Source organism: Stutzerimonas sp. NM35 (assembly GCF_054604355.1).
Genome location: NZ_CM137728.1, coordinates 1,021,818 through 1,078,468, shown reverse-complemented (window position 1 = coordinate 1,078,468; position 56,651 = coordinate 1,021,818). Strand labels below are relative to the sequence as shown.

Annotated in this window: 54 protein-coding genes and 4 tRNA genes (2 of these 58 cut by a window edge); 17 read left to right on the top strand and 41 right to left on the bottom strand. The window is 62.7% G+C overall.

Annotation, left to right across the window (positions count from 1 at the left end; genetic code table 11):
* The 7 genes from ACYCFC_RS05205 to dinB all read right to left on the bottom strand — a co-directional run.
* Window positions 1-549: the 5' portion of an ExeA family protein gene (locus ACYCFC_RS05205; RefSeq protein ID WP_181087099.1), read on the bottom strand. It extends 384 nt beyond the left edge of the window; 549 of the gene's 933 nt are visible here — the first part of the coding sequence; it begins with the start codon at window positions 547-549; its stop codon lies beyond the left edge, outside the window.
* An 8-nt stretch (window positions 550-557) separates the two neighbouring features.
* Window positions 558-2,249, bottom strand: a complete 1,692-nt coding sequence (gene mshL / locus ACYCFC_RS05200) for a pilus (MSHA type) biogenesis protein MshL (protein WP_459653322.1) — start codon at window positions 2,247-2,249, stop codon at window positions 558-560.
* Complete coding sequence (locus ACYCFC_RS05195; RefSeq protein ID WP_336509740.1) at window positions 2,246-2,578, bottom strand: Type II secretory pathway component; 333 nt, start codon at window positions 2,576-2,578, stop codon at window positions 2,246-2,248. The genes mshL and ACYCFC_RS05195 overlap by 4 nt, the downstream gene beginning before the upstream one ends.
* The gene (gspM, locus tag ACYCFC_RS05190) at window positions 2,571-3,239 is read right to left on the bottom strand and encodes a type II secretion system protein GspM (RefSeq protein ID WP_459653321.1); all 669 of its coding nucleotides are present in this window, start codon (window positions 3,237-3,239) and stop codon (window positions 2,571-2,573) included. Before gspM ends, ACYCFC_RS05195 begins: the two co-directional genes overlap by 8 nt.
* Window positions 3,236-3,835, bottom strand: a complete 600-nt coding sequence (locus ACYCFC_RS05185; protein ID WP_459653320.1) for a PilN domain-containing protein — start codon at window positions 3,833-3,835, stop codon at window positions 3,236-3,238. The genes gspM and ACYCFC_RS05185 overlap by 4 nt, the downstream gene beginning before the upstream one ends.
* A complete protein-coding gene (locus tag ACYCFC_RS05180) occupies window positions 3,835-4,755 on the bottom strand; it encodes a type IV pilus biogenesis protein PilM (protein WP_181087104.1) in 921 nt (306 codons plus the stop codon). The genes ACYCFC_RS05185 and ACYCFC_RS05180 overlap by 1 nt, the downstream gene beginning before the upstream one ends.
* Window positions 4,756-5,094: 339 nt before the next feature.
* Window positions 5,095-6,150 (bottom strand): DNA polymerase IV, encoded by a 1,056-nt coding sequence (gene dinB / locus ACYCFC_RS05175; protein WP_459653955.1) that lies wholly within the window; start codon window positions 6,148-6,150, stop codon window positions 5,095-5,097.
* Window positions 6,151-6,260: 110 nt separating this feature from the next.
* Between dinB and ACYCFC_RS05170 the strand changes: the two genes are divergently transcribed.
* On the top strand, window positions 6,261-6,506 hold the full coding sequence (locus tag ACYCFC_RS05170) for a hypothetical protein (protein ID WP_459653319.1): 246 nt from the start codon (window positions 6,261-6,263) through the stop codon (window positions 6,504-6,506).
* A 521-nt stretch (window positions 6,507-7,027) separates the two neighbouring features.
* Here the strand turns inward: ACYCFC_RS05170 and ACYCFC_RS05165 are convergent.
* The 7 genes from ACYCFC_RS05165 to gltX all read right to left on the bottom strand — a co-directional run bounded on the left by ACYCFC_RS05165 (window position 7,028) and on the right by gltX (window position 11,091).
* On the bottom strand, window positions 7,028-7,477 hold the full coding sequence (locus ACYCFC_RS05165; RefSeq protein WP_181086370.1) for an acyl-CoA thioesterase: 450 nt from the start codon (window positions 7,475-7,477) through the stop codon (window positions 7,028-7,030).
* A 213-nt stretch (window positions 7,478-7,690) separates the two neighbouring features.
* Window positions 7,691-7,766 (bottom strand) — tRNA-Glu (locus tag ACYCFC_RS05160).
* A gap of 43 nt (window positions 7,767-7,809) precedes the next feature.
* Window positions 7,810-7,885, bottom strand: a tRNA-Ala gene (locus tag ACYCFC_RS05155).
* Window positions 7,886-7,934: 49 nt separating this feature from the next.
* A tRNA-Glu gene (locus tag ACYCFC_RS05150) sits at window positions 7,935-8,010 on the bottom strand.
* Window positions 8,011-8,067: 57 nt separating this feature from the next.
* A tRNA-Ala gene (locus tag ACYCFC_RS05145) sits at window positions 8,068-8,143 on the bottom strand.
* A gap of 146 nt (window positions 8,144-8,289) precedes the next feature.
* On the bottom strand, window positions 8,290-9,264 hold the full coding sequence (locus ACYCFC_RS05140) for an IS110 family RNA-guided transposase (protein ID WP_459653318.1): 975 nt from the start codon (window positions 9,262-9,264) through the stop codon (window positions 8,290-8,292).
* 345 nt (window positions 9,265-9,609) lie between these two features.
* A complete protein-coding gene (gene gltX, locus ACYCFC_RS05135; protein WP_459653317.1) occupies window positions 9,610-11,091 on the bottom strand; it encodes a glutamate--tRNA ligase in 1,482 nt (493 codons plus the stop codon).
* Between the two features lie 229 nt (window positions 11,092-11,320).
* On the opposite strand from gltX, the gene ACYCFC_RS05130 reads away from it, so the two are divergent.
* The gene (locus ACYCFC_RS05130; RefSeq protein WP_459653316.1) at window positions 11,321-11,737 is read left to right on the top strand and encodes a hypothetical protein; all 417 of its coding nucleotides are present in this window, start codon (window positions 11,321-11,323) and stop codon (window positions 11,735-11,737) included.
* Between the two features lie 41 nt (window positions 11,738-11,778).
* Here the strand turns inward: ACYCFC_RS05130 and pcaD are convergent, their stop codons facing one another.
* The 25 genes from pcaD to ACYCFC_RS05005 form a co-directional block, all read right to left on the bottom strand.
* Window positions 11,779-12,567, bottom strand: coding sequence for a 3-oxoadipate enol-lactonase (pcaD, locus tag ACYCFC_RS05125; RefSeq protein WP_459653315.1), 789 nt, complete (start codon window positions 12,565-12,567; stop codon window positions 11,779-11,781).
* A gap of 96 nt (window positions 12,568-12,663) precedes the next feature.
* Window positions 12,664-13,869 carry a 3-oxoadipyl-CoA thiolase gene (gene pcaF / locus ACYCFC_RS05120; RefSeq protein ID WP_459653314.1) on the bottom strand — a complete coding sequence of 402 codons (1,206 nt, stop codon included), beginning with the start codon at window positions 13,867-13,869 and terminating at the stop codon, window positions 12,664-12,666.
* Window positions 13,866-14,648 (bottom strand): CoA-transferase subunit beta, encoded by a 783-nt coding sequence (locus ACYCFC_RS05115; RefSeq protein ID WP_459653313.1) that lies wholly within the window; start codon window positions 14,646-14,648, stop codon window positions 13,866-13,868. The genes pcaF and ACYCFC_RS05115 overlap by 4 nt, the downstream gene beginning before the upstream one ends.
* Window positions 14,645-15,502 carry a CoA transferase subunit A gene (locus ACYCFC_RS05110; RefSeq protein ID WP_459653312.1) on the bottom strand — a complete coding sequence of 286 codons (858 nt, stop codon included), beginning with the start codon at window positions 15,500-15,502 and terminating at the stop codon, window positions 14,645-14,647. Before ACYCFC_RS05110 ends, ACYCFC_RS05115 begins: the two co-directional genes overlap by 4 nt.
* A gap of 227 nt (window positions 15,503-15,729) precedes the next feature.
* Window positions 15,730-16,704, bottom strand: a complete 975-nt coding sequence (locus tag ACYCFC_RS05105) for an IS110 family RNA-guided transposase (protein ID WP_459653311.1) — start codon at window positions 16,702-16,704, stop codon at window positions 15,730-15,732.
* A gap of 284 nt (window positions 16,705-16,988) precedes the next feature.
* Window positions 16,989-17,492, bottom strand: coding sequence for an REP-associated tyrosine transposase (locus tag ACYCFC_RS05100; protein WP_459653310.1), 504 nt, complete (start codon window positions 17,490-17,492; stop codon window positions 16,989-16,991).
* 343 nt (window positions 17,493-17,835) lie between these two features.
* Window positions 17,836-18,678, bottom strand: coding sequence for an IclR family transcriptional regulator domain-containing protein (locus ACYCFC_RS05095; protein ID WP_459653309.1), 843 nt, complete (start codon window positions 18,676-18,678; stop codon window positions 17,836-17,838).
* Between the two features lie 173 nt (window positions 18,679-18,851).
* Window positions 18,852-19,301 (bottom strand): methyl-accepting chemotaxis protein, encoded by a 450-nt coding sequence (locus tag ACYCFC_RS05090; protein WP_459653954.1) that lies wholly within the window; start codon window positions 19,299-19,301, stop codon window positions 18,852-18,854.
* Between the two features lie 449 nt (window positions 19,302-19,750).
* Entirely contained in the window at window positions 19,751-20,473 is a 723-nt protein-coding gene (locus ACYCFC_RS05085) for an ABC transporter ATP-binding protein (RefSeq protein ID WP_459653308.1), read from the bottom strand.
* Window positions 20,473-21,228 (bottom strand): ABC transporter ATP-binding protein, encoded by a 756-nt coding sequence (locus ACYCFC_RS05080; protein WP_459653307.1) that lies wholly within the window; start codon window positions 21,226-21,228, stop codon window positions 20,473-20,475. Before ACYCFC_RS05080 ends, ACYCFC_RS05085 begins: the two co-directional genes overlap by 1 nt.
* Window positions 21,225-22,259 (bottom strand): branched-chain amino acid ABC transporter permease, encoded by a 1,035-nt coding sequence (locus ACYCFC_RS05075; RefSeq protein WP_459653306.1) that lies wholly within the window; start codon window positions 22,257-22,259, stop codon window positions 21,225-21,227. The genes ACYCFC_RS05080 and ACYCFC_RS05075 overlap by 4 nt, the downstream gene beginning before the upstream one ends.
* Before the next feature lie 165 nt (window positions 22,260-22,424).
* Window positions 22,425-23,285 carry a branched-chain amino acid ABC transporter permease gene (locus ACYCFC_RS05070; protein WP_459653305.1) on the bottom strand — a complete coding sequence of 287 codons (861 nt, stop codon included), beginning with the start codon at window positions 23,283-23,285 and terminating at the stop codon, window positions 22,425-22,427.
* A gap of 80 nt (window positions 23,286-23,365) precedes the next feature.
* A complete protein-coding gene (locus ACYCFC_RS05065; RefSeq protein WP_459653304.1) occupies window positions 23,366-24,550 on the bottom strand; it encodes an ABC transporter substrate-binding protein in 1,185 nt (394 codons plus the stop codon).
* Window positions 24,551-24,653: 103 nt separating this feature from the next.
* On the bottom strand, window positions 24,654-25,916 hold the full coding sequence (locus ACYCFC_RS05060) for an OprD family porin (RefSeq protein WP_459653953.1): 1,263 nt from the start codon (window positions 25,914-25,916) through the stop codon (window positions 24,654-24,656).
* A gap of 130 nt (window positions 25,917-26,046) precedes the next feature.
* The gene (locus tag ACYCFC_RS05055; RefSeq protein ID WP_459653303.1) at window positions 26,047-27,273 is read right to left on the bottom strand and encodes a benzoate/H(+) symporter BenE family transporter; all 1,227 of its coding nucleotides are present in this window, start codon (window positions 27,271-27,273) and stop codon (window positions 26,047-26,049) included.
* Between the two features lie 308 nt (window positions 27,274-27,581).
* The gene (gene catA / locus ACYCFC_RS05050; protein ID WP_459653302.1) at window positions 27,582-28,520 is read right to left on the bottom strand and encodes a catechol 1,2-dioxygenase; all 939 of its coding nucleotides are present in this window, start codon (window positions 28,518-28,520) and stop codon (window positions 27,582-27,584) included.
* A gap of 71 nt (window positions 28,521-28,591) precedes the next feature.
* Window positions 28,592-28,882 carry a muconolactone Delta-isomerase gene (catC, locus tag ACYCFC_RS05045; RefSeq protein ID WP_459653301.1) on the bottom strand — a complete coding sequence of 97 codons (291 nt, stop codon included), beginning with the start codon at window positions 28,880-28,882 and terminating at the stop codon, window positions 28,592-28,594.
* A gap of 15 nt (window positions 28,883-28,897) precedes the next feature.
* Window positions 28,898-30,019 carry a muconate cycloisomerase family protein gene (locus ACYCFC_RS05040; protein ID WP_459653300.1) on the bottom strand — a complete coding sequence of 374 codons (1,122 nt, stop codon included), beginning with the start codon at window positions 30,017-30,019 and terminating at the stop codon, window positions 28,898-28,900.
* Window positions 30,020-30,047: 28 nt separating this feature from the next.
* Window positions 30,048-31,388, bottom strand: coding sequence for an MFS transporter (locus tag ACYCFC_RS05035; RefSeq protein ID WP_459653299.1), 1,341 nt, complete (start codon window positions 31,386-31,388; stop codon window positions 30,048-30,050).
* 78 nt (window positions 31,389-31,466) lie between these two features.
* Window positions 31,467-32,246 carry a 1,6-dihydroxycyclohexa-2,4-diene-1-carboxylate dehydrogenase gene (locus ACYCFC_RS05030; RefSeq protein WP_459653298.1) on the bottom strand — a complete coding sequence of 260 codons (780 nt, stop codon included), beginning with the start codon at window positions 32,244-32,246 and terminating at the stop codon, window positions 31,467-31,469.
* Window positions 32,247-32,378: 132 nt separating this feature from the next.
* Entirely contained in the window at window positions 32,379-33,389 is a 1,011-nt protein-coding gene (gene benC / locus ACYCFC_RS05025; RefSeq protein ID WP_459653297.1) for a benzoate 1,2-dioxygenase electron transfer component BenC, read from the bottom strand.
* A gap of 10 nt (window positions 33,390-33,399) precedes the next feature.
* On the bottom strand, window positions 33,400-33,888 hold the full coding sequence (gene benB, locus ACYCFC_RS05020; protein ID WP_459653296.1) for a benzoate 1,2-dioxygenase small subunit: 489 nt from the start codon (window positions 33,886-33,888) through the stop codon (window positions 33,400-33,402).
* On the bottom strand, window positions 33,889-35,250 hold the full coding sequence (gene benA, locus ACYCFC_RS05015) for a benzoate 1,2-dioxygenase large subunit (RefSeq protein ID WP_459653295.1): 1,362 nt from the start codon (window positions 35,248-35,250) through the stop codon (window positions 33,889-33,891).
* Window positions 35,251-35,489: 239 nt separating this feature from the next.
* On the bottom strand, window positions 35,490-36,443 hold the full coding sequence (locus tag ACYCFC_RS05010) for an AraC family transcriptional regulator (protein ID WP_459653294.1): 954 nt from the start codon (window positions 36,441-36,443) through the stop codon (window positions 35,490-35,492).
* Between the two features lie 205 nt (window positions 36,444-36,648).
* Window positions 36,649-37,566 (bottom strand): LysR family transcriptional regulator, encoded by a 918-nt coding sequence (locus ACYCFC_RS05005; RefSeq protein ID WP_459653293.1) that lies wholly within the window; start codon window positions 37,564-37,566, stop codon window positions 36,649-36,651.
* Between the two features lie 155 nt (window positions 37,567-37,721).
* Between ACYCFC_RS05005 and ACYCFC_RS05000 the strand changes: the two genes are divergently transcribed.
* From ACYCFC_RS05000 to ACYCFC_RS04960, 9 genes are all read left to right on the top strand, one after another.
* Window positions 37,722-38,420 (top strand): CoA transferase subunit A, encoded by a 699-nt coding sequence (locus tag ACYCFC_RS05000; protein ID WP_459653292.1) that lies wholly within the window; start codon window positions 37,722-37,724, stop codon window positions 38,418-38,420.
* 38 nt (window positions 38,421-38,458) lie between these two features.
* The gene (locus ACYCFC_RS04995) at window positions 38,459-39,115 is read left to right on the top strand and encodes a CoA transferase subunit B (protein WP_459653291.1); all 657 of its coding nucleotides are present in this window, start codon (window positions 38,459-38,461) and stop codon (window positions 39,113-39,115) included.
* 58 nt (window positions 39,116-39,173) lie between these two features.
* Entirely contained in the window at window positions 39,174-40,355 is a 1,182-nt protein-coding gene (locus tag ACYCFC_RS04990) for an acetyl-CoA C-acetyltransferase (protein ID WP_459653290.1), read from the top strand.
* Window positions 40,356-40,475: 120 nt separating this feature from the next.
* Entirely contained in the window at window positions 40,476-41,816 is a 1,341-nt protein-coding gene (locus ACYCFC_RS04985; RefSeq protein ID WP_181086399.1) for a short-chain fatty acid transporter, read from the top strand.
* 302 nt (window positions 41,817-42,118) lie between these two features.
* The gene (locus ACYCFC_RS04980; RefSeq protein WP_459653289.1) at window positions 42,119-43,657 is read left to right on the top strand and encodes an MBOAT family O-acyltransferase; all 1,539 of its coding nucleotides are present in this window, start codon (window positions 42,119-42,121) and stop codon (window positions 43,655-43,657) included.
* A 21-nt stretch (window positions 43,658-43,678) separates the two neighbouring features.
* Window positions 43,679-45,589, top strand: coding sequence for an HAD-IIIC family phosphatase (locus ACYCFC_RS04975; protein ID WP_459653288.1), 1,911 nt, complete (start codon window positions 43,679-43,681; stop codon window positions 45,587-45,589).
* Window positions 45,586-45,834 (top strand): acyl carrier protein, encoded by a 249-nt coding sequence (locus tag ACYCFC_RS04970; protein ID WP_181086402.1) that lies wholly within the window; start codon window positions 45,586-45,588, stop codon window positions 45,832-45,834. The genes ACYCFC_RS04975 and ACYCFC_RS04970 overlap by 4 nt, the downstream gene beginning before the upstream one ends.
* Before the next feature lie 3 nt (window positions 45,835-45,837).
* Window positions 45,838-46,911 (top strand): hypothetical protein, encoded by a 1,074-nt coding sequence (locus ACYCFC_RS04965; RefSeq protein WP_459653287.1) that lies wholly within the window; start codon window positions 45,838-45,840, stop codon window positions 46,909-46,911.
* A gap of 64 nt (window positions 46,912-46,975) precedes the next feature.
* Window positions 46,976-47,191, top strand: a complete 216-nt coding sequence (locus ACYCFC_RS04960) for a hypothetical protein (protein WP_181086403.1) — start codon at window positions 46,976-46,978, stop codon at window positions 47,189-47,191.
* Between the two features lie 24 nt (window positions 47,192-47,215).
* Here the strand turns inward: ACYCFC_RS04960 and ACYCFC_RS04955 are convergent, their stop codons facing one another.
* Window positions 47,216-48,373, bottom strand: a complete 1,158-nt coding sequence (locus ACYCFC_RS04955) for an NAD(P)-dependent oxidoreductase (protein WP_459653952.1) — start codon at window positions 48,371-48,373, stop codon at window positions 47,216-47,218.
* 109 nt (window positions 48,374-48,482) lie between these two features.
* Window positions 48,483-49,718 (bottom strand): glycosyltransferase family 2 protein, encoded by a 1,236-nt coding sequence (locus tag ACYCFC_RS04950; RefSeq protein ID WP_459653286.1) that lies wholly within the window; start codon window positions 49,716-49,718, stop codon window positions 48,483-48,485.
* A gap of 220 nt (window positions 49,719-49,938) precedes the next feature.
* On the opposite strand from ACYCFC_RS04950, the gene nirB reads away from it, so the two are divergent.
* The 6 genes from nirB to ACYCFC_RS04920 form a co-directional block, all read left to right on the top strand.
* Window positions 49,939-52,497: a nitrite reductase large subunit NirB gene (nirB, locus tag ACYCFC_RS04945; protein WP_459653285.1), complete on the top strand. Its 2,559-nt coding sequence runs from the start codon at window positions 49,939-49,941 to the stop codon at window positions 52,495-52,497.
* Window positions 52,497-52,874 carry a nitrite reductase small subunit NirD gene (gene nirD, locus ACYCFC_RS04940; RefSeq protein WP_459653284.1) on the top strand — a complete coding sequence of 126 codons (378 nt, stop codon included), beginning with the start codon at window positions 52,497-52,499 and terminating at the stop codon, window positions 52,872-52,874. Before nirB ends, nirD begins: the two co-directional genes overlap by 1 nt.
* 61 nt (window positions 52,875-52,935) lie before the next feature.
* Window positions 52,936-53,748, top strand: a complete 813-nt coding sequence (locus ACYCFC_RS04935) for a formate/nitrite transporter family protein (protein ID WP_181086426.1) — start codon at window positions 52,936-52,938, stop codon at window positions 53,746-53,748.
* Between the two features lie 21 nt (window positions 53,749-53,769).
* A complete protein-coding gene (locus ACYCFC_RS04930; RefSeq protein WP_459653283.1) occupies window positions 53,770-55,491 on the top strand; it encodes a protein kinase domain-containing protein in 1,722 nt (573 codons plus the stop codon).
* 97 nt (window positions 55,492-55,588) lie between these two features.
* Window positions 55,589-55,897, top strand: a complete 309-nt coding sequence (locus ACYCFC_RS04925) for a hypothetical protein (protein ID WP_181086408.1) — start codon at window positions 55,589-55,591, stop codon at window positions 55,895-55,897.
* A 256-nt stretch (window positions 55,898-56,153) separates the two neighbouring features.
* A protein-coding gene (locus ACYCFC_RS04920) for a TIGR04211 family SH3 domain-containing protein (RefSeq protein ID WP_459653282.1) crosses the window boundary here: on the top strand, window positions 56,154-56,651 show its 5' portion. The gene runs 180 nt beyond the window's last position; the window shows 498 of its 678 coding nt (coding positions 1-498); its start codon is at window positions 56,154-56,156; its stop codon lies off the right edge, out of view.

Below are 56,651 nucleotides of genomic sequence, written 5' to 3'. Positions count from 1 at the left end.
GCGCTGGCGCAACTGGCGAAAATCCTCGCGGGCAAGGGTGGCATCCAGTTCCGGCTGGCCGAACAGCACCACCTGCAGCAGTTTGCTGTGTTCGGTTTCGAGGTTGGTCAGCAGCCGCAGCGCTTCGAGGGTGGCGGTGGGCAGCGCCTGGGCTTCGTCGATCAGCAGCACGGTGCTCTTGCCCTGCCCGGCCAGCTCGATCAGGCGTGTGTGCAGCGCGGCGAGCAGACCGTGGTTGTCCAGCTCATCGACATCGGCGATATGCAGCTCATGGGCCAGCGCCTGACGCAGCGTCATGGGCGTCAGGGTCGGGTTGGGCAGCCAGGCGACCTGATACTGTTCGGCGTCCAGCTCGTTGAGCAGCGCGCGGCAGAGCAGCGTCTTGCCGGTGCCGACTTCGCCGGTGACCTTGATAAAGCCCTCACCCTCGGCCAGCGCCACGCGCAGCAGGTTGAGGCAGGCCTGGTAAGGCGCCAGCTGAACCAGAAAGCCGGTGTTCGGCGTGAGCGCGAAGGGTTTCTCGCGCAGACCGAAAAATGCCTCGTACATACCGTCCGTTACCTTGTGGACCGGAAGGATTCTGCGCTCTTGCGCAGCTCATCCAGCCAGACCTGATCGTTGACCACCTGCGGACGCATGAGGATGACTAGTTCGGTCTGCTGCAGCGATTTGCGCTGCTGCTGGAACAGCGGCCCCACGAATGGCAGCTTCGAGGCCCAGGGCAAATTGGCGTCGTTGTTGGTGTTGCGGTTTTCCAGCAGGCCGCCGATCACCACCACCTGGCCGCTGCGTGCGCGAACGATGGAATCCGACTGGCGCGTGGTGGACAGCGCCAGCGGCAGGTTGAAGACGTTGTCGGCGCCACCCAGCTGGATGCTCTTGTTCTGGTCCTGCACGCGGCTGACGGTGGGTCTCACGTGCAGTGTGACCTGATCGTTCTCGTCAATCTGTGGCGTCACATCCAGGGAAATGCCGGAGAAGAATGGCGTCAGGGTGATATCCAGGTCCGGCGCGGTGGTGCCGCCAGCCAGCGAGGTGGTGGTGGTGGATACGTCGGTGACGAAGAATTCATCGGTGCCGACCTTGATCACCGCCTTCTGGTTATTCAGGGTGGAAATCCGCGGGCTGGAGAGCACGCGCACATCACCCTGGGTTTCCAGCAACTGCACCACCCCTTCGAAGTTGCCGAAATCGAAGGTGGCGCCGAACACACCGCCCACGCCATTGGGGCCGGTCAGCGGTATGCCGGGAATGTTCACGCCACGCGGCAGGCCGCTCTGCACCTCGACTCCGTTGATACCGTTTTCGAGGATGCCCGCCACGTTATTACCGGTGGTAGTGGTGAAGCTGCCCAGGCCGATGCCTTTCTGGCCCTGCAGAAAACTCCAGTTGATCCCCGCCTGGAAGCCGTCGGACAGGTTCACTTCGAGAATCTTGGTTTCCAGGATGACCTGGCGCTGCAGATTGCGCTGCGCCTGGCCGAGGAAGTGCTCCACCGCCTGCTGGTCAGCACTGGAGGCGCGCACGACAAGCAGGCCGGCCTGGGGATTGACCACCACCTGGTTGCCCTCCTCGCTGCCGATCATCATCTCGACCACGGCACGCACTTCAGTCCAGAAGTCCACATTGCTGCTGGTCAGCAACTGGCTGGCATTGACCGTCGAAGAGGTACTGCTGGTGGTCGTGCCGGCAGCACCCACGCCGGTGTTGTCACTGCTGGTGACTTGCCCCGAGCTGACGCGGGTGTCGGTCATGCCCTGGCGCTGGACGTTGAGGTAGTTGAGGTCATAGGTGCGGGTGATCGCCTGGTTCGGCTGGATCTGATAGCCATAGGCGGTACGGCGGTAGTCGTAGCCATAGCTGTCGCGCACGGCGGCCAGGGTTTCTTCCAGGGTGACGTTGCGCAGGCTGAAGGTGATCTCCCCGGTCACGCCAGGGTGCACCAGCAGGTTCTGTCCGGCGCTGTCGGCCAGGCTCAGGAAGAATTCGCGCGCCGGCATATCGCTGACTGCGACGTCGAAGCGCGGGCTGCTGGCCGTGCTGCCACTGAAGGTCTGCAGCGGCGGGATCAGGCCCGCCTGCACCGCCGACGGGGGCAGGACTTTCTGCTGACTCTGCTCCAGGCTTTCCTCGAACAGGCGGTTGCTTTGCTCGTAGAGTCGCTTGTCGCCATCCTCGAAGGTCTGACAGGCCGCCAGCAGGCAGAGCAGAGTCAACACGCCGAAGCGAGGCATCAGGGTCGATATCATGACGGGGTACGGCTCGTGTGGATGATGGGAGCGCTCAGGCGCAGTTCTTCGCGCTTGCCTTCGCGGTCGATCAGAATGGAATGCGGACGGATGGCGAGAATGCGGATATCACCGAGGCGGTCGCCCACCTTCAGGCGCTTGCCGTTGATCACGACATGCGCGCTCTTGGACGTGACCATGATTGCCTGCAGCCGCAGCGCCGCCGCGGATTCGCTGGTAGCCTCGGTACTGATGCGGCCAGCGGGTGGCCGGGTGGGGTCGATGGCATGCACGGGCGCCGCGGCAAAGGCAGCCGCCAGAGCCGTGAAAAGAATGACTGGCTTAAACACCGACCCACCCCGCATCGCGACTCAAGGTGTGCAGATCGAGGGTGACCCGCGCCCGCTCATGGCCCTCTTCGCCCACTTCATAATCCAGCCGATCCCAGTGCAGCCGCCAGCCGCTGGCCTCGATGGCCTTGAGGTAGCTCAGCAGATCGAAATAACCGCCTTCGAGGGTCAACTGCAGGCCGTGGCGATAGAAGACCACCGGCGAGGCTTGCTGCTCCTGCGCGGCTGGCGCAGCGGCGCCCGGCAGCTCCAGGGGCGCGCTGGAGCTTTGCAACGCGACCAGCTTGAGTTTCGCCTGGTTGCGCAGCAGCTCCTGCAACAGGGCCTTCATCTTTTCCGGCGAGACCAGGGTGCTGGTTTCCAGGTCGATGCGCTGGTGCAATTGCTCGCGGCTGGCCTGTGCGGCCTTCAGCGCCTGCCGATAGCTCAGGTTGGGGTCGGCGGCCAATCGGCTGCGGATATCCTGCAGGCTGTTCTTCGCCTCGACCTGACGGGCTTCCGCCTGCTGCTGGCGGCCTTTCTCGGCGGCGATCCGCAGCCCCAGCGGCTCGGCCAGCAACAGCACATAAAGCATGATCGACAGCGCCAGACCGACGCCGAAGCTCAGCCACTGTTCGCGCGGCGCCAGGGCCTGCCAGCGCTGGATAAGTGCATTCATCATTGCCCCTCCTCGCCCGCTCGGGACGCCAACTGGAAGCGCAGCAGCTGCTCCTCGTCACGTTGCAGGTCGAAACGGGCGAAGTTGCGCCCACTGAAAGCGCTGCTCTGTCCCAGGCTGCGCAGATAAAGCGGCAGCAATTCCTGGTCCTGGGCGAGGCCCTGTAGCGCCATGTCGTCGCCACCGGCGTGCAGCCGGATCCCGGTCAGCCAGAGCCCTTGCGGCGGATGGCGATCGGCCAGTCCTTGCAACAGCGCCGCGAAACCGGTGCTGCGCTGCGCATCGAGGCGCTTCAGATGATCGGCCAGACGGCGCAGCTCGCGGTTCTCGGCTTCCTGCTCGGCCAGTTGCTGCGGCAGGCGCGGGTCCAGGGTGGGCTCGCGGAAATCGGCCTTGGCCACGTTCAGCTCGGCCTCCGCCTGGGCGGCCTGTTGCTCGGCAAGCGACGCTCGAGCGCCTGCCAGATGCAGCTGCCAGCCCTGCCAAAGGCCGTGGGCGGCCAGCAGCACAGCGGCCAGCACGACAACCTGCAGCATCTGCCGTGGACGCGGACCGCCCTTCTGGCGCCGCTCACGCTGATAAAGGTTGATGTTCTGCATCAGGCGGCTTCCTGGCGCAGGGCGGCGCCTACCGCACCGATGCAAAAGGCCTGGCCCGCCTCGGGCAGATCGGCAGCCGGCTGATCGGGAAAGAGTTCGCGCAGGTCGAGCCGTTGCAGGTTGACTGCCAGACCACTGCTCAGTGCCTGGTGGGTGCGCTCGCCGTCCTGCTTCATCGGCAGCAACAGCACGCGGCTGATATAGCCTTTGCCCAACTGACTCTCGTAGTAGTCGAGCGAGCGCTGGATTTCCAACGCCATGCTGGAGCGATCCTGATCGGCACGCGCCAGACCATTCTCGATGCGCCGCGCCATGTAGAGATCGACACCATTCTGCACGCTGATCAGGCCTTCACTGGTGCGCAGGCGGAGCAAGGCAAGGTTGGTGGCTTCGGCCCCCGCCAGCAGCCCCAGATTGCGGAAAGCCATCTCGGTGATGTCGATGCTCGCCAGGTGCAGGCCGGCATGCCGAATCAGCTCGGCGAACTCGTTCATCCGCGCCTTGCGCAGCACCACGCAATACACCATGCGGGTACGGCCCCGGTAGGCGTCTTCGGGCAGGGAGAGGCAATCGACGACGACGTCGTCGAGCGGCTCGCTGATCAGATCCTTGACGCGCCAGCGCATGGCGTCACGCAACTCTTCGGCGGGAACCTCAGGCGACTCCAGCAAGAACATCTGATAGGAGGAAGGATGCAATAGCAGATTGACCGGCATGTCGCCCAGACCCTGCTCGGTGACCGTCTGCCGAAGCAGCTCGGCATGGGTAGCCGGCGCACCTTCAAGATACTCACAGCGCAACAGCCGGGGCGTACCTGAGACGTCGCGCTGGATATGTGCCAGGGCGATGCCGTGCGGCCCGGTTTCAATACCGAGCAGACCGGCTGCAACGCGCTTGCGACGTTTGAACGACAACCCCATCGGAAGGCTCTCCAGCCGAATACGAAAACTGCTACGAAGATTGAAAAACAGGATCCCGGCTTGTCCCTGACCGATATCCCTGAGCAGAAATAATGGCAAAACGCTACTGAATAGCCATGAATCTAGCAAATTGTGCCAGAGAGTCCAATATTTGGCACATAAAGAATAAGGTAATAAAAGCGTCAAATTAAGAACGCCAATAAACAAACCTCAAAGATCAGGCCTTATTCATAGCGCGACCGAAATATGACGCCACCCGCTCTATACCGGGTCATGAGCAACTGGCATACCAAAAGATACGGCATGGTCAGGTTCGTACCCGGAAGCCGACCGACGGCATCAGAACAGCCGCAGTTGCTCGAAACCGCTACGCAGATCGATCAGACGCACGCCTACGCCGATCAGGCGTACCGGGCGCTTGCCACGGGCAAAGGCACCCGCGAGCAGATCGGCGTAATCCTCCAGCTCCAGGCCCGCGCCGGACTGCTCAAGCGTGGTCTGGGTGAAATCATGGAACTTGAGTTTGACGAAGGGCTTGCCGGGACGATAGCTGCCGTCGAGGCGCGCCATCCGTTTGGCAAGCTGCTCAAGCAGCTCGGGGAGTCGCTCGAGGCACGCGGCGAGATCCGGCAGATCACGCTCGTAGGTATTTTCGACGCTCACCGACTGGCGCCGGCTGTCGACCTGCACCGGGCGCTCATCGATGCCGTGGGCCAGACTCCACAGGCGTTCACCGAACGAACCGAAATCGCGAACCAGCTCCAGGCGCTTCCACCCACGCAGGTCGGCGCAGGTGTGGATGCCCCGCTTGTTGAGCTTTTCGGCAGTGACGCGGCCGACACCATGCAGCCTTGAAACCGGCAGCTCACGCACGAACGCATCGACCTGCGCCGGGGTGATCACGAACAGGCCGTCGGGCTTGTTCCAGTCGCTGGCGATCTTGGCGAGAAACTTGTTCGGCGCCACGCCCGCCGAGACCGTGATCCGCAATTGCTGCCAGACACGCTGGCGAATGTCTTGGGCAATGCGCGTGGCGCTGCCGGAAAAATGCTCGCAATCAGTCACATCGAGAAATGCCTCATCCAGAGACAGCGGCTCGATCAGGTCGGTGTAGGTGCGAAAGATGCCGTGGATTTCCCGCGACGCTTCCCGGTAGGCCTCCATGCGCGGACGCAGGATCAGCAGGTCGGGACAGAGCTTGAGCGCATGCCCCGACGCCATTGCCGAGCGCACGCCATAGGCGCGCGCTTCGTAGTTGCAGGTGGCGATGACGCCACGACGCTCGGCCAACCCACCCACTGCAATGGGCCGACTGGCCAGACCGGGGTCGTCACGCATCTCGATGGCGGCATAGAAGCAGTCGCAATCGACGTGAATGATCTTGCGTGGGCGCAAATCGCTCACTGCGGCGCCGAGCCACAGGGAACGAAGCAGAAACGCGATATGTCATCAATACTGATGTCGAGCGGTTTCCCCACCCGCAACCGGAACAATCGGAGGTTCACATGAAAATCCTGAATGCTGGAACACTGATTCTTGCCGCACTGTTCTGCACCACCAGCCTGGCGCAGGCTCAGGACAAGGATATGCAAACCGAACGGCCCGTGCAGAACAAGGCTACCAATCCCCATATCGAAGCCCGTGAAGAGGCCAAGCGCGAGCACATGAAAAAGCTGAAGCAGGAGCAGTGGCGTGAAGATGCCAAACAACGCAAGGAAAGCAACATGAAACGTCCCGAGGCCGGCGGCTAGCAAAAGCCCGCCTGCGGTCGAATAATTTGTAGGTCGGATTAGCCGAAAGCGTAATCCGACGATGTGCGCCACAAATCCTCGCGAACGACCTCGGCTCCGCATGTCGGGTCGATAAGGCGTGACCCGACCTACACAACACAGAGCCCGCTTTGGGCTTTTGTAGGTCGGATTAGCCGCAGGCGTAATCCGACGATGTGCGGCGCAAATCCTCTCGAACGACCTCGGCTCCGCATGTCGGGTCGATAAGGCGTGACCCGACCTACAACAACACAGAGCCCGCTTTGGGCTTTTGTAGGTCGGATTAGCCAAAGGCGTAATCCGACGATGTCCGGCAAATCCTCGCGAACGACCTCAACCCCGCACGTCGGGTCGGTAAAGCGTGACCCGACCTACAACAGCGCAGAGCCCGCTTTGGGCTTTTGTAGGTCGGATTAGCCGCAGGCGTAATCCGACGATGTGCGGCACAAATCCTCTCGAACGACCTCGGCTCCGCATGTCGGGTCGGTAAAGCGTGACCCGACCTACAATTGCAATGGATAAGGCTCGACCAGCGCCCTGCCATAGCCATCGAGAAACTCCGGCGGCATCCGTTTCGGTTTGCCGCTGGTCATTTCTATACAGACGAAGGTGGTCTGAGCGCGCAACAGCGTCACGTTGTCGGCAGGCCTGATCAGCTGGAAGTTACGCTTCATCTTCAGGCGCCGGTCGGATTCGGTAATCCAGGTACCCAGCAGCAAGTGATCGTCCTCATAAGCGGCCGCCAGGTAATCGATTTCGTGTCTCAACACCGCCATCGCACGGTTCAGCCGCTGATAATCCTCCAGGCCAAGCCCCAGGCGCTGCGAATGCTGCCAGGCGCATTGCTCCAACCAGGTCACGTAGACCGCATTATTGGCGTGACCGAGTTCATCGATGTGCTCGGCTTCGACCCTGATGTCGATGATGAAGGCGTCAGGCTGGTCCCAGATCATGCATACCTCTCGTGCTGTGCGCCGTCGAGATCACGGCCAGATGAAACCTATCTTGCATGCCGCACCTGCTGCAGTCATGCATGAGTGATCATTCACCGGACTTTTGTCATCCGCTGCGCCAGAAAGGTTTCTGGCCAGCTTTTGTCGGGCACAAAACAAAAAGGGCCATTTCATGAGAAATGACCCTTTAACGCCCAAAACGGGCAATAAAAATGGCGTCCCCTAGGGGACTCGAACCCCTGTTACCGCCGTGAAAGGGCGGTGTCCTAGGCCACTAGACGAAGGGGACGAAACCTTCGATACGATCCGGCAGTTGCCGAAGCGCGTGGAATTGGTGGAGCTAGACGGGATCGAACCGTCGACCTCTTGCATGCCATGCAAGCGCTCTCCCAGCTGAGCTATAGCCCCGGATTTAACGTCTCCCGACTCGCGATACTTGCGCATCGCTGCTGGAATATGGCGTCCCCTAGGGGACTCGAACCCCTGTTACCGCCGTGAAAGGGCGGTGTCCTAGGCCACTAGACGAAGGGGACAAAACCTTCTGACGCGACCCGCCGTTCAGCGTGTCGGTGGCAATTCGTTTACGAGATTGGTGGAGCTAGACGGGATCGAACCGTCGACCTCTTGCATGCCATGCAAGCGCTCTCCCAGCTGAGCTATAGCCCCATCTCGTGGACGGGGCGCATATTAGGGGCGCTCCTGCGCACTGTCAACGAAATTTTTACTGGCCAATGAAGAAATTTCGACAGGAGAACAAACACTTACCGCAGACAAGCGGCATATCCATAACTGAGTAGATACCGTCTTGCCCCTCACTTCGCAATAGCGAGTTCGGGGTTGAACGGTTCGCCGGATTTCAACACGCCATAGGCGATACAGAGCAATTTACGCATCGCCGCGCAGATGATCTGTTTGCCGGCTTTACCTCTGGCTTTCATCCGCTCGACCATTGCCCGAATGGCAGGGTTACGGCTCATGGACGTAATGGCTGGCATGTAGAGCCCCGCGCGCAAGCTGGCCGACCCCATACGGGAAATCCGCACATGCCCTTTGAGTATTCCCGAGTCCTGTAGCTTGGGATTGAGCCCTGCAAAAGCGGTGACCGCTCGGCTGCTGCCGAAGCGTTGAATGTCCCCCAGTTCAGCCAGCAGAAGCGCTGCTGTCCGCTCAGCAATGCCGTCGATGCTCGAGAGCAGGTCACGCTGGCCGCGCAAGTCATCGTTGTCGTCGAAATGCTGCTTGATCGCTTCCAGCGTCTCGGCGATTTGCTGGCGTAAATGTTCAAGAACCGACTCGATCGACGCCTTGACCTTGGTCTCGCGGGTCACGTCCAGGCGGTTCTGTTCCATCTGCTCCAGCTCCTGAAGATCCTTCAGGCGATGCACCAGGGCCTTGAGGCGGCGAATGGACGGTGGATCAGGCTGCCAAGCACGCAGCTTGGCCTGATGCAGGCTGCCATAATCAGCAATGAGCTTGGCGTCGACCTTGTCGGTCTTCACCCGCTGCAATTGGCTGCGGGCGTAATAGGCAACTTGGGCCGGGTTGAGGACGCACACCCGGTAACCTCGCGCGAGCAGCCATTCGGCCAGGGCTTCGTAGTAGATGCCCGTCGCCTCCATGACGACCCATGCCTGCGGCTCGGCGTACTTGAGCAGCCATTGCTGGAACACCTCAAAGCCTGCTGAGTCATTGGTCAGCTTGCCTTTGGTGCGGTGCTTGCCGTTGCTCTGCAAGGTTGCGATGTCGAATGTGTGTTTGGCGATGTCGACGCCAACGACTATGGCCATGGTTTTCCTCCTCAGTGAACGGATAGATCGTCACTGCATCCGTCCTACCTTGCTAATGCGAGCTCGTGGCTCAAGATACCGTTCGGACTTACTGGATGAGTGCGGAGGAGTGCAGCGTTATCTACGTCACAAGCTCGAAGCTTAAGGGCGGGTACTACTTGCACTCTCTCCCCCGATGATCAGCCGGGGACTATCGCCTCCTGAAAGGCTGCAGTCGAGATACAAGGTCGGGTCACGCTTTATCGACCCGACGACCGAAGCCAAGGCCAGGTTTCGATTTACCGAGTTGCGCCTCGAACGCCCCGGAAGCGTCGGATTACGTCTGCGGTTAATTTCGACCTACGATTACGATATCGCCGCCAGCTGCTTCTCCCACTCTTTCACTTCCTTCTTCGACGCACCACCGAGCAACTCCAGCGCCTGGCGCAGGCGGAAGCGCGTGAGGTCCGGGCCGAGGATTTCCATGGCGTCGAGCACCGAAACGGAACTGGCCTGGCCGGTGATGGAAGCGAACATCAGCGGCATCACGTCACGCAGCTTCAGCTCCAGATACGCAGCCACCGCCTGGATGACATCGGTGATGCGCTCCTTGTCCCACTGGCGCAGCGCTTCGAGCTTCCAGAGCGTCAGCTGTAGCACCTGGCGCACCTGGGTGGCATCGAGTTTCTTGTGAGCGAACAACGCCGGATCGAGGTTCAGCGCACCGGAGAAGAAGAAACCGGCCAGCGGCGCGATCTGGCTGAAGGTCTCCACCCTGCCCTGCACATGCGGGGCGATCTTCATCAGGTATTCGGGGTTCAGTGCCCACTGCTGGACCTGGCTGGCGAAGGCCTCCACGCTCAGCTCGCGGATCCATTGGCCGTTGAGCCAGGACAGCTTCTCGACGTCGAAGATCGGCCCGCCCAGCGATACACGATTGATGTCGAAGTGCTCGATCATTTCCGCCAGGGTGAATTTCTCGCGCTCGTCGGGCATCGACCAGCCCATGCGGCCCAGGTAGTTGAGCATCGCCTCGGGCATGAAGCCCATGCGCTCGTAGAAGGTCACCGAGGTCGGGTTCTTGCGCTTGGACAGCTTGCTCTTGTCCGGATTACGCAGCAGCGGCATGTAGCACAGCTGCGGCTGCTCCCAGCCGAAGTATTCGTAGAGCTTGATCAGCTTGGGCGCCGACGGCAGCCACTCCTCACCGCGCAGCACGTGGGTGATGCCCATCAGGTGGTCGTCGACCACGTTGGCGAGGAAGTAGGTCGGCAGGCCGTCGGCCTTCATCAGCACCTGCATGTCCATGCGGTCCCAGCCGATCTCGACGGTGCCGCGCAGCATGTCCTGCACCTGGCAGACGCCTTCGCTGGGCACCTTCATGCGGATCACGTGGGATTCGCCACTGGCGATACGCTGCTGCGCCTCGACCGGCGCGATGTGCATGCAGTGGCCGTCGTAGCGCGGGGTTTCCTTGTTGGCCATCTGCTCGGCGCGCACCTGATCCAGACGCTCGGCGCTGCAGAAGCACGGGAAAGCATGGCCCTTGGCGACCAGTTCGTCCGAATATTTTTTGTAGATATCGCCGCGCTCGCTCTGCCGGTACGGACCGTGCGGGCCGCCGACATCGGGACCTTCGTCCCATTCGATGCCCAGCCAGCGCAGCGCGTCGTAGATCTGCTGTTCGGATTCGCGGGTCGAGCGCAGCTGGTCGGTGTCCTCGATACGCAGAATGAACTGACCACCGTGCTGGCGGGCGAAGCAGAGGTTGAACAGCGCGATATAGGCAGTGCCGACGTGCGGGTCGCCAGTGGGCGACGGCGCGATACGGGTACGAACGGTGGTCATGGCAGCTCTCGAAAGCGGAGGGACGAACAGAAGAAACAAAGGCGCGATGTTAGCAGGCGGCAGGCCGCCCGCTCCAGCCGAAGGCGGCGGCATGCATTCCCATGGTTCCGACAGAACGCTCTAAACAAACCCCGAAGCCAACCGATAACCCGGCATCTTCGGTCTTGCCGTCTGCCTGTCACGACGCCGGCATCGCCAATCGCCAACACAAGCGCCAGAGAAGCCGACCATGCAACTGATCGACAACAAAGCCTTGATCGACGAAGCCCTCAACCAGTCCGCGACACTCACGGGAGATCGCTTCGATCATCGCTACTGGTTGCGCAAGGTCGGCGACGTGAAGCTCGTGATCATTTCCAAGCCGGAAGTGCTGTTCGACCTTTCGATCAAGGTCTTCATTCCCCTCGCGCCGGGCCAGGCGGCGTCCGGGAGCTACGACGACGGCTGGTTCAACTGGCATTTTCTCGGCAGCAAAAGCGCGATGGTGACCATCGCCAGGGAAATCATCGCCAGCGCCATGCGCAACCAGAGAACCCATTCGCCCGTTCTGCAGGCCTGGCTGACGGCGCTGGTTTCCTTCAGGCGCAGCGACCAGACCATCGCCATACTGGAGCTCGAACCCCAACAGGATCTGGCTGGCCGCTGAGCCCGCCCTTGCCGAACCTGCGCGCTGTCAGCCGCGCGCTATCAGTCACGCAGAAACCCCAGCACGCGCCGGGTGAAGGCCTCGCCCGCCTCGACATTGGACAAATGCGCCGCCTCGAACTCGACCAGCTCGGCCCCTTCGATACGCGCCTGCATGTAGCGGCCATGTTCGGGGGTGGTCACCGGGTCCTTGCTGCCGCAGACGATCAAGGTCGGCACCCGGATCGCGCCTAGTTGCTCGCGGTAGTCGGCATCGCGCACCGCCGCGCAGTTGGCGGCATAGCCTTCGGGGGAGGTAGCGGCGATCATCTGGGTGATGCGCTGGGTCTGTGCCGGCTGCCGTTCGGCGAACGCCGGGGTGAACCAGCGTGCTCTGGAGGCGTCGCGCATGTCGCGCATGGCCTGCTCGCCGCCCTTGAGCACGGTATCGATACGCTCGTTCCAGATCTCATCGGTGCCGATCTTCGCGCCGGTGTTGCAGATCACCAGGCGCGTCAGGCGCTCGCCGGCGTTGATGCCCAGCCATTGGCCGATCAGCCCGCCCATGGACAGGCCGCAGAAGGCGAAACGGTCGATGCCCAGCGTGTCCACCAGGCCCAGCACATCACGGCCCAGCCGCTCGATGCTGTAGGGTCCTGGCGTGACCGACGAGCCGCCATGGCCGCGGGTGTCGTAGCGCAGCACGCGAAAGTGCTCGCTGAAGGCGAGCGCCTGGGCATCCCACATGTTCAGATCGGTGCCCAGCGAGTTGGACAGCACCAGCACCGGCGCATCGACCGGGCCTTCAAGACGGACATTCAATTCGCAATCGTCGAGTTTTACGGTGGTCATGGAAACTCCATCGGAAGCTGGAAAATAAAAAGATGAACTGCGCCCAGCGACGACACGAGGAGTCGATCGCGCAGAACGCAGCTCATCGCAAACCGGTTACACCCTTTCGACCGCCAGCGCCAGCCCCTGTCCCACACCCACGCACATGGTCGCCAGGCCCCGCTTGCCGCCGATCTTCTCCAACTGGTGAATCGCCGTCAGCACCAGCCGTGCGCCGCTCATGCCCAGCGGATGGCCGAGGGCGATGGCGCCGCCGTTGGGGTTCACCTTGTCGCTGTCGTCGGCCAGACCCAGGTCGCGCGTGACGGCCAGCCCCTGGGCGGCGAAGGCCTCGTTGAGTTCGATCACGTCGAAATCATTCACGGCGATATTCAGCCGCTCGCACAGTTTGCGCACCGCCGGCACCGGACCATAGCCCATGATGCGCGGCGCGACACCGGCACTGGCCATGCCGAGCACTTTGGCACGCGGTGTGAGGCCGTATTGGCGCACCGCCTCGGCACTGGCGAGGATCATCGCCGCCGCACCATCGTTGACGCCCGAGGCGTTGCCGGCGGTGACAGTCCTGTCCGCGCCGTTGATGGGCCGGAGTCTGGCCAGCGCTTCGGCGGTGGTATCGGCGCGCGGGTGCTCATCGGTATCGACAACCGTATCGCCCTTGCGACCCTTGATCAGCACCGGGACGATTTCCTCGGCGAAGAAGCCGGCAGCTTGCGCCTTGGCGGTACGCTGCTGGCTGCGCAGGGCGAAGGCATCCTGGTCTTCGCGGCTGATGTTCCACTGATCGGCAACGTTGTCGGCAGTCTGCGGCATGGCATCGACGCCATACAGCGCCTTCATCCTGGGGTTGATGAAACGCCAGCCGATGGTGGTGTCCTCGATGGTCTGGGTGCGGCCAAAGGCCGTTTCAGCCTTGCCCATCACATAGGGCGCACGGGACATGGACTCCACACCACCGGCAATGGCCAGCTCGATCTCACCACAGGCGATGGCGCGAAAGGCGCTACCTACCGCATCCATGCCCGAGGCGCAGAGGCGGTTGAGGGTCACGCCCGGCACGCTGTCCGGCAGCCCGGCCAGCAGCGCGGCCATGCGCGCCACGTTGCGGTTGTCCTCGCCGGCCTGGTTGGCGCTGCCGAGGAACACCTCGTCGATGGCCGCCGGATCGAGCTGCGGATTGCGCTCCAGCAGCGCCCTGATCGGGATCGCTGCCAGATCGTCGGCGCGCACCGCCGCCAGCCCGCCGCCGAAGCGCCCGATGGGCGTGCGGATGGCGTCGCAGATAAAGACTTCGCGTGTCACTCGTCACCCCCTGTCTGGCCGTGGGCGGCAGCCGTGCGGGCTTCCAGCGCACGCAGTGCATCCAGTTCCCCGGCGCGCGGCGCCTCGGTGATGGCCACATCGCCGGCGAAGCGAATCGCCCAGCCGGTGTTCTCGATCACCTGCTCGCGGGTTACGCCAGGATGCAGGGAAGTGACGACGAATTCATTGGTGCCGGCTTCCGGCTCCATGATGCACAGATCGGTGATGATGCCCACCGGCCCTTCGCCCGGCAGCCCGAGCTGCTTGCGATGCTCGCCGCCCTCACCGAAACCCACCGAGGTGACGAACGCCAGCTTGTCGACGAAGGTGCGGTGCGATTGCTTGAGGATGATCAGCACCTGTCTGGCCGAGCCGGCAATTTCCGGCGCCCCGCCCGCTCCTGGCAAGCGGACTTTCGGCTGGCGGTAGTCACCGATAACGGTCGTGTTGATATTGCCGTACTTGTCCACCTGCGCCGCGCCGAGGAAACCCACGTCGATACGCCCGCCCTGCAGCCAGTAGCGGAAGATCTCACCAGTCGGCACCACGCTGTCGGCGGTTTCGGCCAGCTCGCCATCGCCGATGGACAGCGGCAGCACCGAGGGCTTGGCGCCGATGGGGCCGGACTCGTAGATCAGCACCACGTCCGGCGCATGGGTCAGGCGCGCCAGGTTGGCCGCCTTGGACGGCAGGCCGATGCCGACGAAGCAGACGCTGCCATTGCCCAGGCGACGCGAGGCGGCCACCGTCATCATTTCGTTGGTCGAGTAGGTCATCACTGAGCCTCCTGCTGTGCGGCCAGCTTGGCCTGGAAAGCACCGAAATCGGCGGTGCCACGGATGAATTCATCGATCCAGGCGGTAAAGGACTCGCGGCTGCGGGCAATCGGGTCCCACGCCTGATAAAAGCGGTTGTCGCGCTCGTAGTAGCCATGCGCGTAGGACGGATGCGCCCCGCCCGGCACCAGGCAGACGGCGGTCAGCGCCCAGCTCGGCAGCACGCAGGCATTCATCGGCGCGTTCAGCTCGTCGACGATTTCCTCGACGGTGACGATGCAGCGTTTGGCCGCCAGCGCGGCTTCCTTCTGCACGCCGAGGATGCCGGCGATCAGCACGTTGCCCTTGCGATCGGCCTTCTGTGCGTGGATCACGGTGACGTCCGGACGCACGCTGGGCACCGCCGCCAGCTTCTCGCCGGTGAAGGGGCAGTCGATGAACTTGATCATCGGGTTGACCTTCGGCAGGTCGGAGCCCAGATAGGCGCGCAGTACCGCGAATGGCAGGCCGGAGGCGCCGGCGACGTAGGCGTTGGCCAGGTCGGCGTGGCTGTGCTCTTCGATTTCCAGCGGCTGCGGCCACTGCTTTTCCACCGCATCGCGCAGGCGGTGCAGCGAGCCGACGCCGGGGTTGCCGCCCCAGGAAAAGATCAGCTTCTTCGCACAACCGGCGCCGATCAGCAGGTCGTAGACTAGGTCGGGGGTCATGCGCACCAGGGTCAGGTCCTGCTTGCCCTGACGGATGATTTCGTGGGCGGCGGCAGTGGGAATCAGATGGGTGAAGCCTTCGAGGGCGACGGTATCGCCATTCCTGACGAAGCGATCGATTGCTTCGCGAAGGGAAAGGATCTCGGCCATGGGGTCATGTCTCGTGTAATGGACTGAATGCGCCAACGAATCGGCGCTTGCGACCCACACTAACCACCGTCCCACGACGAGACAATCCGATAATCGATTAACCGTTCGATAATCGAACATAATGATAAATCGATTGATGCCTGCGGATCGTCGGATTACGCCTGCGGCTAATCCGACCTACAAAGCCAAAAGCGGGCTCTGCGCTGGTGTAGATACCGTCTTGCCCCTCACTTCGCAATAGCGAGTTCGGGGTTGAACGGTTCGCCGGATTTCAACACGCCATAGGCGATACAGAGCAATTTACGCATCGCCGCGCAGACGATCTGTTTGCCGGCTTTGCCTCTGGCTTTCATCCGCTCGACCATTGCCCGAATGGCAGGGTTACGGCTCATGGACGTAATGGCTGGCATGTAGAGCCCTGCGCGCAAGCTGGCCGACCCCATGCGGGAAATCCGCACATGCCCTTTGAGTATCCCCGAGTCCTGTAGCTTGGGATTGAGCCCTGCAAAGGCGGTGACCGCTCGGCTGCTGCCGAAGCGTTGAATGTCCCCCAGTTCAGCCAGCACAAGTGCTGCCGTCCGCTCAGCAATGCCGTCGATGCTCGTGAGCAGGTCACGCTGGCCGCGCAAGTCATCGTTGTCGTCGAAATGCTGCTTGATCGCTTCCAGCGTCTCGGCGATTTGCTGGCGTAAATGTTCAAGAACCGACTCGATCGACGCCTTGACCTTGGTCTCGCGGGTCACGTCCAGGCGGTTCTGTTCCATCTGCTCCAGCTCCTGAAGATCCTTCAGGCGATGCACCAGGGCCTTGAGGCGGCGAATGGACGGTGGATCAGGCTGCCAGGCACGCAGCCTGGCCTGATGCAGGCTGCCATAATCGGCAATGAGCTTGGCGTCGACCTTGTCGGTCTTCACCCGCTGCAATTGGCTGCGGGCGTAATAGGCAACTTGGGCCGGGTTGAGGACGCACACCCGGTAACCTCGCGCGAGCAGCCATTCGGCCAGGGCTTCGTAGTAGATGCCCGTCGCCTCCATGACGACCCATGCCTGCGGCTCGGCGTACTTGAGCAGCCATTGCTGGAACACCTCAAAGCCTGCTGAGTCATTGGTCAGCTTGCCTTTGGTGCGGTGCTTGCCGTTGCTCTGCAGGGTCGCGATGTCGAATGTGTGTTTGGCGATGTCGACGCCAACGACTATGGCCATGGTTTTCCTCCTCAGTGAACGGGTAGATCGTCACTGCATCCGTCCTACCTTGCTAATGCGAGCTCGTGGCTCAAGATACCGTTCGGACTTGCTGGATGAGTGCGGAGGAGTGCAGCGTTATCTACGTCACAAGCTCGAAGCTTAAGGGCGGGTACTACTTGCACTCTCTCCCCCGATGATCAGCCGGGGACTATCGCCTCCTGAAAGGCTGCAGTCGAGATACAAGGTCGGGTCGCGCTTTATCGACCCGACGGGCGAGGGTCGAGCAGATTCATTGTCAACGTTCATCCAGCCCAGTCCGCCGGGTAAAAACCCTTTGCAACATGCCGCGCAAAGCTTGAATAAGGCCAGTCGGCAGGGTGTGTTACCAGGCCGTGCTTCACGGGGTTGTAATGGAGGTAATCCAGATGGCGTCGCCTGTCTTCCTCGTCACGCAGGCAGTGCTCCCAATAGCGTTGCTGCCATATCGACCCTTGCCCACATGCGTGACGGGCGAAATCAGGATCGCGCAGCAGGCGCTCGGTATAGCGTCGGGTAAACCGGCTCTTGATCAGCCGCCAGCGTGTCGGATAATCCGCATCGCCCTCGGGCAGGGTCCAGATGCAATGCAGATGGTCAGGAAGAACGACCGCCGCCTCCAGCACGAAAGGCCGTTGGCGCTGCACGATACGGAAAGCCTCCCGCAACAGCTCGACATTCTCCGCGCACGCCAGCAGCAGACGGCGGTTCTGCGTCACCACCGTGAAAAAATATGATGCCCCCGGTGTCCGCATCCTGCGGTATCTCATAAGCACTCCTTGCTCGATGAGTTTTGCTTTCTGTTGGGCGGGTTGTGGTGGTTCATGCCTCGCAGCGTCGGATGACGCCTTCGGCTAATTCGACCTACGAAGCAGAGCCGTGCAACCCATGTAGGTCGGGTTACGCTCCACCAACCCGACGAGCAAACCATCAAACACCACAGAGGCAAGCGCCGTACCCATTATCGCCCTATGGTTGTCTGTGAATCCGCCCGTCGGATTACGCCTGCGGCTAATTCGACCTACATTTAGCCCATCATCTGTTGCTGCTCAACAGGGTTTAACCGAGTTGTAGGTCGGGTCACGCTTCATCGACCCGACAAGGGAACCAATGTCAATGAAACAGCCGCGTACTCAGCTCCCGGCTCGCTTCCAGCAGCACCGGCACGAAGCGGGTTTCCAGTTCCTGGCGAGTGATGCGGCTGACGTGGGTGCCGACGTTGAGTGCGGCCAGGACCTGGCCGGCGGAATCTTTCAGGGGCACGGCCAATGAGCGCAGGCCGATCTCCAGTTCCTGATCGACGATCACCCAGCCCTGCTGGCGGATCTCGGCAATCGAGGCGCGGATCGCTTCCGGAGTGTGCAGGGTGCGGCTGGTCTTGATCTGCAGGTTGGCGTGCTCCAGGTAATCGTCCAGCGCCGCATCGTCCAGCGCGGCCAGCAGGATGCGGCCCATGGAGGTGCAGTAGGCCGGCAACCGGCTGCCGACGCTGAGATCGACGGAGATCAGCCGTTGCGGTGTGGCCGAGCGTGCGACATAGAGCACTTCGTCACCTTCCAGGGTAGCCATGGAACAGGCTTCGTTAAGTCGGTTGCTGAGCTGGTCGAGAATCGGCTGCGCGGTCACTGCCAGCGGCGTCGAGGACAGGTAGGCATGGCCGAGGGTCAGCACCTTGGGCAGCAGCGAATAGGTCCGCCCGTCCGTGGTGGCATAGCCGAGCTTGATCAGCGTATACAGGCAGCGCCGCACCGCCGCGCGGGGAATCTCGGTGCGGTGGCTGATCTGGGCAATGGTCAGATGGCGCTTGCGCTCCTGAAAGGCATGAATCACCGCCAGCCCGCGTGCCAGCGAGCTCATGAAATTCGGATCGCCGGTCAGGGCTTCGATACGCTTGGCCGGCGACGCGATGATGACCGGTGCCATCGGCGCGACACCGGGGCGGGTTTCGTCAGTCATGGCGGATCACCTTGTCAGAGAGCGATGCGCGATTATCGATCAATAAACCGATAATCGCAAAATGCCGCCAAGCTACTGATCACCGTGCTCGCCATGTTGCAGGGTCGAATTCATTCGACCAATGCCTGCAAAGGCCGAACAATTTCGGCCCTACGCCTTGCTGCCGTGCTGCGTCAGCGCATCGCCTCCTCCATCCGCTGCGCCAAGGCCTGCTGGCCGGCGAGGCGCTGCACGATGCGTTCGACAATCTCCACCCGAGCCGCCGCACCGGCGCGCATCTCATCCATGGCCTGCAGCGCCAGGGCGGACTTTTCCAGCCCCGTGCGGGTTGAATCGCCGATCTGTTCCATGCCCGAACGGGCACCCTCCGCCGCTTTTTTCAAGCCTTCGGCGATCTGCCCGATCTGCTCGCTGGAATCGTTGGCACGCCGCGCCAGGTTGCGCACCTCATCGGCGACCACGGCAAAGCCACGACCATGATCGCCCGCCCGCGCGGCCTCGATCGCGGCATTCAGCGCCAGCAGGTTGGTCTGCCGGGCGATGTCCTGAATGCTGCCGACGATGGCGCCGATACGCTGCGACTGGTTGCCCAGCTCATCGAAGACCTGATCGATGTGGCCCATATACTCGGCCAGCCCGCTGATCGCCTCGACGGAGCCGGCGATGCTGCCCGCGCTGCTTTGCACATGGCCGCCCGCCACCTTGGCCAGATCGGTGGCGTATTGCATGTCGCGCTGGCTGCCTTCGATGTTTTCCAGCAGATCGACCAGCGCCTCACGCAAGGTAGCGCGCAACGGTTCGCTCCGATCGACGACGACCGCCGGCGGCTGCGCAGCGACCGGCAGAGCCGGCAACAGCTCCGGCTCGACCTGCGGCAGCGGCTCCGGCGCGGGCTGCCCGGAGACACGCCGCTCGCGACCATTGGCCAGCAGGGCCATCACGCAGCAGCCCAGCAGCAGTGCCACCAGCCCCAGCTGAAGCGGTTGCGGATTCAGCCAGGCCAGAGCAAGAGCAAGAGCAAGAGCCGCCAGCACACCACACAGCTGCAAGCCTGTTTTCACGTTGTTCATGGTTACAGGCCGATATGGTTTTGCAGCAGCTGCGGCTGCCCTTTCAGGGCCTCGCTGGTGCCGTCGAACACCACCTGACCCTTGACCATGATCATGCTGCGATCGGTCAGGTCGAGCAGGACGTTGACGTTCTTGTCCACCACCAGGGTGGCGATGCCGCTGGTCTTGATCAGGCGGATGACGTCCCAGATTTCCTTGCGGATCAGTGGCGCCAGGCCTTCGGTGGCTTCGTCGAGGATCATCAGGTCGGGGTTTGTCATCAACGCCCTGCCGATGGCGACCATCTGCTGCTCGCCGCCGGAGAGGTTGCCGGTCAGGTGCTCGAAGCGCTCGGCCAGGCGCGGAAAGGTCTTCAGCACCCGCTGCAGATCCCACTCCCGGCGCCCGTCGACACCGGCGCGTGCGGCCATGATCAGGCTTTCGCGCACCGTCAGGTTGGGAAACATGCCGCGCCCTTCCGGCACATAGCCGATGCCTTTGCGGATGATCTGGTGGGTACCGGCGCCGCGCTGACGCTGCCCCTTGACCCGCACTTCGCCAAGGCGCGCCGGTGTCAGCCCCAGCAGCGAGCGGATGGTGGTGGTCTTGCCCATGCCGTTGCGGCCCATCAGCGCCAGGGTTTCGCCGGGGTCGATATGGAAATCGACGCCATGCAGCACATGGCTGTTGCCGTAGTAGGTATGCAGGCCGCTGGCCTCGATCAGGGGAGTGTTCGCCGTTGCCATCAGAATTGCTCCTCGCCGTCGCCCAGGTAGGCCTGCTGCACCGCAGGGTCGTTGCGCACCTGATCCAGCGGGCCGCTGGCCAGCACCTGGCCGTTGACCATCACCGTCAGGGTCTTGGCGATGCTGAACACCGCGTCCATGTCGTGCTCGACCAGCACCATCGAATAGTCCTGCGAGAGCCTGGCCAGCAGCTCTACCACACGCCCGGACTCTTCCTTGCCCATACCGGCCATGGGCTCGTCCAGCAGCAGAAACGTGGGATCGGTTGCCAGCACCATGCCGATCTCCAGCTGCCGCTGTTCGCCGTAACTCAGAGAGTCGGCCAGCGTATGCGCGTGGCGGCTGAGGCCACACAGCTCCAGCCCGTGCTCGGCACGCTCGCGCACCTGGCGGTAGTGTTCGCTGCGCTTGAAGAAGCGGAACGAGTTCTTCATCCGCGACTGCGCCGCCAGCCAGCAGTTGTCCAGGCAGTTGAAGGTCGGAAAGACGTTGGTGCGCTGGAAGCTGCGCCCGATGCCAAGGTGGGAAATACGGTTGGGCGCCATCGCGGCAATGTTCGCCCCATGGAACAGCACCTCCCCGCCACAGGGGCGCAACTGGCCGGAGAGCAGGTTGACCATGGTGCTCTTGCCCGCGCCGTTGGGGCCGATGATGGCGTGAATTTCACGCGGCCCCACCGTCAGGCAGACATCGTTGACAGCGGTCAGTCCGCCGAAGGTCTTGGTCAGGCCACGGGTTTCCAGTACGGCATTCATTGGCTCATCTCCTGTTTCAGGACAACGGGCAGAGGCTTGTCTTCAGCCGCCGGCACGGGTTTTTTCTCGAAAATCTTCACCAGCAGGCCGGCGATGCCCTTGGGCAGCAGCATCACCATGGCGATCACCACCAGCCCCATGGGCAGTTCCCAGTGCGGTGTCAGGCTGGCGAACAGATGGTGCAGCCCCTCGAAGGCGAAGGCGCCGAGGATGGCCCCGAACAGGCTGCCCATACCGCCGAGAATGACCATCACCAGGGCGTGGGCCGACATCTGCCAGCTCAGCTGGCTGGGGCTGACGAAGCCGTACTGGGTGGCCGCGAGCATGCCGGCATAACCGGCGATGGTGCCGGCGATGACGAACGCCGCCAGCTTGTAATAAGCCGGGTTGTAGCCCAGCGCCCGCACCCGCTCCTCGTTGGCCTTGATGCCCAGCAGCACCTTGCCGAACGGCGCCCGCAGGAAGGTGCGCAGCAGCAGGTAGACCCCCACCATCGAGGCCAGTACCACGTAATACAGGGTGGTGTTGTTTTCCAGGTCCAGCAGCTGCCAGTCGCCGATCATCACGCTGGGCTTCATGAACAGGAAGGCGCCATCGGAGCCGCCGGCGAACGGCGCGTCATGGAACAGGTAGAAGAGCATCTGCGAGAAGGCGATGGTGACCATGATGAAGAAGATCCCCGAGGTGCGGATGATCAGCAGCCCCATCAGCAGTGCCGCGACTGCGCTGATGCCCAGGCACAGCGGCAGCGCGACCCAGATGCTCACCGCCTCGAACTCCGGAGCGAGCAGCACCAGGCTGTAGCCGGCGATACCGAAGAAGGCCGCCTGGGCCAGGCTGACCATGCCGGTAACGCCCACCAGCAGGTCGAGGCTGAGCGCGACGATGGCCAGGATCAGGATGTAGGTGACCTGCTGCATGAGAAACTCCTGTCGCTCGCCGAACAGCGCACCGCCCGCAAGCGGCAGCAGTGCCAGCAGCAACAGCAGGGCCAGCAGCAGGTATTGGATGGGTTTGGGTATATGTCGCATCGTTGTTCCTCCGGGCAGGCCGCTGAAAAACTACCTGCGTTGTCTGGCCGTCGTTAAAAACGGCCTCAAAATGCTCATTTACAGCAGTAAACTGCGCTTTTTCGGCCGTTTTTGCCTCGGCCAGCCTGCCTCGCCTACGTTTTTCAACGACCTGCTACAGGCAGGTCAGGCAAACAGCCCGCGCGGTTTGAACAGCAGCACCACGGCCATCAGCATGTAGATCGCCATGCCGGCGTACTCGGGCACCAGCACGGCGCCCCAGGTCGCGGTCAGCCCGACCAGCAGCGCACCGAGAAAGGCGCCGCGAATCGAACCCAGGCCACCGATGACCACCACCACGAAGGCGATGATCAGGATCTGGTTGCCCATGCCCGGATACACCGATGAAACCGGCGCGGCGATCATTCCGGCAAAGGCCGTCAACGCCGCGCCGGCAGCGAACACCAGGGTGTAGATCGCATTGATGTTGATGCCCAGGCCCTGGACCATTTCACGGTTGCTGGCGCCGCCACGAATGACGATGCCCAGGCGCGTGCGCTGCAGGATCCAGTACATGCTCAGCGCCACCAGCACGCACACCACGGAAATGAACAGCCGGTACACCGGGTATTCGAGATTCTCCGTGAGCTGGATGGAGCCGGCGAGGACTTGCGGGATGGCCACGCTGTGCACGTCGTTGCCCCAGGCGATGCTGCGCAGCGAGTCGATCACCAGGATCAGGCCGAAGGTCATCAGCACCTGGTCGAGGTGGTTGCGCTTGTACAAGATGCGCATCAGGCAGCGTTCGATCACCACGCCGAACAGCGCCGCCAGCGGCAACGCCAGCAGGATCGCGAGGAACAGGTTGCCGGTGATCGAGGTGGCCCAGAACGCCAGATAGGCACCCACCATGTACAGTGCGCCGTGGGCCAGGTTGATGATGTGCATGATGCCGAAGATCAGCGTCAGGCCGCTGGCGATCAGGAACAGCAGCAGGCCGTATTGCAGGCCGTTCATGGTTTGAATCAGAACAGTGGAGAAATCCATAAGCGCGTACCAGCAGAAAGGTCACGGATACTCGGGCGACGCGGCATCCAGGCAGCGCCGCCCGAGACGACTACGGTTGCCTAGAGCTTGCAGCCCTTGGCCGGGTCGGCCAGCCCCTCGGCGGCGATGCTGACCACCTCGTTGATGCCGTTGCGCACCTCGCGCAGGTAGACGTTCTGCACCGGATTGTGTGCCTTGGAGAAACCCCACTCGCCACGCGGGCTGTCGATGCGCGTCTGCTCCATGGCGGTGATCCAGGCCTCGCGGTCCGTCGTGTTGCCCTTGACCTGATCCAGCGACTGCGCCAGCAGCAGGCCGGCGTCGTAGCCCTGGACGGCATAGATGTCGGCCTCCTTGCCGAACTTCTGCCGGTACTCGCTGCGAAAGCTGGTGTTCTGCGACGTGTCGAGGCTGTCGGCGTAGTGCAGCGTGGTCAGCACGCCTTCGGCCGCCGCGCCCTGGGCGAGCAGCGTGCCTTCGGTGAGGAAGCCCGAGCCGAGCAACGGAATCCGCCCTTGCAGGCCGGCCGCCGCATAATCCCTGACGAACTTGGCCGCGCCACCGCCGGCAAAGAAGACGAACACCGCATCGGGTTTCGAGGCGGCGATTTCGGTCAGCTGCGACTGGAACTCGACGTCCGGGAAGGCCACGTAGATTTCCTTGCTGACCGTGCCACCGGCCTTCTCGAAGCCTTCCTTGAAGCCGGCCACCGACTCAACGCCGAAGCCGTAGCGCCAGGCCACGGTGACGATGTTCTTGTAGCCGCGGTCAGCCGCCACCTGCCCCATCGGGTAGGCGGTCTGCCAGGAGGTGAACGAGGTGCGGAAAATGTTCGGCGCGCACATCGGTCCGGTGGCCGCGTTGAAGCCGGCATTGGTGATGATCAGCGGCACCCCGCTCTGCCGGGCGACCTTCACCGCGGCCATACCGACACCCGAATGCACCGGGCCGATGACCACGTCCACCTTGGAACCGGAAATCAGCTTGCGCATGTTCTGCACGGCCTTGCCGGCATCGGCTTCGCTGTCCACCGTGACCACTTCCACGGGGCGCCCACCGAGGCTGCCGCCCTTCTGTTCGATGGCCAGGTTCATGCCATTGGTGATGGCCTCACCGAGCGCCGCATAGGTGCCGGTATACGGCAGCAGCATGCCGACCTTGACCGGATCGGCAGCCTGAGCGGCGCTGCTCAGGGTTGCGCCGATGGCCAGTGCCAGGGCGCCGATGTTGAGGGAGTGGAAAACGGTTCTTTTATTCTTCTTCATGTGTTGCTCCAGGGTCTCGGGACCTTGCGAATGGGTAAGCGCTGGTTGTGCTTGCAATCCTTCAGGGCACGCTCGCAACCCGGCGGCGCGAACGTCCGACCCGTTACAGCAGCTGCCAGGTGTAGTTGAAGATCAGGCGGTTCTCGTCGATGTCGCTGCGGTAGTTGGAGCGCGCGACGACGTTGCGCACCCGCACGTTGAGGTTCTTCAGCACGCCGCTCTGGAAGGTGTAACCCACGTCCAGATCACGCTCCCATTCCTTGCCCTCGAAGCCCATGCCGGTGTCCACGTTGTCGCCGGTGATGTAGCGCACCGTGGTCACCAGGCCGGGGATGCCCAGCGCGGCGAAGTCGTAGTCATGGCGAACCTGCCAGGAACGCTCGTCGGCCCCGGCGAACTCGTAGGTCGGCACTTCGTTGCCCAGCGGCGTGACGTTGTTGAATACCCGTGGGAAGGCGTCATCGCCGAACATGGCCTGATAGCCGACCATGAAGGTGTGCCCGCCATACTTGGCCGAAAGCTGGGAGAACGCTGCCTGGTTGTCGATATTGCCCAGCAGCTGGTCGCCGTCTTCCTTGGAATCGTAGAAGCCGATATTGGCGCCCAGCACCCAGTCGCCCACCGGCTCGCTGTGCTTGAGGCTGTAGAAGCGCTGGTTGTAGATGTCTTCCAGCTGCGCGTACCAGAGGCCGACCGAGGTGCGCTTGTCGTTGAAGGTGTAATCGGCGCCGGCGTAGTTGAAGCGGTCGGTCGCAGCATCTCCGCCCAGCTGTGGCGTGTGACCGAGCTTGGCGCGCATCTTGCCGTCGCCCGCCGCATTCAGCAGGCTGCCGGAGCGGAACTGGCCGCCCTGCAGGGTCAACCCGTCGATCTCGCGGGAGACGATGCTGGCACCCTGGTAGGTCGGCGGCAGCAGGCGGATATCGCTGAAGGTCAGCACCGGCAGGTTTGGCGTCTGCTCGCCGACCTTCAGTTCGGTCTGTGACAGGCGCACCTTGAGCGCGGCACCCAGGCGGCTGTAGTTGTCCACCGCCTTGCCATCGGTGTCGGTCGGCAACAGCCCGGTGTTGACCCGACCACCGCCGCTGTCGAGCTTGATGCCCAGTTGCCCGAGCAGATCGACACCGAAACCGACCGTGCCCTGGGTGTAGCCGGAGTTCACCCGGAGGATGAAGCCCTGCGCCCACTCTTCGGATTTGGACTGCTGGTTGGGGCCGACAATGTCGGAGAAATCCCGGCTGAAGTAGTAGTTGCGTGCCTGCAGGGTCGCCGTGGTGTCCTCGATGAAACCGCCCTCTGCCGCGAAGGCGGACGGCAGCATGAAGGACGCACCTACAGCCAGGGCCAGCGGGGAGATTTTCAGCATCTTTGTCATGTTTTCTCTCGTTGTTGTTGTTTTCTGGGTACAGGCCACCGCGTTCCGCGCACAGCTGCGCAAACGGATGGCACGTTCGGTTGCTCTTGCGTTGCTTTTTCAGGGTGAAGCTGTACAGGTTTCAGCGCGCCGGCTGTTCTCTTTCACTGAGAGCCGGCGGGTGCGCCGAAATATTTGGCCGAGGCTTTTTCAGCCCCAACAGGAGATGGGCGGCGATGCCGAAGATCAGCCCCCAGAACGCGGCGGACAGCCCCAGCAGGGACATGCCCGAAGCGGTGACCAGAAAGGTGATCAGCGCCGCCTCACGATCCTTCGGCACCGCCATGGCCGAACTCAGCGCGCCGCCAATCGCAGACAGCAGCGCAAGGCCGGCCAGCGCGGCAATCAGCGCGGTGGGAAAGGCGCTGAACAGCGACACCAGGGTTGCGCCGAAGACGCCCAGCAGCAGGTAGAACACCCCACCGGAAACGCCCGCCACATAACGCTTGGCCGGGTCTTCGTGGGACTCCTTGCCGGTGCAGATGGCGGCGGTGATGGCCGCCAGGTTCAGCCCGTGGCAGCCGAACGGCGCCAGCAGCAGCGAGCCCAGCGCGCTGCTGCTGATCAGCGGGCTGGCCGGCGTCTGGTAGCCATCGTTGCGCAGCACCACCATGCCCGGCACGAACTGCCCGGTCAGCGACACCATGACCAGCGGCAAGACGATGCTGAGCAGCACCTGCCAGCTGAATTCGGGGCTGATCCAGACCGGCGTGGCCAGGCCGATCACCAGCGCCCCGCTGTTCAATTCACCGCTGGCGAGCGTGATCAGCACACCCACCACCAGCACGGCGAGCACCGCATAACGCGGCATGACGCGCTTGAAGATGAGATAGGTGACGAACATCGCCAGCACCAGCCAGGGCTGTTCACTGACCGAGACGAACAGGCCGATGCCGAAAGAAAACAGGATGCCGGCCAGCATGGCGGCGGAAATCGCAGCCGGCAGCCTGCCGATGATGCGGTCGAAGGCGCCGGACAGGCCGACCAGCAGGATGATCGCATTGGTCACCAGATAGGCGCCGATCGCCTCGTTCAGGCTGATGCCGGGCAATAGCGTGACCAGCAGCGCCGAGCCGGGTGCGGACCAGGCGATGACGATGGGCACCTTGTAGCGCAGGCTCAGAAGAATGCCGAGCACGCCGCTGCCGATGGAGATGGTCCAGATCCAGGACGACAGCACGTCATGGGGCATGTCGGCGGCCTTGGCCGCCTGGAAGATGATCACCAGCGGGCCGGCGTAGGAAATCACCGTCGCGATGAAACCAGCGACCACGGCGGAGACCGAGCAGTCCTTCAGTAGCGTTTTCATAGTGCCTCGCAAGTCAGGCATGGCTATCCGTGGCAGCGCCCGGATCGCTCTTGTTGTGGGTGACGCGGTTTGTCGGGTCACGCTTCACCGGCCCGACGAGGCAAGGCTCGCCCCATCGGTTACGCCTTCGAGCCGTCGGATTACGCCTTCAAGCTGTCGGATTACGCCTTCGGCTAATCCGACCTACAAATGGCTGGGGTTCGTAGGTCGGGTCACGCTTCACCGACCCGACGAGGCAAGACTCGCCCCGTCGGTTACGCCTTCGAGCCGTCGGATTACGCCTTCGGCTAATCCGACCTACAAATGCTTCAGGCTTCCTGCAGGGCGCGTGGGCGCTGGCTGCGCTGCTCGGCTTGTGGTGCTGGGGCGCTCTGCAGCTGGAAGTCGAAGTCCACTTCGGCGAAGCGGCCCTGGACGCCACGGGCGTTGGCGGTTTCGGCGTCCTCGCTGAAGCGGATATCGCCGATCAGGCCGTCGCGCGTGGCATAGGCGAAGTCGTCCCACAGGTACTTGTCACCGGAGAGGTTAATCTGCGTGGTCAGGTGACGATGGCCCGGCGCAGAGATGAAGAAGTGAATATGCGCCGGACGCTGGCCATGACGTCCCAGCAGATCGAGGCATTCCTGGGTCGGACCATCCGGCGAGCAACCATAGCCGGACGGCACGATGCTGCGGGCGCGGTAACGGCCTTCGGCGTCGGTGATGATGCGGCGGCGCAGGTTGTAGTCCGACTGGCTCTTGTCGAAGTACGAATAGTTGCCCTGGGTGTTGGCGTGCCAGAGATCGACAGTGGCGCCGGCGACCGGCTTGCCGTCGGTATCGGTGACCTGCCCCTGAAGGAACATCACGGTGGCGACGCCGTCTTCGCTGCCGTCGTCCATGCGCACTTCACCTTCGGCAATCGGCGCGCCGGCGACATACAGCGGCCCTTCGATGGTGCGCGGGGTGCCGCCGGTGAGGCCGGCCTGCTCGTCCTTGGCATCCTGCAGCAGGTCGAGGTAGTGCTCCACACCCAGGCCGGCCACCAGCAGGCCGGCTTCATTGCGACCGCCAAGACGGTTGAGGTAGTCCACGGCCTTCCAGAACTCGTCCTGGGTGATTTCCAGGTCCTCGACGATCTTCGCGGTATCGACCAGGATGCGGTTGATCACGGTTTTCAGACGGCTGCTGCCTGCGTCGTTGCCGAAGCCGCTGGCTTCCTTGAAGAAGTTCTGCACGTGCTCGGTGTGGGAAATTTTAACGGTCATGGTTCAGGCCTCATCTTGTAATTGTGGTCACGCGGTGTATTGGCCGGGGCATATCCCGGCCCGGAAATCGATCAACGATCGTCTTCACGGATCGAGGACGGATGGCGGCACAGCGCATCGACTTCGATCTCCATGTAGGGGAACAGCGGCAGCTGCATCAGGGTGTCGTGCAGCTCCTGCACACTGGCGACGTCGAACACGCTGTAGTTGGCGTACTGGCCGGCGATGCGCCACAGGTGGCGCCACTTGCCCTCGCGCATCAGGCCCTGCGCCAGTTCCTTCTCGTCGGCCTTGAGCTTGGCGGCCCTGGCCGGGTCCATGTCGAGTGGCAGTTTCACGGTCATCTTTACGTAGAACAGCATGTTTTCAACCTCCGGTCATTTACGGCTGAAGAACGCCAGGCGCTCTTCGTCCAGGGTCAGGCCGAGGCCCGGTGTGCGCGGCACTTCCAGCTGGAAGTCGCGGTAGACCGGCGCCTCGGTGACGATTTCTTCGGTGAGCAGCAGCGGGCCGAACAGCTCGGTGTGCCAGGTCAGTTTGTTCAGGGTGACGAAGGCATGGGCCGAGGCCAGGGTGCCGATGGCGCCTTCGAGCATGGTCCCGCCGTAGAGGGCGATCCCTGCCGCCTCGGCGATCTGCGCGGTGCGCAGCACGGCGCGCGGGCCACCGTTCTTGGCGATCTTCAGGGCGAAGATGCTGGCGGCACCGTCGGCAGCGAGGCTGAAGGCATCCTCGACGCTCTCGATGGACTCATCCGCCATGATCGGCGCCAGGCTGCTCTGGTTCAGGCGGATCTGCCCGCCGCGATTGATGCGCGAGATGGGCTGCTCGATCAGGTCGATGCCGTTCTCGCCCAGCACCCGGCAGCCACGGATGGCCTGGGATTCGTCCCAGCCCTGATTGACGTCGACACGCACGCTGGCGCGCTCGCCCAGCGCCCGCTTGATCGCCACCACATGCTTGAGGTCCTGCTCCAGCGGGTTGGCGCCGATCTTCAGCTTGAAGATGCGGTGGCGGCGGATGTCGAGCATCTGCTCGGCTTCGGCGATGTCCCGAGCGGTATCGCCGGAGGCCAGGGTCCAGGCCACTTCCAGGCCGTCGCGCACCCGCCCGCCGAGCAGCTCGCTGACCGCAAGGCCCTGGCGCTTGCCCTGGGCGTCGAGCAACGCGCTTTCCAGGCCGGACTTGGCGAAGGTGTTGCCCTTGGCGATCTGGTCCAGACGCAGCATGGCGGCGTTGATGTTGCTCGCATCCTGGCCGACCAGCATCGGCGCCAGATGGCTGTCGATGTTGCTCTTGATGCTCTCCGGGCTTTCGTTGCCGTAGGACAGCCCGCCGATGGTAGTCGCCTCGCCGATGCCTTCGATGCCATCGCTGCAGCGCAGGCGGATGATCACCAGCGTCTGCCGCTGCATGGTGTGCATCGCCAGCTTGTGCGGGCGGATGGTCGGCAGGTCGACGATCGACGTCTGGATGCCTTCGATCAGGATTTGGCTCATTGCTGGTTCAACCTCGGTACGTAGGGGTTCAGGCTTTCGCTGCCAGCAGCGGGGCCGGGACGGCGCTTTCACGCCGCTTCGAGATCACGAACAGGGTCATGGCGAGCGCCGCGATGACGCCGGGAATGGCGAAGGCGATGAAGTTCAGTTGCAGCGGCAGGTTGATCCCCAGCAGCGCGCCGCCCAGCAGCGGACCGACGATGGCGCCGTTGCGACCGATGCCCGAGGCCCAGCCCAGGCCCGTGGAGCGGATCGACAGGCCATAGAACTGCGCGGCGCAGGCGTAGAGCAGAATCTGCGTGCCGATCACGGTGGCGCCGGCAATGGTGATCAGGCTGTAGAGCACCGGCATCGGCGTCTTGAAGCCCAGCAGGCTGATGGACACCACCGACACCGCGAAGAAGGCCACCACCACCTTGGCCAGGTTGAAGCGGTCGCCCAGCCAGCCGCCGAGAATCGCGCCGAACATGCCGCCGAAATTCAGCGCCAGCAGGAACGACAGGCTCGACCCCAGGCTGTAGCCGGCGTTGGCCATCAGCTTCGGCAGCCAGGAACCCAGCGCATAGACCATCAGCAGGCAGCAGAAGAAAGCCACCCAGATCGACAGCGTGCCGAGCAGACGACCATCGCGAAACAGCTCGATCACCGAGGCGCTCTTGCCCTTGCTCTCGGTCAGCTCCAGTACATCGTCAGGCGTAAAGGTCTGCTTGGGCTGGATCTTCTGCAGCAGCGCGCGCGCCTCGTCCGTTCGGCCCTGACGCACCAGGAAACCCACCGACTCGGGCAGTTTCCAGAGAATCAACGGCAGCAGCAGCAGCGGCACCGCGGCGGCGAAGAACATCGCCTCCCAGCCGAAGCGCGGCAGCATGTAGATGCCCAGGCCGGCGGAGAACATGCCGCCCAGCGAGTAGCCGCTGAACATGATGGCGACCAGGGTGCTGCGCAATCTCTTCGGCGCGTACTCGTTCATCAGCGCCACCACGTTGGGCATCAGTCCGCCGCAGCCGAGGCCGGCGAGAAAGCGAAAGATGCCGAATTCGGTCGGGGTGCTGGCAAAACCGTTGAGCACCGTGGCGGCGCTGAACAGCACGAAGCAGATGGCGATGCCTTTCTTGCGCCCGATGCGGTCGGCCAGGGTGCCGAAGATCAACGCGCCGAACATCATCCCGAACAGCGCGTAACTGCCCAGCGCGCCGGCCTGCAGCGGGGTCAGCCGCCACTCCTGCATGATCACCGGCAGCACCACGCCGTAAATGAACAGATCGTAACCGTCGAAGATCAGCAACAGTGCGCACAGGCACATGACCAGCCAGTGGAACTGGCTGAAACGGGCACTATCAATGACGTCGTGAACATCTACTTTACGCATGACAAAGCTCTCTGTTGTTTTTGTTGTCGAAACTGCGTTTGTTCTTTCGCGGCGGAGCCGCTTCCACAAGGTTCGTGCTCAGCCCTGGTCGCCACCACCTACCGGCAGGGTGACGCCGGTGATATAGCTGGCATCGTCGGAGGCCAGGAACAGGATCGCCCCGGCCTGCTCGTCGATGGTTCCGTAGCGCTTCATCTGCGTGGAATCGATGGTCTGATCGACGATCTGCTGGTACCAGATCTTCTCCTGCTCGCTCTGCTCGGCGCTGTTGCGCGGGATACGCCGTGGCGGCGCCTCGGTGCCCCCCGGTGCGGTGGCGTTGACGCGAATGCCGCGCTGGGCATTTTCAAACGCCAGGCACGCGGTCAGCGCATTCACACCGCCCTTGGCCGCGCCGTAGGGCACGCGGTTGAGGCTGCGGGTGGCAATGGAGGAGACGTTGACGATGGCGCCCGCACCCTGCTCCAGCATGTGCGGCAGCGCGGCATGGCAGCACCAGAGCGTGGGGAACAGCGAGCGACGTACTTCGGCCTCGATCTCGTGCTCCTGATAATGCTCGAAGGGCTTGGCCCAGATGGTGCCGCCGACGTTGTTGACGAGGATGTCGAGACGCCCGAAACGCGCCTTCGCCGCGTCCATGACGCGGTGGCAATCGCCGAACTGTTCGAGATCGGCGGTCAGGGTCAGTACCTCGATGCCCTTGGCACCCAGCTCGTCGGCCAGTTCATGGACCAGCTCGGAGCGGTCCACCAGCAACAGGCGACCACCCTCCTCGCCCATGCGCTCGGCCACACGGCGACCGATGCCCTGGGCGGCGCCGGTGATGACCGCGACTTTGTTTTCGAAACGCTTGTTCATCTAACTACCCTCGATACCCTTGTGGGAGCGAACTTGTTCGCGAGCTCTTTCGCTGCAGTAATCCGGGCTTCTGGTCGTGTGCTGGCCTTCTTTCGCGGGCATGGCCCGCTCCTACAGAAGCCGTTCGTCCGCTCAGGCGCTGGCGGCAAATTTCTCGTAGTAGAAGTTCGCCGGTTGCAGGCCCTGCTCACGGATGAACTGGCTGACGGCCTCGACCATCGGCGGCGGGCCGCAGAGGTAGATATCCACTTCACCGTCATTCAGGTGCTTGGGCTCGATATGCTGGGTGACATAGCCCTTCTGCGGATAAGCGCTGTCCGGACTGGCCACGCAGGCGCTGTAGGTGAAATTGGGGATGCGCGCGGCAAACGCCTCGAGCTTGTCCATTTCCACCAGGTCGTGGTCCAGGGTTACGCCGTAGATCAGGTGCAGCGGATGCTCGCTGCCTTGCTCGGCGATCTTTTCCAGCATGGCGGTGAACGGCGCCAGGCCGGTTCCGCCCGCCAGCAACAGCAGCGGACGCTTGATGTCGCGCAGGTAGAAACTGCCCAAGGGACCTGCCAGGGTCAGGCTGTCGCCAGCTTTGGCCAGGCCGGTGAGGAAGCTGCTCATCAGCCCGCCCGGCACATTGCGAATCAGGAAGCTGACTTCGCCATCCCTGGGCAGCGAGCTGAAGGAGTAGGCGCGGGTCTGGTCGCTACCCGGCACCTTGAGGTTGACGTACTGCCCCGGCAGGAAGGCCAGCTGGTTCAGTGCCTCGCCCTTGACCGACAGGGTGATGGTGCTTGCGGAGAGCTGACGCACGTCGCTGATCGCCGCCTCGAAACTGACCTGCTCGGTCTTGCACACTTGCGATGAGGCCGGCACACGCACCACGCAGTCGCTTTCGGCGCGCATCTGGCAGGTCAGCACGTAGCCCTGCTCGGCTTCGTCTTCGCTCAGGGCGTCCTCGATGTACTCATCGCCCAGGTCGTAGCTGCCCGCCTCGGCGAAGCACTTGCAGGCACCGCAGGCACCGTCGCGGCAGTCCAGCGGAATGTTGATACCCTGACGATAGGCGGCATCGGCGACGGTTTCGCCGAGATTGGTTTCGATGAAGCGGGTCACGCCGTCTTCGAAATTCAATGCAATGTTGTAGGTCATGGCTGCGCCCTCAGAGGTGGTACACGTCGATCATCTGGCGGATGTAGTCATTCTTCAGCACGACCTTCTTGGCCTTGATCAGCGGGTTCTCGCCACGCACGTCGAGCGTGTAGAAGTTGGTGCCGTAAAAATGATCGACAGCCTTGTAGCGGAAGCTCATGGTGTGCCAGTTGTAGCGCAGCTTGCACAAGCCATCGGCCTGCTCCAGCAGTTCGAGATTGCTGATGTTGTGGCTGGTGCGGGTATCCGGAATAGTGGCGCTCGAACGCTCGGTACGGATGCGGAACACGCGGTCTTCCAGGCCGCCACGGTTGCCGTACCAGATCAGCGAAATTTCGCTTTGCGGATCTTCGGTGAGCCGGTCGCGGTCATCCCAGGCCGGCATCCAGAACGATGCATCCGGTGCGTAGAGTTCGAGCCAGGCATCCCACTCCTTGTCGTCGAGGTAACGCGCTTCGCGGTAGAGGAAATCGCGCGCGGCTTCGTAGGAAATGGTCATTTACGCGCCCTCCACGTGAATCAGTTTTTCCTGTTCTGCCTCGACAGCCTTGATCATCTGTTCCTGCCAGTAGCGATGCTGCATGACGAACAGGCCTTCATCTTCGGAGCGGGCTCCGCTGAGCAGCGGGTACAGATCGATTTCCTTGGCACCTTCATCGGGTCCGTCGATCCAGTGACTGGCACCACGTGACATGTCGTTCCATTCCATGGCGCGCCCCTGAAAGCCCTGTTGGCAGGCACGGAATTCTTCCAGGTCGTCCGGTGTGGCCATGCCGCTGACGTTGAAGAAATCCTCGTACTGGCGAATGCGGCGCGCGCGCGCTTCGGCGCTCTCGCCCTTGGGCGCGATGCAGTAGATGGTGACCTCGGTTTCGTCCACCGAAATCGGTCGGGCGATGCGCAGTTGCGAGCCGAACTGGTCCATCAGGTACAGGTTCGGGTACAGGCAGAGGTTGCGTGAGTTGCCGATCATCCAGTCGGCGCGGGCCTGGCCGAACTCGGCGACCATTTCGTCGCGGCGCGCGTACAAAGGGCGGTCTTCGGGGTTGTCCCAGCGGGTCCAGAGCAGCAGGTGGCCGTTCTCGAAGGAATAGAAACCACCGCCTTTCTTGCCCCAGCCACCGGCGCTCATGGTGCGGATTTCTTCACCGGCGTTGCGCAGCTTGCGCTGATTCTGAGTGGCGGCGTAGTTCCAGTGCACGGCGGTGACGTGATAGCCGTCGGCGCCGTTCTCGGCAGTCAGCTTCCAGTTGCCGCCAAAGACATAACTGGAGGAACCGCGCAGCACCTCGATGCCCTCCGGAGACTGGTCGACCACCATGTCGATGATCTTCTTCGACTCGCCGAGGAAGTCTTCCAGCGGGGCGACATCTTCACGCAGGCTGCCGAACAGGAAGCCACGGTAGGACTCGAAGCGCGCAACCTTCTTCAGGTCGTGGGAGCCGTCGCAATCGAAGCTGTCCGGATAGCCCGCTTCCTTGGGGTCCTTGACCTTGAGCAGCTTGCCCGAGTTGTTGAAGGTCCAGCCATGGAAGGGGCAGGTATAGGTGGCCTTGTTGCCGCTCTTGAAACGGCAGAGCATCGCGCCACGATGGCTGCAGGCATTGATGAAGGCATTCAGCTCGCCTTCCTTGTTGCGCGCAATGAAGATCGGCTGACGCCCCATCTGGGTGGTGTAGTAGTCGTTCTTCTCGGGGATCTGGCTCTCATGGGCGAGATAAAGCCAGTTGCCCTCGAAGATGTGCTTCATTTCCAGATCGAACAGCTGGGGATTCGTGAACATCTCGCGTTTGCAGCGAAAGATGCCCTTCTCTTTGTCTTCTTCAAGCAGCGAATCAAGGTATTCGATTCCCAGGGACATGGCCGGGGCCTCCATTGTTATTGTTTCTACGTGATGAAGGTTACGGCGCACGAAGGACCATCAATATCCGTTTTCTGCAGCACCTCTATCCGCTTCCTGCAATGCGACATGAAGCCGCACACACAGACACAAGCCCGCCGCCCGCTGCCTGTTACCGGGAGCGGGAGCGGGAGCGGGAAATTAGAGAAGGGAGGGAAGGAAAAGGAGCTGCCGCAGGTCAGGGACAGCTCGAAGGAAACTCAGTGGTGGCGGCGCAGCGTGTCGGACGGCAGCTCGCCGAAAGTGCTCTTGTAGCTTTCCGAGAAACGGCCCAGGTGCAGGAAGCCGTAGTCCATGGCGATTTCGGTGATGTTGCGAACCTTGGCCGAAGGATCGCTCAGGCGACCGTAAATCTGTTCCAGCTTCTTCTGGCGAATATAGGATTTGGGCGTGGTGCCGACCCTGCGCTCGAACAGCATGTAGAGCGAGCGCGGGCTCATGTGCGCCAGTTGGGCCAGCTGCTCGACGGAAATATCCTTTTTCAGGTGCTCGTCGATGTAGTCGGTGATCCGACCGAACGAGGGGCAGCTGTCCCCCAGCGGCTCACGCTGAATATTGCTGGCAAGGGTGCATAGCAGCTTCGAGGCGATGATGCGGCCGTATTGTTCCTGCAGTTGTGCAACGCAGTGCTCGGCTTTCGCTTCCTGGCAGATCAGGCCGATCAGACCCTCGATGCCTTCGAGCTTGCCTAGATCGTAACGGCTGGCCGCGAAGCGAATGCCTTCGCTCGGTGCACGCCACTGGTTGTCGGTGCAGGCCTGTTCGAGAAAAGAAGCCGGCAGCTTGACGATCAGCTTCTCGCAATCGTCGGAATAAATCAGATCGACAGGATCGTCCGGATTGATCAGCAGCAGCTCACCGGGGGTGAAGTAATGCTCCTGGCCGCGCCCACGCCACAGGCAGTGGCCACGCCGCAGCAACTGCAGATGGTAGATGGTTTCCAGCGCAGGAGAGGTGACATGCACGCTGCCGCCATAGCTGATCTGACACAGGTCCAGCTTGCCGAAACTGCAATGGCTCAGACTGGCCTGCGGGCTACCAGCGCGCGGCAGTTGAATGCAGTGCGTACCGACATGCTGATTGACGTAGTCCGACACCATATGGGGATCGGCATGTTCAAAAACCGTATTTCTTGCACCCAGCAGACTGACCATCACAAGGCACTCTTATAGTTATTGGTGAAGCCGGGCGTTGTCAGAACCTGTTCCCACGCCCTCGCCTGTCGTCATGCCAGAGCGCGCAATGGCGGCTCTGATCACGAACAGAATATCGCTGGCCTGAAGCATAGGAGATAAGACCAAGGCCCAACAGCCGACCTGCCCGATAATCGCACGTTTTCCAAGGACAATGACCAGCCGGTCACTTTCCAGACACAACCGCCTCGCCAGTATCTGGATAATCCGCCGCCGCCCGTAGCGTATCGGCAATGGCCTGCGCCGCGACCGACAGTTCATGGCCGGGTTTGGTGAGGATGCCGACCGGTCGCTCGATCACCGGCTCCGTCAATGCGACGCAGCGGGCGCCCAGTTCGAGCATCTGCGCCCGACACAGTGCCGGCACTGCGCTGACACCCAGGCCGCTGGCGACCATGCGACCGACGGTTGCCAACTGGTGGCTTTCGAACTGCACCGGCAACACCCGGCCACGCTGACGAAGATGGTCTTCCAGCATGAAACGCACCGTTGACGGTCGTTGCAAGGTGATGAACGGATAATCGAGCAACTGCTGCCAGGCCAGTTCGGCGCAGCCGGCCAGCGCCGAACCGGCGGGCACCACGGCCACGAAACGGTCGCTGTACAAAGGCGTGAAATCCAGTGGCATGCCGGGCTCGGGCTCGAAGGCGATGCCCAGTTCGACCTGACGGTCGCGCACCATCTCCATGACCTGCTCGTTGATGACGTCATGCACGGTGACGCTGATCGAGGGATAGTGCTGGCGAAACGAACGCAGCACCGGCGGCAGCAGGTTACCGGCGAAGGAAGGCATCGACGCCAGCGTCACCCGCCCCTGGCGCAGGGTGAAGCGCTGGCGCAACTCGTCCTCGGCATTATCCCAGTCAGCCAGCAGCCGACGCGCCAACGGCAGCAGCACTTCACCTTCAGGCGTCAGGCTGACGGCCCGCGTGGTGCGACTGAAGAGCCGCCCGCCCAGACCTTCTTCCAGCGCCTTGATGGTCAGGCTCAGCGCCGACTGCGACAGGTGCAGGCGTTCGCAGGCCTGCACGAAGCTCAGCGATTGTGCGACGGCAAGGAAGGCGCGCAGCTGCTTGACTGTCATTTATCCACTCTCGAATGCGGAGACGAAGCGAGTATTCACCCGTCAACTGTTTCGAATCAACAATCAATAGTGCTTAAAAATCAACTTAACAAATGACTCGCTCGGAGAAACACTCGATTGCAGCGAGTCTCCCAAAAAACAAGAAGGACTTATCCATGGCTGGTTTCGACAAACGCGTCAGCAGTTATGCCCAGGCGCTGGAAGGATTGCAGGACGGCATGACCGTTCTTGCCGGCGGCTTCGGCCTGTGCGGCATCCCGGAAAACCTCATCGCCGAGATCAAGCGCAAAGGCACACGCGATCTGACGGTGGTCTCCAACAACTGCGGCATCGACGGCTTCGGCCTTGGCCTGCTGCTCGAAGACCGGCAGATCCGCAAGATGATCGCCTCCTATGTCGGTGAGAACGCCCTGTTCGAGAAGCAGTTGCTCGATGGCGAGCTGGAAGTCGAGCTGACGCCCCAGGGCACCCTGGCCGAAAAGATGCGCGCCGGCGGTGCCGGAATTCCGGCCTTCTACACCGCCACCGGCTACGGCACGCCCGTTGCCGAAGGCAAGGAAGTGCGCGAATTCAACGGTCGTCCGCACATTCTCGAACAGGCCATCACCGGCGACTTCGCCATCGTCAAGGCCTGGAAAGCCGACCACTACGGCAACCTGATCTACCGCCACACCGCGCAGAACTTCAACCCACTGGCCGCAGCAGCCGGGAAGATCACCGTGGTCGAGGTCGAGGAAATCGTCGAACCCGGCGAAATCGACCCTGCGCAGATCCACACGCCCGGCATCTATGTCGACCGCATCATCTGCGGCACCTTCGAGAAGCGCATCGAGAAGCGCACCGTCCGCAGCTGACTCCTGCGACTAAACCAAGAACAAGAGGCAAAAGTCCCATGGCATTAACCCGCGAACAAATGGCCCAGCGCGTCGCCCGCGAATTGCAGGACGGCTTTTACGTCAACCTCGGTATCGGCATCCCGACGCTGGTCGCCAACTACGTGCCCGAAGGCATGGAAGTGATGCTGCAATCGGAGAACGGCCTGCTCGGCATGGGCGCATTTCCCACCGAGGCAGAACTGGACGCCGACATGATCAATGCCGGCAAGCAGACCGTCACCGCACGCATTGGCGCCTCCATTTTCGACTCCGCAGAATCCTTCGCGATGATCCGCGGTGGCCATATCGACCTGACCGTGCTCGGCGCCTTCGAGGTGGACGTGAACGGCAACATCGCCTCCTGGATGATCCCCGGCAAGCTGGTCAAGGGCATGGGCGGCGCGATGGACCTGGTGGCCGGTGCGGAAAACATCATCGTGCTGATGACCCACGCTTCGAAGGATGGCGAATCCAAGCTGCTGCCCCAGTGCAACCTGCCGCTGACCGGCGCCGGCTGCATCAAGCGCGTACTGACCGATCTGGCCTACCTGGAAATCGAGAACGGCGCTTTCGTGCTCAAGGAGCGCGCGCCGGGCGTGAGCGTCGAGGAAATCGTCGCCAAGACCGCCGGTAAGCTGGTGGTGCCCGACCATGTACCGGAAATGACCTTTTGACAGGCCGTTGAAAATATTTTTTCGACGGTCTGTTAACCCATTTGATCGGAGCAAGAACATGCAAGACGTCGTTATCGTCGCCGCCACCCGTACTGCCATCGGTGCCTTCCAGGGCGCGCTGGCCAATATCCCCGCGCCGGAGCTGGGCGCCGCCGTGATCAAGCACCTGCTGGAGCAGACCGGGCTGAACCCCGCCGAAGTCGATGAGGTCATTCTCGGCCAGGTACTCACCGCCGGCGCCGGCCAGAACCCGGCGCGCCAGGCCTCGATCAAGGCCGGCCTGCCGCATGAAGTCCCCTCCTTCACCCTGAACAAGGTCTGCGGCTCCGGCCTCAAGGCGCTGCACCTGGCGACCCAGGCGATTCGCTGCGGTGATGCCGAGGTGATCATCGCCGGCGGCCAGGAGAACATGAGCCTGGCGCCCTACGTACTGCCCAAGGCGCGCACCGGGTTGCGCATGGGCCATGCCGAGCTGGTCGATACGATGATCAGCGATGGCCTCTGGGATGCCTTCAACGATTTCCACATGGGCATCACCGCTGAAAACCTGGTCGACCAGTACGGCATCAGCCGTGAAGCGCAGGATGCCTTCGCCGCCGCCTCGCAGCAGAAGGCCGTTGCGGCCATCGAGGCCGGTCGTTTCAGAGATGAAATCACGCCTATCGAAATCCCCCAGCGCAAGGGCGAGCCGCTGTGTTTCGACACCGACGAGCAGCCACGCGCCGGCACCACTGCCCAAGCGCTGGCCAAACTCAGGCCTGCCTTCAAGAAGGAAGGTTCGGTCACCGCCGGCAACGCCTCTTCGCTCAATGACGGTGCGGCGGCGGTGCTGCTGATGAGCGCGGACAAGGCCAGGGCGCTCGGGCTGCCGGTGCTGGCGCGCATCAAGGCCTACGCCAATGCCGGCGTAGACCCGGCGGTCATGGGCATTGCCCCCGTTTCGGCCACTCGCCGCTGCCTGGACAAAGCCGGTTGGACGCTGGATGAACTGGACCTGATCGAAGCCAACGAAGCCTTCGCCGCCCAGGCGCTGTCGGTCGGCCAGGAGCTGGGCTGGGATGCGGGCAAGGTCAACGTCAACGGCGGCGCCATCGCCCTTGGCCATCCCATCGGTGCCTCCGGCTGCCGGATCCTGGTCAGCCTGCTGCACGAAATGATCCGCCGCGATGCGAAAAAGGGACTCGCGACCCTCTGCATCGGCGGCGGCCAGGGTGTGGCGCTGGCACTGGAACGGAGCTGATTTTCAGCACGCCCTGTCACATTGAGCATCGTGCAAGCAACAACCAAGGGCTCGCTGCGCTGTGTCGTCATGGGCATGGCAGGCGATGCCTGACAAAAAGAATAAAGAAGGATTTCAACGATGATTAACACCATTACCGCCTTGAGCGTAAGGCTCGTCCAGCGTTACCTGCCCTCACCGTTCGTATTTGCGATTCTCCTCAGCCTGTTCGTGCTGGCCGCGAGCATGATGACGACCGGCCAGGGCCTGCCCGCCATGGCCAGGCACTGGGGCACCGGCTTCTGGACGTTGCTGACCTTCGCCATGCAGATGTCACTGATTCTGGTCACCGGCCATGCCCTGGCCAGCGCACCGGCCATCCACCGTCTGCTGGGCGGTCTGGCTCGAATAGCTCGCACGCCAGGTCGCGCCGTGGTCATGGTGACACTGGTCGCGCTGGCTGGCTCCTGGATCAACTGGGGCTTCGGTCTGGTGATCGGCGCCGTATTCGCCCGCGCCCTGGCGCGCGAGGTCAAGGGCGTCGACTACCCCTTGCTGGTGGCGGCGGCCTATTCGGGCTTCCTCATCTGGCATGGCGGCCTGTCCGGTTCGGTCCCGCTGTCGCTGGCCAGCGGCGGCGCCGACCTGGAGCGCATGACCGGCGGGGTCATCACCTCCGCCATTGGCGTCGGCGATACCCTGTTCACGCCCCTCAATCTGACCATCATTGCCCTGCTGGTCATCGGCCTGCCGCTGCTTAACTGGGCCATGCACCCCAAGCAGCCAAAAGTCGCCGACCCGGCCCTGCTGGTCGACCCGGTACACGAACCGCTGCCACACGAAACCATCGCACAGCGCCTGGATGACAGCAAAATACTGAACCTGATCATCGTTGCCCTGGGCGCCGTTTACTTCATCTACTATTTCGCCGAGAACGGTTTTGCGCTGACGCTGAACATCGTCATCGGCCTGTTCCTGTTCATCGGCCTGGCGCTGCATGGTTCGCCGGAGCGCTACATGCGTGCGGTGCAGGACGGCATCGGCGGCATCAGCGGCATCGTCATCCAGTTCCCCTTCTACGCCGGGATCATGGGCATGATGGTCGGCGCCAATGCCGACGGCCTGTCGCTGGGCAAACAGATCACCGACACCTTCATCGCTTGGTCGACGGTCGATACCTTCCCCATGCTGGCCTTCCTCAGTGCCGGCCTGGTCAACGTCTTCGTGCCGTCCGGTGGTGGCCAATGGGCGGTGCAAGGCCCGATCATGCTGCCGGCTGGCGAAGCCCTGGGCGTGGCTCCGGCGGTCACGGCCATGGCGATTGCCTGGGGCGATGCCTGGACCAACATGATCCAGCCGTTCTGGGCGCTGCCGATTCTGGCTATCGTCGGCCTCGGCGCACGCGACATCATGGGTTACTGCCTGTTGATCCTGGTGTACTCGGGCGTGGTCATTTCCGGCTGTTTCTATTTCCTCACCTAAAAACCGACATAAGACATCGCGCTTCGGTTACTGACGAAACCCCGCTCATGCGGGGTTTCTTTTTTCCAGCTATCGCAATTGGTTCCCCCAGCGGACGACGAGCGGCGCAAATTTTTCGTTACAGACAGTGTCGCAGTTAACGGACTGGGATCTGATTCCGTAGTAGCGACAAGGAACGAGGCCTGGCTGCAACGCGACATTTCGTTGCGTGCAATGGGAGGGGCGAGCATTCGGCAATGGATGCTCGCAAGCAGCCGCCGTCTCGACTGGGACGGCATTGAAGACTCGCAAAGGAAAGACCGATGCTCTTCAACTCCATGGTGTTCATCGCCGGCTTTCTGCCGGTGGTTCTTCTTGGCTTTATCCTGTTTGCAGGGTCTGGCAGGCAACGTTCTGCCGCCATCTGGCTGACGCTGGCGTCGCTGGTGTTCTACGGCTGGTGGAACCCCGTCTATGTGCCACTGCTGATCGGCAGCATGGTGACAAACTACCTGATCGGTGGATGCCTGAGGCGCAGGCCATCGCGGACGCTGCTGGTGCTCGGCGTCGGGGCCAACGTGGCGCTGCTCGGCTACTACAAGTACACCGGCTTCCTGTTCGGCACACTCGACGAGGCCTTTGGCCTGGGCTGGTCGGTGGGCGATATCATCCTGCCGCTGGCGATTTCCTTCTTCACCTTCCAGCAGATCGCCTATCTGGTGGACGCCCATGACGGCGAAGTGAGCGAACATGATTTCGTCAATTACTGCCTGTTCATCAGCTTCTTCCCGCAACTGATCGCCGGCCCGATTACCCATCACGGCGAGATGCTCAAACAATTCAAGGACCACAGCACCTTTCGTCCGCGGCTGGACAATATCTCTCTGGGCCTGACGATATTCGTGCTCGGCCTGTTCAAGAAGGTGATCATCGCCGACCCGCTGGGCGCCCAGGCCTCGCCGATCTTCGCGGTCGCTGCCGACGGCAGCGTTCCGGCGCTTTACGACGCCTGGTTCGGCGCGCTCGCCTATACGCTGCAGATCTACTTCGACTTCTCCGGCTACAGCGATATGGCCATAGGCCTGGGGCTGCTGTTCGGGCTGCGCCTGCCGGTGAACTTCAACAGCCCGTTCAAGGCGCACAACCTCATCGACTACTGGTCACGCTGGCACATGACGCTGACGCGCTTTCTCACGGCCTATATCTACAACCCCATCGTCATGCGCATCACCCGTTCACGCATGGCGGCGGGCAAACCACTGCCTCGCCGGGGGAAGATGAGCCTGGGCACCTTCGTCGTCCTGGTGGCCTACCCCACCGTGCTGACCATGTTCATCTCCGGCATCTGGCATGGCGCAGGCTGGCAGTTCGTGGTGTTCGGCCTGCTGCATGGCTTCTACCTGGTGGTCGCCCATGGCTTCCGGGCCTGGAAGGCGCGCCGGGGCCTGCCGCTCGACAGCGACAAGCGCCTGCATCATTGCGCCGCCGTGCTGCTGACCTTCCTCTGCGTGGTCGTGGCGATGGTGTTCTTCCGTGCCGAAAGCGTCCCGGCGGCGCTGGCGATGCTGTCAGGCATGCTCGGCCTGAGCGAGCTGAGCACCAAGTTCGACAAGTCGGACTACCTCACCCTGGCACTGCTGCTCGCCTTCGTCTGGCTGATGCCCAACGTGCAGCAATGGATGGCGCGTTTCCGCACCGCCCTGGATGCACAGCCACGCGAAAGCTGGCTGCTGCGCTGGCTTCCCGCCGCCTCGTGGAGCCCGACACCGGTCATCGGCGTGGCCATCGGCGTACTGGGCTTCTTCGCTCTCGCCGTGGCGTTCTCCGTGGCGCCTACCGAGTTTCTCTACTTCCAGTTCTGACGCAAAAGGAGCGAATGGCTAATGGATCAGCTTCTCTGGCTAGCCGAACATCCAGACCTGAGCGCCGCTATCGGCGAAGCCAAGCGCGAGCCCGACCCGCTCGCACGGCTCGCAGCGGCCACACGGCTCGCAGGCTATCGACGGGACTTCACCCTGACCACCCGCCTGGACCGGCTGGCAAGCGAAGGCTTGCAGGCGGTGGCCAACGGCGGAGCATCCGTTTCAGGCTTGCGGCCTCTGCGTATCGCGCTGCTCGCCTCGCATACGGTGGATCACCTGATGCCGGCGATTCGCGTCGCCGGCTTGCAGCGGCGCTTGGCGCTCTCGGTGCATGTCGCGCCCTATGGCATGTACCGCCAGGCACTGCTGATGGACGACCCGGCGCTGACGAGCTTCGCTCCGCAACTGATCGTCCTGGCGCTGGATGTCCGCGACGCGCCCCTGCAACTGCCGCTGGAGGCCTCGCCGGAGGATGTGGATGCAGCCGTGACCGAGCGTGTCGACGAGCTGCGCCTGCTCTGGCGTCGCGCCCGTGAACGCTTCGCCGCCCAGGTGGTACAGCAAACCCTGGTGCCCGCCGATCCAGCCATCTTCGGCTCGTTCGAGGCACTGGTGCCTGCGGCACCTTATGCAGTGATCGATCGCTTGAATGCAGCCATCCGCAGCGCCGCCCGGGAAGACGGCGTGCTGCTGATGGATCTCGCCTGGGAAGCGGCGCGCGGCAGCTACGGCGACGGCCTGGCCGAACCGCTGCGCTGGCACCAGGCCAAGCAGCTGGTGAGCCCGAACCTGGCGCCCTTGTATGGCGACCAGTTGGCACGCATCGCCGCCGCCAGCGCCGGTCTGTCGCGCAAATGCCTGGTGCTGGATCTGGACAACACGCTGTGGGGCGGCGTGATCGGTGACGATGGCCTCGATGGCATTCATCTGGGCCAGGGCTCGCCCAGCGGCGAAGCCTTCCTTGCCTTCCAGCGCTACGCGGCGCTGCTGGCGCGGCGCGGGATCATCCTCGCGGTGTGCAGCAAGAACGACCTGAGCATCGCCGAGGCGGCGTTCAGCCATCCTGAAATGGCACTCAAACGCAGCGACATCGCCGCCTTCGTCGCCAACTGGGAAGACAAGGCCGGCAACCTGCGGCGCATCGCCTCGATGCTGGATATCGGTCTGGACAGCCTGGTCTTCGTCGATGACAACCCGGCCGAGCGCGATATTGTGCGGCGCGAGCTACCAGAGGTGGCGGTGCCGGAATTGCCCGAAGACGTAGCCGACTACCCGGCACGTGTCGCCGCAGCCGGCTATTTCGAAGCGGTGTCCTTTACTACGGACGACACCACGCGCGGGCGCAATTATGCGCTGAACGCCGAGCGCAAGGCCGCCATGAGCCAGGCCACCGACATGGAAGGCTACCTGCGCGGACTGCAGATGGTGCTGCACGCCACGCCCATCGGTGCCGCCGAACTTGTCCGCAGCACCCAGCTGATCAACAAGACCAATCAGTTCAACCTCACCACACGCCGCTACAGCGAGGCGGAGGTCGAGCGCATCGCCGGCGACCCGCGCTCGGTCGCATTGGCGATCCGCCTGACCGACAAGTTCGGCGACAACGGTCTGATCAGCGTGGTGCTGGCCCGACCGGACGCGACCGTCGCCGACGACGAGCTGCTGATCGACAGCTGGCTGATGAGCTGTCGCGTGCTGGGCCGGCAGGTCGAAGAAGCCGTCCTCGACGTGCTCGCCAAGGCGGCCAGCACGGCGGGCTACGGTGCATTGATCGGCGAATACCGGCCCACCGAACGCAACGCCATGGTCGCCGAACACTATCCACGGCTGGGCTTCGTCCAGCATCCGGCGCCCGTCGAGGCCGCGACCTTCTGGCGCTACGCCCTCGGTTCCAACCGCTCCTCCCGCCACTTCATCGAGGTAAAGACATGACCGAAGCAGACGTAATCGAGGCACTCACCCCGGTCTTTCACGACGTGTTCGACGACGACAGCATCGTGCTGACTCCGGAAATGACCGCCAATGACATCGAGGGCTGGGACAGCCAGACCCACGTGATGCTCACGGTCGCCGCCGAACAGCGCTTCGGCATCAAGTTCCGCACCGCGGAGCTGGAATCGCTGCGCAACGTCGGTCACTTCGCCCAGGTCATCAGCGCCAGACTCGCAGGAAGGTAGACCATGCCCTACACCGCCGAAGCATCCGGGTCCGGCAACACCGGCGAGCAAGCGGCAGCCAGCGCACCGGACCGGGTCCGCACGCGCTATCTGCTGTCCGTGGTTGCCGGTCTGCTCGGCGCACTGGGGCTGTTCTGCCTGACGCTGTTCGGCCTGGAGCGAACCGGCAACCTGCCGCCACCGGCGTTCTCCAACAATCTCTGTGTCGACGAGAAACTCAACTTCCTGCGAGGCAACCCGATTGACTCGCCCAATCTTCTGGTCATCGGCTCATCGGTGGCCTGGCGGCATGTGGATGGCAACGCCCTGGTCCAGGCCATGCCCCGCCTGCGGCCCATGAACGGCGCTTTCTGCGGGCTGTTCGCCAATCAGTCGACCTATGTTGGCCACTGGCTGCTCGACCGCGAGCCGAGCATTCGCAGCGTCGTGATGATCGCCAATCCACAGGATTTCGCCGGCTGCTGGAAGGCTCCGACAGCGGTATTCAACCGCGAGCATGTCAGCCCTTATGTGTACGAGGGCGCATCGCACTGGGGCTACTACATGCGCTATTTCGCACCCGCCTCCCTCGCCCGCAACGCCCTGACCGTAAAGGCGCAGCGCGCCGGTCAGATCGAATGGGACCCGCTGGTGTTCAATCGCTTCGGCGACGGCCCGTTGCGGACCGACAACACCCGCCACCTGATGTATGGCCGCCCGGATGCGCTGGACCGCAACTGCTTCGATGCGCTGCTGGAAATGAGCGCACGACTGCAACACGAAGGCCGCACGCTGATGGTCGTTTCCACCCCGCTGCACCCTGAGTGGAAAGAAAAGTACGACCCGGACGGCGCCTTCCTTGCCGATTTCGACAGGCGTATCGCCGGTGCCCTGGCCACGACTGGCGGCACCTACTGGAACGCCGACAAGGACTGGAACACGCCGGAGAATGCCTTCGTCGATGCGGTACATCTACGCTGGTCAGCCGCACAGGAATTCACCAGGGCACTGGCCGAACAGTTGCGTAAAAGCGCGCCCGGTCCGACTGCTGCAGCCCTGCACAGATCCTCCGCTGAACGGCGATTGCCGGCGCTTTGACGCCGTGCTATCTAAGTGACTGTATTCCGTCATATCTCGCAACAGTTCCAGGGAAGAAAATCAGATGGACACTACAAAGACTGCAGTTACTGGGGCCGAGCGATGGGGAGTCGTCTACCCATACGGCAGCGTACTGGCGATATTCGAAAACGAGCAGGAGGCCTTGTCCGAAGCGAACTGCTTCGGCGGCGCAGTGGTTCGGATAGTGCAGGATGTCTGGAATGCGGTGAGTGCCGGCAGCGAAACAGGCGCCAGCACGCAAGAGCTGGCAACCTCTTGATTCCGTAGATGCTCAGGCAGGCACTTACAGTGTCGCCCTGGCATAGTTGTTGACTGCGAGAGCATCTGCCCTGCCCGCGTCCTGACGCTGCTGGAGAATGATATCCAGCACGCGGCTCGGCTGAAGCTCGATGTCATCGAAGGTGATCATCTGGCCAGGTTCGAGCGCACGCTTGAGCACGGTATTGCGCAACAGGCCGATAGGCACGTGCTCAGGTTCGTCAGCGAGGCGTATCGCTTCGCCGCGCACATCGAAACCACCAATGCCGCGCATGATGATCTCGCCGGGCTTCATCTCGTGCTTGGCCATGGCCGCGACACCCAGCGTCGGTTTCGTCGAGTTGTTCAGCAACACTCCACCACCGGCCAGCACCCTGCGTACCGTCTTGCCGACCTCCAGGGAACAGAGATGGAAGGGCCGCGACAGCACGTAGTACGGGCCGGGACCCAACTTGAAATACTCGATGGCCGGAGCCTGGGCTTCATCGTGACGACAGACCAGAAAGACACCTCCCGCCGGATAACCGCTGGGTATGACGTAATCCACTATCGGCTGACCGAGATTTTCCGCGATCAACCCAAGCACACTGGCGCTGCGGTTGAGGTCGGTCGAGGCCAGGCCCTCCAGCCCAGGCCGGGAAATGCTCGCGCCAAAGCCGTTGCCCACCACCACCTGCTCGATCTGCACCTTGGTGCCATCGGTGAACGAGGTGGTCTGATCGATGCTGATCCCCTGCCGCTTCGACCAGTAAGCCATGTCTTCCCGGCTGGGGTTGTGGTTGAGAAAGCCCTTCATGTTGCCGTACACGAGCGGTTTGAAGCCCATCTGCACGGCATCTTCGTGCAGAGCGGCAAGCGAGCCTGGCTGATCGCCCTCCGCTTCGGTGAGCAGCCCCTTGCCTGCCAGCCAGGAACCCGTGGTGACCTGCAACTCAGCGTTCACGGTGACGACCGGCAAGCCGGCTTCGAAAGCGCGTTCGATGACCTGCGTACCGAAAAACACATCGCCGGAACACTCGACGATAAGATCAGAGTGCTCGACAAGGTCATCAATGGAGTTGGTCAGCGCCTCCCTGAGCGGAAAATCATCGATCGCATCGATGCCCCGGCGCGTGAGGACACGGGTTATCCGCAGATCTGGATAGTGCTGCATGATCAGGCGAACGAAGCAACGCGAAATCATGCCTGTGCCGGAAACTCCTACTCTTTTCAGGGTTGTGGTCATCTTGAAAGTCCTTTTTTGTCGACCCTAGGTCGGACCGTCACAATTTGAAAAAGTTTGCGTAAAGCCATCAATCCGTACAGGTGTCCGTGAGCCCTGTAACCGTTCTCGCCGAGCAACAAAGTCGAAGATCATCCTGAACCGCCAATGTCTCTTCTCGCCCGCCGCCCGCCTGCCCCAGACACCATTGGCGCACGGTTACGCCGAGCGTCTCGACAGGTGCATCGGCCGCTTCCACCACAGGCGAGAAATTGAACGCTTCCAGCAGGCCGGCCAGCACCATTCGGGCCTTGATGAACTGGCCATGCCAAAACAGGCGGGCCACCAGGCCCAGGCGCGAAACAGCCAGCACCGGCACACGGCGCCAACGATGGTAGCGGCGGGCAATGAACAGCTCGTTGCGGATGAAGTGCCGGTGCAGTGCAATCCGCTGCGGGTCGGTTTCACGGCGGATATCGATCGAGCCGCTGACCCGCCGCAGGTGCAGCACCCTGCTCGCGGCCACCAGATAGCCAGGCGTCTGCTGGCTGATGCGCAGGGTGAACTCGGTATCGTCGCCCCACATGAACATCGGCGCGAGCGGCAGGCCGTAGCGTTGCAGTGACAGGCGGGGCACCAGGATCGAGACGAAGGTTGCCGGACGCACCGGAATCACGCCGAACCGCAGCAGGGCCGGCCAGTTTTCATAATCGATGGCGTTGCTGCGCGCATCGACATTTGGCACGTTGGTCAGCAACCCGTCCTCGGTATAGGCAGTGGAAAGCAGGAAGGAATGGGGCTGATCCTGGGCATCAAGCGTTTCGGCGGCTTCGACAAGCCGCTGCAGGGCGTCCGGTTCGGGTATGACGTCATCGTCCATCATCCAGACGAAATCGGCGCCCAGCTGGTAGGCAATGCGGAACCCGGCGCTGAAACCACCCGATGCGCCGGTGTTGTGCGACAACTCGTAGACCCTGAGCGTGGGTAGCTGAAGTTGCAGAAGCATCTCCAGCGTCCCGTCACCGCTGGCATTGTCAACCACGATGATGCCGTCACAGGGGCGGCTCTGGGCGTTGATGCTCTCCAGACAGCGTTTGAGCAAATCCTTGCGTTTGTACGACAGTACGACTGCGTATATCTGTTCCATGGCTCGCTCTCTGACCGAGATGACAGGTGGCTGTTTGGCATAGCGCTCTGCTCCGACCGGGAAAGCGGAACAGGGTTCAAGCAGCAGAAGACAAATCCTGAAACATTTCACCTTTTCGCCCTGAAAAGAGTCCGACGGTTGGTAATCGCACCCATTTGGCACGGCGATCAGCCAGGCCAAACGCTGCTGGCATATCGCCCCGTCCACGCCCCCAAGGCCCGCCACAGCTGGCCTGAAGCAAGGCTGCCGGCAGCTTTCGCGGCCCTGGCATACAAGATGCATTCTCAGTCACAACGCCTGCCGAGCGATCCGGCAGCACTGCCCGGACTGCCAGCAGCATTCATCAAGGCGTCACCTCGCGCTGACGGCGTCCGGAACGGCTTCGACTGAGGAACACGTCATGCATGCAAGCGTTCTCCCGCTCAAGAGCGAAACACTGGTCATCGTCGGCAACGGCATGGTTGGCCATCACTGCGTTGAACAGCTGATCGCACGCGATGCGCTGGAGCGCTACCAGATTCATGTGTTCGGCGAAGAGCATCAGCGCGCTTACGACCGGGTGCACCTTTCCGAGTACTTCGGCGGGCGCGATGCCGATGCCCTGGCGCTGTGCGATGCGGGCTGGTACGCCGACCACAGCGTGCAGCTGCACTTGGGCGTGCAGGTACTGGAAATTGATCGCGCCCGGCAGGAGATCCTCACGACGCAGGGTCGCCAGCCTTACGACCGGCTGATCCTGGCGACCGGCTCCTATCCCTTCGTGCCATCGATTGCCGGTGCGGAGGGCAATGCGCAACTGCTCTACCGCACGCTGGATGATCTGGACCAGATCCGCGTGGCAGCGGTCGGTGCCCGGCGCGGCGTGGTGATCGGCGGTGGGCTGCTTGGCCTGGAAGCCGCCAATGCGCTGAAATCCCTGGGCCTGGAAGCCCATGTGGTGGAGTTCGCATCACGCCTGATGCCGGTGCAGCTCGACGCCGAAGGTGGCGAGGCGCTCAAGGCGCGGATCGAGGCCCTCGACGTCGGCGTGCATCTGTCGCGGGCCACCCAGGCGATCATTCCCGGTGCGGATTTCGCCTGGCGCCTGATCTTCGACGATGGCGAGTTTCTGGAAACCGATCTGGTGGTGTTCTCCGCCGGCATCCGTCCACAGGATGCGCTTGGCCGGCAGGCCGCGCTCGCACTCGGGCCACGCGGCGGTATCGTGATCGACAACGCTTGTCGTAGCAGCGATCCGGCGATCTTCGCCATCGGTGAATGTGCCGCCTGGAACGGCAGCGTGTTTGGCCTGGTGGCGCCGGGTTACGGCATGGCACGCACCGTGGCCGCGCAGTTGGCTGGCGAGCCCCATGAGGCCTTCACCGGCGCCGACATGTCCACCAAGCTCAAACTGCTCGGAGTCGACGTCGGCTCTATCGGCGACGCCCATGGAGCCACGCCGGGCTCGAGAAGCTACCGGTTCATCGACGAAGCGAACGCCAGCTACCGGCGCCTGGTGGTCTCACCGGATGGCAAGCACGTCATCGGCGCGGTGCTGGTGGGCGACAACAGCTACTACGACACGCTGCTGCAATACGCGCAGAACGGCATCAGGCTGCCGGACGAGCCGTCCAGCCTGATCCTGCCGCAATCGGGCGGCGCGCCAACCCTGGGCGCCGGTGCGTTGCCGGACAGCGCGACCATCTGCTCCTGCCACAACGTCAGCAAGGGCGCGGTGTGCTGCCAGGTCGAGGCCGGCATCAGCGATCTCGGCGAGCTGAAGGCCATCACCAAGGCCGGCACCGGTTGCGGCGGTTGCAGCGCACTGCTCAAGCAGGTCTTCGAGCACGAACTGGCCGCACGCGGCGTCGAGGTGGACAAGAGCCTGTGCGAGCACTTCGCCCATACCCGCCAGGCGCTGTTCGACATCGTCCGCGTCGAGGGCATCCGCGATTTCACAACGCTGCTGGCACGCCATGGACGTGGCGCCATCGGCTGCGATATCTGCAAGCCGGCGGTGGGCTCGATCCTGGCGTCCTGCTGGAACCAGCCGATCACCGATCCGCAACTGGTCGCGCTGCAGGACACCAACGACACCTTCATGGCCAACATGCAGAAGAACGGCACCTACTCGGTGGTGCCGCGCATCGCCGGTGGCGAGATCACTCCGGACAGGCTGATCGCGCTGGGCGCGGTGGCGAAGAAATACGACCTCTATACCAAGATCACCGGCGGCCAGCGCATCGACCTGTTCGGCGCCCAGCTGCATGAGTTGCCGGACATCTGGAGCGATCTGATCGAGGCCGGCTTCGAGACCGGCCACGCCTACGGCAAATCGCTGCGCACGGTGAAATCCTGCGTGGGCAGCACCTGGTGCCGCTACGGCGTGCAGGACAGCGTCGCCATGGCGCTGCGCCTGGAAGATCGCTACAAGGGCCTGCGCGCGCCGCACAAGATCAAGTTCGGCGTCTCCGGCTGCACCCGCGAATGCGCCGAGGCGCAGAGCAAGGACATCGGCGTGATCGCCACCGAGAACGGCTGGAACCTCTACGTGGCCGGCAACGGCGGCATGCGCCCGCGCCACGCCGAACTGTTCGCCACCGATCTGGACGACGAGACGCTGGTGCGCACCATCGACCGTTTCCTGATGTTCTACATCCGCACCGCCGACAGGCTGCAGCGCACCTCGGTCTGGCGTGAATCGCTGGAAGGCGGTCTCGGCTATCTGAAGGAGGTCATCCTGGATGACAGCCTGAATCTCGCCGCCGAACTGGAAGCGCAGATGCAGCACGTCGTCGACCGCTACGAGTGCGAATGGGCCAACGCCCTCAAGGACCCGGAGAAGCTCAAGCGCTTCCGCACCTTCGTCAACGACCGACGCGGCGACCCCGATATCCACTTCGTCAAGGAGCGCGGCCAGCGTCGACCGGCCCGCGCCAACGAACTCCACCTGATTCCCGTCACCGAGGAGATGCTCTGATGAGCCCGTCCAATGCCCTGCGCCTGTCATCCGTCGAACCCGCCCACTGGCGTGCCCTGTGCAGCCGTCGCGATCTGGTCGCCCATTCCGGCGTGGTCGCCTGGCTGGATGGCCGGCAGGTCGCACTGATCCATCTGCCCGAGGGCGAAACCGGCGAGCAGGTGTTCGCCGTCGAGAACCGCGATCCCAGATCCGGCGCCAACGTCATCGGGCGCGGCATCGTCGGCCAGCTCAAGGGCGACCTGGTGATCGCCTCGCCACTGTACAAGCAGCACTTTCGCCTCGCCGACGGGCGCTGCCTGGAACATCCCGAACAGCACCTGCGGGTCTGGCCGGCGCGCCTGAATGGCGATGCGGTGGAAATCGCCACCGCCTGAGCTGAACGGCACGCCGCTGCCCGAACCCTACGCCCTGCCTGACCTTACAGAGAACCAGACCATGTCCTATATCATTCCTGCGGAATTCGTCACCAAGATGGTGGATGCTGGCGAGTCGAAGATATTCATGTCCACGAGAGACACGCTGATTCGTGCGTTCATGGCCGGTGCGATCCTCGCCCTGGCCGCCGTTTTCGCTGTAACCGTTTCAGTACAGACCGGCTCGCCACTGGTAGGCGCCATGCTCTTTCCGGTGGGCTTCATCATGCTGTACCTGATGGGCTTCGATCTGCTCACCGGAGTGTTCGTGCTGACACCGCTGGCGCTGCTGGACAGGCGACCGGGTGTGACCGTGAACGGCGTGCTGCGCAACTGGGGGCTGGTATTTCTCGGCAACTTCGCCGGCGCGCTGACGGTGGCGTTCATGATGGCCTTCGTCTTCACCACGGGCTTCATGAGCGAGCCTGGCGCGGTTGGCGAGAAGATTTCCACCATTGGTGAGGCCCGCACCCTGGGTTATGCGGAGTACGGCGCCGCCGGCTGGGCGACTATCTTCCTGCGCGGTGTGCTGTGCAACTGGATGGTGTCGATGGGTGTGGTCGGCGCAATGATCTCCACCACCGTGGGCGGCAAGGCCATCGCCATGTGGATGCCGATCATGCTGTTCTTCTATATGGGCTTCGAGCATTCGGTGGTGAACATGTTCCTGTTCCCCTCGGCGATGATCATGGGCGGTGATTTCTCGGTCATGGATTACATGATCTGGAACGAAATCCCCACCGCGCTGGGCAATCTCGTTGGCGGCCTGGCCTTCACCGGCCTGACGCTCTACACCACTCACATCAGGACCGCGCCAAAACGGGCGTTTCACTGAGCCGATGACGCTGGCCCACCGATGAGTGACCAACTGAAGATTTCGCTGGGCCAGCACACCGACAAGGGGCGCAAGCAAAGCAATCAGGATTTCCACGGCGCCTGCATACCCAGTGAACCGCAGCTGAGCAGCAAGGGTATCGTCATCGCCGTGGCCGACGGAATCAGCAGCAGTACCGTCAGCCATATCGCCAGCGAAGCGGCGGTGACCGGCTTTCTTGCCGACTATTACTGCACTGCCGATGCCTGGTCGGTGAAGACTTCGGCACAGCGCGTGCTGATGGCAACCAACTCCTGGCTACACGCCCAGAGCCAGCAAAGCCTGTACCGCTACGACAGGGATCGGGGCTACGTCTGCACCTTCAGCGCCCTGGTGATCAAATCGACCACCGCACACCTCTTCCACGCCGGTGACTCACGCATCTATCGCATCCAGGGCAAAGCGCTGGAGCAGTTGACCAATGACCACCGGATGTGGCTTTGCGAAGGCCAGAGCTACCTGAGCCGCGCGCTCGGCATCCATGACCAGCTGGAAATCGATTATCGCGCCGAACAGCTGGCCATCGGCGATATCTTTCTCCTGGCCACCGATGGCGTCTACGAACACGTCAGCCCAGGCCTCATGATCGATACCATCGAGCGGCATCCGACAGACCTGGATGCCGCCGCCAGAGCAATCGTCGACGAGGCCATCCAGCGTGGCAGCACGGACAATCTCACCGTGCAGATCGTGCGGCTCGACGGACTGCCGACACAGGCGCCCGAGGAACTCTACCGGCAATTCACCGAACTACCCTTCCCACCCATGCTGGAAACACGGGCACGGTTCGACGGCTACCGTATCGTTCGGGAGCTGCACGCCAGCAGCCGCAGCCATGTCTACCTGGCGACTGACGATAGCGACAACGAAAGGGTGATCATCAAAACACCCTCCATCGAGCTGCAGCACAACGCAGCCTATCTGGAGCGATTTCTCACCGAAGAGTGGATTGCCCGCCGAATCGACAACCCCCATGTGGTCAAGCCCTGCCCGCAAACACGCTCGCGCAACTTTCTCTACACCGTCAGCGAATTCATCGAAGGCCGGACACTGAGGCAGTGGATGATCGACAACCCCCGCCCCGATCTGGAGACGGTACGCGGCATCGTCGAGCAGATCGCCAGTGGTCTGCGTGCCTTCCACCGGCTGGAAATGCTGCATCAGGACCTGCGCCCCGACAACATCATGATCAACGCCGCGGGCATGGTGAAAATCATCGATTTCGGCTCGGCACGAGTGGCCGGGCTGATGGAGGTCGCCTCGCCCATCGAGCGCAGCGACTTGCTCGGCACTGCTCAGTACACCGCGCCGGAATACTTTCTCGGCGAAGCCGGCACGCCCCGCTCGGACCTGTTTTCCCTGGCCGTCATCACCTACCAGATGCTCACCGGCAAGCTACCCTACGGCACGCAGGTGGTGCGCTGCCGTACCCGCGCGGCGCAGAACAAGCTCCACTATCAGCCGATCCGTAACCATGACCGCGAAATACCGGCCTGGATCGACGACGTGCTGCGCAAGGCCCTGCACCCTGCCCCTTACAAACGCTACGAAGAGCTGTCCGAATTCGTCTTCGAGCTGCGCCAGCCGAACCAGGCCTTTCTCAACAGGGCCAGACCACCTCTGATGGAACGCAACCCGGTGCTGTTCTGGCAAGGCCTGTCGCTGGCGCTGGCTGCGGCGCTGGTCGTACTACTGGTGCGTTGAGGCAACAGGCGGGCCCGCCGTTGATCCACATCACAGTGCTGTGCCCGTTTGCCAGTGGTCGTATGGATGAGCCTCATGACCCATCGGAACCTGCGCCATGCACCTGATCCAGCTATTGCTCCCGCTTTACGACAATGACGGAAAAGCCCTGCCCAAGCCACTGTTTGCCGAGGTCCGTGACGAACTGATGCAGCAGTTCGGCGGCCTGACCGCCCATACCCGCGCGCCAGTCAATGGGTTGTGGTGTGAAGAAGACAGCCATGCCGTGCGTGACGAGCTGATCATTTACGAAGTAATGGCGTCCGAACTCCACCGCGCCTGGTGGACGAATTACCGCGCCTCGCTGGAAACCCGCTTCCGCCAGGAGCAGGTGCTGATCCGGGCACATGCGGTCGAGCTGCTGTAGCCAGATGGCAGGCTGTATCGCGTCGGCACTGATCTGAATGATGAAGATTTAATGAACCCCGGGAGCCTCCCGCTGTCAGTCCTGTCTGCAGCATTACAGGGTCGCAGGCCCAACCCTGGGAGAAAACATCCTCCTGCCGGTATATCTGCCCCTTCGCTTATCGCGACACGCTGCAAAGGAACTCGCCGGCTCCGGGTCCGCTTTCGCGCAGGTCCGCTCACCGAAGCCTTCATCTTTTTTCAACGCGAAGACCGTCATGCCTTTATCTCGTCATCTGCCTGCACTTATTTCCCGTTTTTCCAGGCCGGCCCCTTGCTGCAGCGCCTTTCGCGCCGCTGTACTGGGTACGCTGCTGGCCGTCACCGTACCGGCCCAAGCTCAGCAGGCGAGCAGTGAACGCTGGGTCAGCGACAGCCTGAACACCTATGTACGCAGCGGTCCGACCGACGGTTATCGCATCGTTGGCACCCTCAGTTCCGGACAGAAGGTCGAGCTGCTCCAGACCAGCGGCGACTACAGCCAGGTACGCGGCGAAAATGGCGACCGCGTCTGGATTCGCAGCAGCGATCTGCAGAACGTTCCTGGCCAGGCAGAGCGCCTGCCGCAACTTGAGCAGCAGGTTGCCGAACTCAGTGAAGAGCTGCGCACCATCAATGACAGTTGGCAGGCCCGCGTACAGGGCATGCAGGAAACCCTCGACTCACGCAAGGCGCTGATCGACGAGCTGGAGGCGCGCCGTACAGCGCTCGACGAA

Bases quoted from the DNA above. Each gene is read 5' to 3' on its own strand.
- mshL (WP_459653322.1), bottom strand. From the start codon at position 2,249: ATGATATCGACCCTGATGCCTCGCTTCGGCGTGTTGACTCTGCTCTGC.
- gspM (WP_459653321.1), bottom strand. From the start codon at position 3,239: ATGATGAATGCACTTATCCAGCGCTGGCAGGCCCTGGCGCCGCGCGAA.
- ACYCFC_RS05185 (WP_459653320.1), bottom strand. From the start codon at position 3,835: ATGCAGAACATCAACCTTTATCAGCGTGAGCGGCGCCAGAAGGGCGGT.
- ACYCFC_RS05180 (WP_181087104.1), bottom strand. From the start codon at position 4,755: ATGGGGTTGTCGTTCAAACGTCGCAAGCGCGTTGCAGCCGGTCTGCTC.
- ACYCFC_RS05170 (WP_459653319.1), top strand. From the start codon at position 6,261: ATGAAAATCCTGAATGCTGGAACACTGATTCTTGCCGCACTGTTCTGC.
- ACYCFC_RS05165 (WP_181086370.1), bottom strand. From the start codon at position 7,477: ATGATCTGGGACCAGCCTGACGCCTTCATCATCGACATCAGGGTCGAA.
- ACYCFC_RS05140 (WP_459653318.1), bottom strand. From the start codon at position 9,264: ATGGCCATAGTCGTTGGCGTCGACATCGCCAAACACACATTCGACATC.
- gltX (WP_459653317.1), bottom strand. From the start codon at position 11,091: ATGACCACCGTTCGTACCCGTATCGCGCCGTCGCCCACTGGCGACCCG.
- ACYCFC_RS05130 (WP_459653316.1), top strand. From the start codon at position 11,321: ATGCAACTGATCGACAACAAAGCCTTGATCGACGAAGCCCTCAACCAG.
- pcaD (WP_459653315.1), bottom strand. From the start codon at position 12,567: ATGACCACCGTAAAACTCGACGATTGCGAATTGAATGTCCGTCTTGAA.
- ACYCFC_RS05110 (WP_459653312.1), bottom strand. From the start codon at position 15,502: ATGGCCGAGATCCTTTCCCTTCGCGAAGCAATCGATCGCTTCGTCAGG.
- ACYCFC_RS05105 (WP_459653311.1), bottom strand. From the start codon at position 16,704: ATGGCCATAGTCGTTGGCGTCGACATCGCCAAACACACATTCGACATC.
- ACYCFC_RS05100 (WP_459653310.1), bottom strand. From the start codon at position 17,492: ATGAGATACCGCAGGATGCGGACACCGGGGGCATCATATTTTTTCACG.
- ACYCFC_RS05095 (WP_459653309.1), bottom strand. From the start codon at position 18,678: ATGACTGACGAAACCCGCCCCGGTGTCGCGCCGATGGCACCGGTCATC.
- ACYCFC_RS05090 (WP_459653954.1), bottom strand. From the start codon at position 19,301: ATGGGCCACATCGATCAGGTCTTCGATGAGCTGGGCAACCAGTCGCAG.
- ACYCFC_RS05085 (WP_459653308.1), bottom strand. From the start codon at position 20,473: ATGGCAACGGCGAACACTCCCCTGATCGAGGCCAGCGGCCTGCATACC.
- ACYCFC_RS05080 (WP_459653307.1), bottom strand. From the start codon at position 21,228: ATGAATGCCGTACTGGAAACCCGTGGCCTGACCAAGACCTTCGGCGGA.
- ACYCFC_RS05075 (WP_459653306.1), bottom strand. From the start codon at position 22,259: ATGCGACATATACCCAAACCCATCCAATACCTGCTGCTGGCCCTGCTG.
- ACYCFC_RS05070 (WP_459653305.1), bottom strand. From the start codon at position 23,285: ATGGATTTCTCCACTGTTCTGATTCAAACCATGAACGGCCTGCAATAC.
- ACYCFC_RS05065 (WP_459653304.1), bottom strand. From the start codon at position 24,550: ATGAAGAAGAATAAAAGAACCGTTTTCCACTCCCTCAACATCGGCGCC.
- ACYCFC_RS05060 (WP_459653953.1), bottom strand. From the start codon at position 25,916: ATGCTGAAAATCTCCCCGCTGGCCCTGGCTGTAGGTGCGTCCTTCATG.
- ACYCFC_RS05055 (WP_459653303.1), bottom strand. From the start codon at position 27,273: ATGAAAACGCTACTGAAGGACTGCTCGGTCTCCGCCGTGGTCGCTGGT.
- catA (WP_459653302.1), bottom strand. From the start codon at position 28,520: ATGACCGTTAAAATTTCCCACACCGAGCACGTGCAGAACTTCTTCAAG.
- catC (WP_459653301.1), bottom strand. From the start codon at position 28,882: ATGCTGTTCTACGTAAAGATGACCGTGAAACTGCCACTCGACATGGAC.
- ACYCFC_RS05040 (WP_459653300.1), bottom strand. From the start codon at position 30,019: ATGAGCCAAATCCTGATCGAAGGCATCCAGACGTCGATCGTCGACCTG.
- ACYCFC_RS05035 (WP_459653299.1), bottom strand. From the start codon at position 31,388: ATGCGTAAAGTAGATGTTCACGACGTCATTGATAGTGCCCGTTTCAGC.
- ACYCFC_RS05030 (WP_459653298.1), bottom strand. From the start codon at position 32,246: ATGAACAAGCGTTTCGAAAACAAAGTCGCGGTCATCACCGGCGCCGCC.
- benC (WP_459653297.1), bottom strand. From the start codon at position 33,389: ATGACCTACAACATTGCATTGAATTTCGAAGACGGCGTGACCCGCTTC.
- benB (WP_459653296.1), bottom strand. From the start codon at position 33,888: ATGACCATTTCCTACGAAGCCGCGCGCGATTTCCTCTACCGCGAAGCG.
- benA (WP_459653295.1), bottom strand. From the start codon at position 35,250: ATGTCCCTGGGAATCGAATACCTTGATTCGCTGCTTGAAGAAGACAAA.
- ACYCFC_RS05010 (WP_459653294.1), bottom strand. From the start codon at position 36,443: ATGGTCAGTCTGCTGGGTGCAAGAAATACGGTTTTTGAACATGCCGAT.
- ACYCFC_RS05005 (WP_459653293.1), bottom strand. From the start codon at position 37,566: ATGACAGTCAAGCAGCTGCGCGCCTTCCTTGCCGTCGCACAATCGCTG.
- ACYCFC_RS05000 (WP_459653292.1), top strand. From the start codon at position 37,722: ATGGCTGGTTTCGACAAACGCGTCAGCAGTTATGCCCAGGCGCTGGAA.
- ACYCFC_RS04995 (WP_459653291.1), top strand. From the start codon at position 38,459: ATGGCATTAACCCGCGAACAAATGGCCCAGCGCGTCGCCCGCGAATTG.
- ACYCFC_RS04990 (WP_459653290.1), top strand. From the start codon at position 39,174: ATGCAAGACGTCGTTATCGTCGCCGCCACCCGTACTGCCATCGGTGCC.
- ACYCFC_RS04985 (WP_181086399.1), top strand. From the start codon at position 40,476: ATGATTAACACCATTACCGCCTTGAGCGTAAGGCTCGTCCAGCGTTAC.
- ACYCFC_RS04980 (WP_459653289.1), top strand. From the start codon at position 42,119: ATGCTCTTCAACTCCATGGTGTTCATCGCCGGCTTTCTGCCGGTGGTT.
- ACYCFC_RS04975 (WP_459653288.1), top strand. From the start codon at position 43,679: ATGGATCAGCTTCTCTGGCTAGCCGAACATCCAGACCTGAGCGCCGCT.
- ACYCFC_RS04970 (WP_181086402.1), top strand. From the start codon at position 45,586: ATGACCGAAGCAGACGTAATCGAGGCACTCACCCCGGTCTTTCACGAC.
- ACYCFC_RS04965 (WP_459653287.1), top strand. From the start codon at position 45,838: ATGCCCTACACCGCCGAAGCATCCGGGTCCGGCAACACCGGCGAGCAA.
- ACYCFC_RS04960 (WP_181086403.1), top strand. From the start codon at position 46,976: ATGGACACTACAAAGACTGCAGTTACTGGGGCCGAGCGATGGGGAGTC.
- ACYCFC_RS04955 (WP_459653952.1), bottom strand. From the start codon at position 48,373: ATGATTTCGCGTTGCTTCGTTCGCCTGATCATGCAGCACTATCCAGAT.
- nirB (WP_459653285.1), top strand. From the start codon at position 49,939: ATGCATGCAAGCGTTCTCCCGCTCAAGAGCGAAACACTGGTCATCGTC.
- nirD (WP_459653284.1), top strand. From the start codon at position 52,497: ATGAGCCCGTCCAATGCCCTGCGCCTGTCATCCGTCGAACCCGCCCAC.
- ACYCFC_RS04935 (WP_181086426.1), top strand. From the start codon at position 52,936: ATGTCCTATATCATTCCTGCGGAATTCGTCACCAAGATGGTGGATGCT.
- ACYCFC_RS04930 (WP_459653283.1), top strand. From the start codon at position 53,770: ATGAGTGACCAACTGAAGATTTCGCTGGGCCAGCACACCGACAAGGGG.
- ACYCFC_RS04925 (WP_181086408.1), top strand. From the start codon at position 55,589: ATGCACCTGATCCAGCTATTGCTCCCGCTTTACGACAATGACGGAAAA.